This is a genomic window from Alistipes sp. (assembly GCF_020026455.1).
Lineage (GTDB): Bacteria > Bacteroidota > Bacteroidia > Bacteroidales > Rikenellaceae > Alistipes.
On record NZ_JAHHQJ010000001.1, the window covers coordinates 115,343 to 173,013 of the forward strand.

Here is a 57,671-nt window from a genome sequence, read left to right on the forward strand (position 1 = left end):
TTATCCTGTTTTTCGGGTTGTTTCTGCCCGGAAAAACGTTTCAAAGGTAAGTGATTTATATTTCGATTGTGTTTCGGAGTTGTTTCAAAATTAAACTTATTTTTTGGGAAAACAAAATGGAGGGGCTTTTCCCTGCAAATAAAAAATTTTAAATTTTAGAAATGCTTTCTTTGGAAGATTTATTGTTTTTCTTTTCGCCTGCTTTTAGTTTTCTTTTGATATAAAATAATTGCGAAACGAAATGATCGGTGGGGCGGACGTCTTTTCGGTGACGCCCGGTCGGAAAAAGGGGTGTTGCAAGAGGGTGTTGCCCCGGGGCGGGGCGTTTTGGGGACGGGAAGGGTTTTTCGGTCCGGCGGGCTTTGAGGCCGGGACCTTTGGGTCCGGGGAGATGCTTTGGATCCGGGAGCTTTGAGGTCGGGTGTTTGGGGATTCGGGGGCAAAAAAAAGACTCCCGCGAGGAGAGTTTCGAATTTACGAGAGCCAGGTGGCGGTGAGTTGTTCCGGAAGCGGATCCGAGGGGTTGCGGCGCCAGATCATCGCCCGATCGGCGGCCGCATCGCCCGTGCCAAAGTCGAAGCGGTCTGCGGAAACAAAGCGGGTCGGAATGTCGTCGGCAAATCCGAAGCCTCCGTAAAATTCGCGGAGCCACTCCTTGCCGGGTGTCGGGATGAGGAAGGCTGCATCGTCGCCGCGGTCCGCGATGAGTCGCATGGCTTCGCCCATCAGCTGCGACGCAAGGCCGCGTCCCCGGAATGCAGGGTCCGTCGCCACCCCGTAAATATAGGTCGTGCGGCCCAGTTCCGTCCGGAACGGCAGGAGGTGGAGCATCGCTGCCATGCGCCCGTCGGCCTCGGCCGTCAGCATCCGGCGGCGGGAGTAATAGCGCATGATGAACGAATCGGCGAACTCTTCGTCGTCGCCGAAGGCCTTCATCCAAAGCTCTTTGCAGGCCAATTCGTCGGGGTGCATGCAGATCGCCGTGAATTTGTGCTGCAGGAATGCCGGGTGGTAGGAGAGTTTGGCCTGCCGCAGGCCGTCCAGTCCGAGGTCCTCCTCGCGGTTGATCAGCGTGAAACGCTCGGGGAGGTGCTGCGCAAAGAGTTTGTTGATGATCGTGAAGGCTCCGGAAAACTCCGTGTCGGCCTTCTCTACATGGGTGTCGAAGGTGTGGTCGTTGACCGCCGATCCGTAGGTGAAGGCGGCGAGGCGGTCGCCGACATAGATGCATCCGCCGATCAGGCCCAGTTCTTCGAAGTGTTCGAAGGCCCGTTGCATGGCCCGCTGCTCGGCGCACAACTCCGAGGTGTGGCCCTCATGGGCCTTGCGCCATTCGCGTTCGAGGGCCATGCACTCCTCGAAGCGGTCGGGCGTCAGCCGCTCGTAGCGGTAGTCGGGATATTCGGCCGTGAAGCGGTTGATGTGGTTGCGCTTGGGCTGGTAGCGGCGCCCGGGGAGGTTGCGCAGATCGTCGGCCGTGTAGACGTAGTCCTCCAGCGCGCGGTCCGACTCGAATGCGAAATGGCAGGGAACGGTCCGGCGGATCGTCTCGCGGCCCTGGTCCGTCAGCCCGATGATCCGCAGCCGCTGTCCGTGGGCGTGGGCATCCTGGCGCAGGAGGGGCAGGATCGGGCCGAAGTCGCCCTCGCCGACGGGCTGCATGTAGCCGATGCGTTCGCCGCCGTCGATCCGGAAGCGGATCACCAGAAATCCGTCGATCTCGGCCCATGCACTGTGGAACACCTCCTGCCAGCAGTACATGTTGGCGAAAGCGAGGTCGCAGTTGCAGATGTCCGAGGGCATGGTATAACGCTCAATGGCCGCCCGGTCTTCGAGACGTACGGGTTGGAATTCAATCATTTGCCGTATAGCTCTTTTTTTCGATATGGGTATAATATTGCTGGATCAGGGCCTGAAAATTTCGGGCCAAAGTGTCGGCGGCCGGGGTCGCCCGACACTCCTGTATCTCCATGTCCGAATCGTCGAGCACGACCGCGCCTTCGTCGGTCAATGCGCGGAACCGTCCGTCGTAGCTGACCGACCAGCGGGGCCGCTGCGGTTCGTTCAGCACGTCGCGTCCGAATGCGAAATAGGGTTCCCGGTTGCCCGTGAGTCCCAGCAGGGTGGGCATGATGTCCAGTTGCTGCGTGACCTCGCCGATCTGGCCCTGCAGGGCTCCGTCGGGGGTGTAGATGAAGCCGATGATGTGCATGTTGCCGGGCCAGGAGCGTGTCTCCTCCGCAAATTTCTCCGACGAGACGTGGTCGGCGACGAAGACGAAGATCGTGCGGCGGAACCACTCCTCGGCGCTGAAGCGTTCGAAGAAGAGCCGGAATGCCCGGTCGTCGTAGGCCACGCCCTTGTGAATCCGGGTGTAGCCCTCGGGCAGCGTCGCGGCATACTTCTCGGGGACGACGAACGGGTGGTGTGACGAGAGGGTAAACAGTGCGGCAAAGAAGGGTTCGGGCATTGCCGCCAGCTCCTCGCCGGTGAATTGCAGGAACTCTTCGTCCCAGATGCCCCAGTAGCCGTCGAAATCGTCCGTGCCGTGTTTCGCCTCGTAGTCCTCGCGGCTCACGAGACGGTCGACACCCGCCGAACGGGCATAGGCTCCGAAGCCCATCGAGCCGCGTTCCGAACCGCAGAAGAAGGCCGTTTCATAGCCCTTGTCGGCCAGCATGGCGGGCAGCTGGCGGCTCTTGCCCAGCGACTGGGGCATCAGCACGAAGGGGGTGCGGAACGAGGGGATGCTTCCCAGCACCGAAGGCATGGCCTGGATGGACCGTGTGCCGTTGGCATACATCCGTTTAAAGGCCAGTCCGTTGCGCATCAGCGAGTCGAGGAAGGGTGTGAAGCCCTTTTCCGGCAGGTCGGCGTAGAGTTCCGGATGGAGGTAGGCGGAGTGTTCGGCCGACATGCTCTCCATGATGAAAATCATGACGTTGCGGCCCGTGAGGTCGACGGCGACACTGTCGGCGGGCCGGTGCACGGGCGTGAACTGCCGCGCCAGCTCCCCGGGGGTGAATGTTTTCCGGTATTTGATCCCTCCGGCGTTTCCGATGGTGCGCAGGATGCAGAACGGGTTGCTCAGGATCAGATTGGCCTTGCCGCTGTCCGCCGTGTAGAGCGTGGCGTTGGAAAGGGTGATAGGGCGCGTCATGCGGGTCATGCCGCCGCGCATTCCGGCGATGCTCAGCCCCGCCGCGAGGGCGAAGATGACCGTGCTGCCGGCATAGTAGACCCAGCCGTGGCTGAACATGCTTTCCTCGCGCGTCCGGCGGCGGTAACCCCACGCCAGCAGCGCCACGAGGCCCGCCCACAGCAATACCAGGTACCAGTTTTCGGCCATGAATTTCCCGGCCAGCTGCAGCGAGTTGTCGTTGTCGGCGAAGAAGATTTCGTCGGCCGTGAACCGCTTCTGCGTGTAGCGGAAATAGACCGTGTCGGCAAGGTTTGCAGCCGCGACCAGCACGGCGTTGACGATCACATAGTACCAGAACAGCATGCCCCGGTACCAGCGCCGTTCGCGCAGGTGCAGGGGCAGGAGCGAGAGCAGGATGAACACGCCGTTGGCATAGACGATCGACGCGGTGTCGAATTTCAGCGCCCCGACGGCGAGATGGCCCAGTTCACTCCATACCGGCGGACTGAGCAGCACGGCGTTGTAGGCCCAGAATGCCACCCTGCAGAGCATCAGCACCACGTAGAGCAGTGCGATGCGCCACACGAGCAGAGCCGGCGGTGTATGGAGCAGGCGCTTCATGCTTTATTCGCAGGCTTTCAGCGACATGTCGAGCGACTTGATCTGGTGCGTCAGTGCGCCCACCGAGATGAAGTCGACGCCGCATTGGGCGTAGTCGCGCATCGTGTCGAGGGTGATGCCGCCGCTCGATTCGGTCTGGCAGCGTCCGGCAACCTTTTCGACCGCCTTGCGGGTCATTTCGGGCGTGAAGTTGTCGAACATGATGCGGTCGACGCCGCCCGCCGCGAACACCTCGTCGATGTCCTCCAGCGTGCGGACCTCGCACTCGATGGGGATCGTCTTGCCCCTGGCCGCGAGGTATTCGCGCACTCCCTCGATGGCGGGACGGATGCCGCCGGCGAAGTCGATGTGGTTGTCCTTCAGCAGGATCATGTCGAAGAGACCCATGCGGTGGTTCTCGCCGCCGCCGATCTTCACGGCCATCTTGTCCAGCACGCGCATGCCGGGGGTGGTCTTGCGTGTGTCGAGGACCTTGGTGTGGAGTCCCTCCAGGCGCTTGACGTAGACGGCGGTCTGGGTCGCCACGCCGCTCATGCGCTGCATGATGTTCAGCAGGATGCGCTCGGCCTGAAGCAGCGAGCGCAGGCGTCCCGAGACGTAGAAGGCCACGTCGCCGGGCGCGACACGGTCTCCGTCGTGCAGGATCTGTTCGAATTTCATTTCCGGATCGAGGCGCTGCAGCACCAGTTCTGCGATTTCGATGCCGGCGATCGTGCCTTCCTGCTTGCACAGCAGGCGCATGCGCCCGTGCTCGTCGGCCGGGATGCACGAGAGCGACGTGTGGTCGCCGTCGCCGATGTCCTCCTTGATACAGAGTTCGATCAATTCATCCACAAAGGGTTTGTATTCGGGTTTCATGGTATCGGGTATTTATTCTTTGATAATCAGTTTGCCTTCGTATTCCACACGGTAGGTTCCCAGTCTGGGGACGTTGCAGACGAAGCTGACGCGGCAGTTGACACCGTCGATCGATCCTTTGACTTCGGTGAGCGTGTAGGCCGGCATGGGCTGGTAGTTGTATCCGCCGTCGGCGCCGGGCAGCTTGACTTCGGGAACGATGCTCGCCTGGGAGAAGGTGATCGAATTGCCCCTGCCCGTGTAGGGTGTGTGCGGAAGCATCATCTCGAGGGGCGGCATGGCGGCTGCAAAGCGCGTTTTGTGCATGTAGAGGGAGAAATGGTCCGAACCGCCCGCAAACTCGAAATAGGCTTCGTTGTCGGTGTAGGTGCTGTTTTGCTGTGCTTCGGTGACCGTTGCCACGCCGTAGAAATGCATGTTGACGCCCTGCAGGTCTCCGTTGACAATGCCTTCGTTGGTCGAGGCGTAGCGGATTTTGGGCGAGCCGTCGTCATCGTTGCAGGCTGCAAATGCGGCCGTGGCCAGCAGCAGGAAGAGGAATTTTTTCATGCGTTGGTGTTTTTAGATGGTTATATTCAGGGTGATGCCGAAGGTGCGGGGCCGTCCGCGCTGGACGAACTCGTTGCCGATCGACTTGAAATAGAAGACGTCGTAGTGCGCTCCCCCGAGGTTGCGGCCCCAGATGTCGAGCGAATAGCGGCTGTGCTCAAGGCGCACGGAGGCATCCACTAACGCATAGAAAGGTTGCGAAAGCGTGTTCTCCTCGTTCCACCGGATGGGGCCCGTGCCGCGGATCCCGGCCTGCAGGACCACGTCGCCGAGCCACCTGACGCCCGTGGGCAGGGTCCATGTCGCCCCGGTTGCAAGCGTGTGCTGCGGGGCGTAGGGGATGCGGTTGCCCTTGTAGCTGACGCGCACGGGGATGCCCTCGGCGTCCTTTGCGGTGGTCTCGAATTTAAGGAACCGGGCGTCGGTATAGCCGTAGGCCAGGTTGATTTCCAACTGCCGCCACGGCGAGACCCGTAGCGCCGCTTCGGCTCCGAGGCTGCGTGTGCGGCCCGCGTTGGTCATCATGCGGCCCGTGGCCTTGCCCGGGGGGAAGACCGTGAGCTGCTGGTCGCGGACGTCGATGCAGAACAGCGCGAAGTCGCCCCGCACGGCGCCGTCCATGCACGAAAAATGGCCGCCCAGTTCGTAGTTCCAGCTGTATTCGGGTTTGTAGGACATGATGTCGGGCTCTTCGTAGGGGATTCCCGAAACCATCTGCCATTTGATTTTCTCCTGCAGGATGTCCGAGAACATCTGCGTATTGAATCCTCCGGCCTTGTAGCCCCGGGCTATGGACACATAGAGATTGCGCATCTCGTCGAAGCGGTACATCGCCGTGAACTTCGGGAGGATCTCGGTATAGGAGTGGGCTATTTCGTTGGTTTGGTCGATGTCGATGTCGAGGGGAAACGGAGCTCCGCCGTTGACGCTGAGCTGGTAGTTCATCCGGGCTTTGCTGTGGTAGCGCAGCCGCGTGCGTTCGTAGTCGGCGCGTATGCCGGCCGTGATCTGCCAGCGGCCCAGCGTAAAGCGGGATTCGTGGTAGAGCGCCGCGCCGTATGAGGGCATGCGGAAATCGGAGTAGAGCGGCAGCCTGTCGGCATCCATCGCGTAGACCAGATCGGGAGAGGCATTGGCGTTTTTGAGAATCAGCTCCTCGATGCCCTTCCGTTTGAAATGCACCGGGGCGTCCATCACGCCGTGGCGGTAGAATCCGAAGGCCCCGAACAGCCATCCGTAGCGGCGTCCGTCGTGCGACCGGAAGACGAGCTCCTCGGTGAGGGCATGCTCGCGCCGGGACTGCCGGAGTGTGAACCAGGATTCGGGCGTGAAATCCTGATCGAGCGTCATCTCGTCGTCGGAGTATTGGTACGAGGTGATCGACGAGACGGAGTAGTTCGCGGCGTCGTAGCGCACGCTCAGCCCGTCGCTGAAGGTCTTGCGGCGGTAGCCCGACGGGTCGTTGTAGCTGATCTGGCCCTTGCGGATGACGGTCTGGCCGTCGCGTACGATATCCTCGCCGGCATAGGCATAGGGGTAGCCGCCCTGATCGAGCGACGAGAACGTGAAGGTGTTGTCGATGTGCACGCCCCGGCCGTTGCGCCACTGCATTTTCCAGCGTCCTCCGCACATGCGTTCCCAGTCGCATTTTTTGCCCGTAAAGTCGTTGTCGAAGAACCCGCCCGTGTGGGTGTAATAGCCCGTTACGGCCATGCCGAAGTCGGGCGAGAACTTGTAGTAGGACGATGCCCGGAAGCGGTAGGAGTCCCCGCTGCCATACTCGGCCGTCAGCCGCACCCCCTCGTAGGTGAGCGGCGAGCGGGTGTAGACGTTCACCACGCCGCCCATCGTGTTGCGGCCGTAGAGCATCGACTGGGGGCCGCGCAGGACCTCGATGCGTTCGGCGTCGGCCAGCTCCGTGTCGAAGTTGTCCTTGTTCAGCACTGGGACGTTGTCGATGTTAAGCCCGATGGCCGGCTGGTCGATGCGCGCCCCGAGGCCCCGTATGTAGATCGACGAGGTCATGCGCGAGCCGTAGTCCGGGGCATGGAAGTTGGGAACCGTCTGCGAGAGATTTTTCACCGCTCCGATATGGCCGCGTTCGATGGCGCGGCTGCCGACGATCGACGTTGCGACGGGCTGCGAACGCAGCACGAAGCCGTGCTTGATGGCCGTCACCTGCACCTTGTCCACCACGATCACCGTGTCGGCCGTCTCCGTGTCCGGTGTCGGGCCGTTGCCGCCCGTGGTGCCGCCCGCGGCCGCGGAGGCCACCAGCAACAGAGGTATGACGAGCGATTTGCGGAGCATGTATGGGTTGCGGTTATCGAGGGACAAAGTAACGGTTTTATTTCGGACGGTGCAATCCTAATTTATGAGGAGAGGTTCACATCCCGTCGGGATCGACATAGCCCGCCGCGAGGGCGTAGACCACCAGTCCGGCGGCGGAGCGTATGCCGAGCTTCTCCATGATGTTGCGGCGGTGGGAGATCACGGTTGTCAGGCCGATTTCCAGCCGGTCGGCGATCTGTTTGTTGAGCAGCCCGCCGGCGATGAGCGTTAGCACCTCGACCTCGCGCTCCGTGAGCGGCTGTGCGGCCTGCGGCTGTGCGGGCAGGGTGTGCTCCGGACGGTGGACGCTGTGTTGCAGGCGCATGAGCGAGCACACGAAACGCTCCTCGTCGGCCTGCACGTCGATGCAGTGCATCCCGGCGGGGTTCTGTCCGTTGGTGAGGACGATGGTCCGGTGGCTGTGGGCGCGGAAGAAGACGTTGTGCGCCGCGAAGAGCTGCGCCGTGACGAAGTAATGGATGAACCGCCCCGGATCGGCCTTCGCGAAGGACTGAAAATCGCCGAACAGCTCCACGTCGGCGGCCGGGGCCGCTTTTTCGAGGATGGAGCGCAACCCCACGCCAACGAGGACGTTGGCCGTCAGGACGGCTATGGCGGGGCGCGGCATCATTCGTGGTGGTAGGGTTCGTTGTTGAGGATGGTGAAGGCCCGGTAGATCTGCTCGGCGAAGATGGCCCGCACGATCTGGTGGGAGAAGGTCATGCGCGAGAGCGAGAGTTTGCAGTCGGCGCGCGCGTAGACCTCGTCCGAGAAGCCGTAGGGGCCTCCTATGACCAGCACCAGGCGTTTCACGCCGCTGTTCAGACGCTTCTGGAGCCACAGGGCGAACTCCACCGAGCGGTATTCCTGGCCGCGTTCGTCGAGCAGCGCAACGAAGTCGCCGTCGGCAAGCTGGCGCAGGATGGCTTCGCCTTCGGCCGTGCGCTGCTGTCGGACGCTCATGCTTTTGGTGTTGCGCACGTCGGGCAGCGTGGTGAGGGCGAACCGGCAATAGTGGTTCACGCGCCGGGCATACAGCTCCACCAGCGCGGCGATCTCTTTCGAGTCGGTTTTTCCTATGACGATCAGCTCTATGGTCATTGTGTAGCGCCTGTGCGGCGGTCGGGCTCGGCCCGGCGCAAAGATAGCCTTTTTATTCGGTTCGGGCAAATCGGTTTCTACGGTCCGGAGCGGGCGATGCATGCTCCGGGAGGCGGTGGAGGGGCTTCGGAGGGGCGCCGTGTTATCGCCTGTCGGGCGGACGCTCTGTTTAAGCCCCCTCCCTTATGTCCGAGCCGGAGCGGTGTTGCCTGCCGGATCGGTGTCGGCTGCTGGAGCGGTGTTGCCCGCCGGGGTGCTGTCGGCCGGCGGTTGTCGGGCCCCCGTGCTTACAGGTCCGAATTCCACTCTCCGTCGGTGTCGGAGTAGATCACCGGACGGGACTTTTCGACCGACTTGAGCCATTGGTAGGCCTTGTACATATTGTAGCCGTTGCCCGAAGGACCGCCCAGCTCGTAGGCGATGACGCAGGTGAAATTGCGCGAACGGTAGTACATCGCCTTCACGCGCTCGAGGTAGTCGCCGACGAGTTGCGGATCGTTCGACGGTGTGCCTCCGACGGTGCGGTCGTCGCTCCGCTCCGGGGCGTTGATGTTCGCCCGGTCGATGACGTAGAGGCCCAGTTCGTCGCACAGGGCGTAGAACCACGCGGGCTGCGGATAGCCGGGGCAGATGGTGTTCTTGCCCTTGGCCTTCAGTGCTTTCAGCTCCGCGAGCGTTGTCTTGCGGTCGGCGGCGGCGTTGTATTCGGCCTTGACGGGTTTCGCCTCCTTGCCCAGCCGCATGATGCGCCCGTCGACGAGTTCGGTTTTGCCGAAGCCGACCTTCAGGGGCATATACTCCTTGTAGACTCCGTTGCGGCGCGTGAAGAGCATCACCTTGTAGAGGGGCGGCGTTTTGCCGCCGGCCTCCCATTTGTTCTCGTAGGTGTGGTAGATGAACGGCGAGAAGCGCACCGTGTCGGTCGAGCGGCCCGGGATGGTGATCTCGGTCATGTTGAACTCGAGCAGCTTGCCCTGCGGCGAGTAGATGTCGTAGCCGACGGTGACGGGTTCCTCGTAGTTGTAGGCGTTCTGCGCCACGATTTTGAGGTCGAGCATTCCGAAGTTGCGCCCGAGCGAGTCGGGAACCAGTCCGATCTCGAAATCGGCGATCGAGCGTTTGTTCTGGTAATAGAGGTAGCTGTTCGCAAAGGGCTTGCGGGAGACGGAGGACGGGGCGTCGAGCTGCCGGGCGGGATTGTCGCTGCGCATCAGCAGTTTGAAGTCATTGGCGCCCTCGCGGATGAAGGGGGTCAGGTCGAATTCGGCGGGTGTCAGCGGATCGCCGACCTCGGCCACCTGGCGGTCGTTGAGCCAGAGCGAATAGGCCGAACCGGGGTTTTCCACGTGCAGGTAGACCACGCCGTCGGTCCAGGCGAAGGGGATCTCGATCTCCTGTTCGAGGATGGCATGGAGAGGGCCTTCGGCGGCCATCGTCACCACGGGATTGAAAGCCTTCCAGTGGCCTCCGTCTTCGCGGTTGCGGGCCTCGGCGTCGTGGCGCGCGTCGTAGGGGACGACCTCCGTACGGTAGACGCGGCCCCCTCCGGGCGCCATCGGGACCGGATTCCTCTCCTCCATGATCTGGGCCGCCGCAGAGAGCGTGCAGGCTGCCAGTGCAGCCGTCAATAGCGTTCGTTTCATCGTTTACGGGGGTATGTAATCAGGACAAAGGTATAAAAAAGTTGGATCGGTTCAAAACGGAATCGCATGCCGGCCGCGAAAACACGCCGATGCAGCGAGGGGCCGTTGCGGCACCAAAGGTACTTTTTTTTTGACAAATCGCAAATTATCGTTAACTTTGTCAATTCGGAAAAAACGACTGGAAACACAGACAAAAACGAGATATGAAAACGCAGAGAATCGTAGAAATCCTGAAATCGGACGCTGTCGATACCGACATCGTCGTAAAAGGCTGGGTGCGCACCAAGCGCGGCAACAAGAACGTGGCGTTCATCGCCCTGAATGACGGGTCGTGCGTGGGTAACATACAGGTGGTGGTCGATCTGGCCAAAATCCCCGAGGAGCAGCTCAAACCCGTGACCACGGGCGCCTGTCTGCGTGTCGACGGCCGTCTGGTGGCCTCGCCGGGATCGGGACAGGGCGTCGAGGTGCAGGCCGAGAAGATCCAGGTTTACGGTACGGCCGACCCCGAGAGCTATCCCCTGCAGAAGAAGGGGCATTCGCTGGAGTTCCTGCGCGAAATCGCCTACCTGCGTCCGCGCACCAACACCTTCGGGGCCGTGCTCCGCATCCGCCACGCCATGGCTTACGCCATCCACGAATATTTCAACAAACACGGATTCTACTATTTCCACACCCCGATCATTACGGCTTCGGACTGCGAAGGCGCCGGGGCGATGTTCCAGGTGACGACACTCGATATGAACAACCTGCCCCGGACCGAAGAGGGGGAGGTCGACTACGCGCAGGACTTCTTCGGCAAGGCGTGCAACCTCACGGTGTCGGGCCAGCTCGAAGGCGAGCTGGGCGCACTCTCGCTGGGGCGCATCTACACCTTCGGGCCCACGTTCCGTGCCGAAAATTCGAACACCCCGCGCCATGCGTCGGAGTTCTGGATGATCGAGCCGGAAGCGGCCTTCTTCGAACTGGAGGACAATATGGAACTGGCCGAGGATTTTCTCAAATACCTCATCCGCTATGCGCTGGACAACTGCAAGGAAGACCTCGAATTCATGAACAAGATGTGGGACAAGGGGCTGCTGGAGCGCCTGCACTTTGTGCTGGAGCACGATTTCAAGCGGCTCGACTACACCGAAGGCATCGAGATCCTGAAGGCTTCGGGCCGCAAGTTCGAATTCCCCTGCGACTGGGGTTGCGACCTGCAGTCCGAGCACGAGCGCTACCTTGTGGAGGAGCACTTCAAGCGTCCGGTCATCTTGATCAACTACCCGAAGGACATCAAGGCCTTCTACATGAAGCAGAACGACGACGGCAAGACAGTGCGCGCCATGGACGTATTGTTCCCGGGAATCGGCGAGATCATCGGCGGTTCGGAGCGTGAGGCCGATTATGGCAAACTTCATGCGAGAGTCACCGAATTGGGCATGAACGAGAGGGAGCTTTGGTGGTATCTCGATACCCGCCGCTGGGGCTCGGCGCCCCATTCGGGCTTCGGACTGGGCTTCGACCGGCTGCTGCTTTTCGTGACGGGCATGACCAACATCCGTGACGTGCAGCCTTTCCCGCGGACGCCCCAGCACGCCGACTTCTGACGGAAGGCGCCCGGCGGCGGCTCCTCCCGCTCTTCCCCGACCCTCGGCGGCGGGTCATACCTTCGTATGCTCTGCCGCTGCCGGCGTCCCGAAGCCCGGGGCCAGGGCCCGGAATCTGTAAATTGAAGGCCGGAATCTGGAGATAGGTAGCAGTCCGCCCGGAACGACTTTCGGAAATCCAAACGAACCCGATAAATGACGAGACCAAATTCGGAATGCTGTAATTCTTAATTTGGACCCAATATGGCTATTAATCAGAAACAGGTACTTTCGCTTCAGCAGAAGCTTTCCCCGCAGCAGATACAGATGATCAAGCTGCTGGAGTTGCCTGCCGTGCAGCTCGAACAGCGCATCAAACAGGAGATTGAAGACAATATCGTGCTGGAAGAGGAGGAGCGTTCGGCCGAGGACGAGGAGCAGCCGCCCCAGCAGATCTCCTTCGACGAATACCTCCGCGAGGATGATACGCCGTCGTACAAGAGTCGCATCAACAACTTCTCGAAGGACGACAAGCAGCGTCCGGTCTATCTGACCGAGGGGCGGTCTTTGCAGGAATACCTCGTCGAGCAGCTGGGCTACCGCAATCTGCCGGAGCGCGACATGCGGCTGGCGGTCTATCTGATCGGCAGCATCGACGAGGACGGCTACCTGCGCCGCGATCTGGAGTCCGTGGCCGACGACATCGCCTTCACGATCGGTCTTGAAACGACGGCCGGGGAGCTGGAGCGCCTGCTCGGAATCATCCACGAACTCGAACCGGCGGGCATCGGCGCGCGCGACCTGCGCGAATGCCTGCTGTTGCAGATGGCGCAGATGTCGGTTAACACCCGTCCGCGGCGGCTGGCCCGGAAGATTCTGACGAGCTATTTCGATGAGTTCGTCAAGAAGCATTACGAGAAGCTGATGGCGCGGCTGCAGATTTCCGAGGAGGATTTCCGCGACGCGATCGCCGAGATCAGGCGCCTGTCGCCCAAGCCCGGCAACCTCTATGCCGAGGGCGGCACGGACACCACGCCTTACATCATTCCGGATTTCATCCTCGACTATCAGGACGGGCGGTTCAACCTCTCGCTGAACTCCTACAATGTCCCCGAGGTGCGCGTCAACCGCCGCTATATGGATATGATCCGCTCGATGGTGGGGTCGGACGGGCTGGTCAAGGAGAAGGACAGGGAGGCCATCCAGTTTGTGAAGAACAAGATCGACTCGGCGAAGTGGTTCATCTCGGCCATCAAGCAGCGGCACGACACGCTGATGCGCACGATGCAGACCATTCTGGACTACCAGCAGGAGTATTTCAAGGACGGGGACAAGTCGAAGCTCCTGCCGATGATCCTCAAGGACATAGCCGACCGCACGGGGCTGGACGTGTCGACCATCTCGCGCGTGGTGAACAGCAAGTATGTGCAGACGCAGTTCGGGATCATCCTCCTGAAGTCGCTCTTCTCGGAGGCCATGCAGACCGATTCGGGCGAGGAGGTGTCGAGCTACGAGATCAAGAACATCCTGCAGCAGTGTATCGACGAGGAGGACAAGCGGCACCCGCTGACCGACGAGACGCTGATGGACATTCTCAATGCGAAGGGCTACCGCATCGCCCGGCGCACCGTGGCCAAGTACCGCGAAATGCTCGGTATTCCGGTGGCGCGTCTGCGAAAGCAGATATAGCGGAAACTGCCGGCTGAACTCCGGGCATCAGGGATAATTTCCGGGATAATTCCCGTCGGGCTGCAGGCCGGGACGGGTCCGGAGTTGCCCCGCGGAGCCGGTCTGTGGGCCGGGGAGAGGCGAAGTTGCTCCCGCGAAGTTGGGCCGTGGACTGCGGCGGAGTTGCAAATGGAGCTCAGGGATCCGGTCGGAGTTGCTCCATCGGCGCAGGCTCTCGGCCGGAGTTGCCCCGCAAAGTTGGGCCGTGGACTGGGGCGGAGTTGCTCCGTCGGTGCAGGCCCTCCACCGGTCGCGGCGGAAAAACGCGTTGGCCGAGCTTGGAGAATTGGGGCGAGCTTGGAAATTTGAGGTGAGCTTGAAATTTTGGATCGTGATTGAAAAATTGGAACAAGTCTGAAATGGATTATAGAAAACTTTCGAACGGCATATCCCGGGTCCTGCATCCGTTTTTGCTGCCCGTCTACCTGATGGCGGTGTTGCTGACAATGACCGCCTTTGCGCACTATCCTTCCAATGTGAAGTTCTATTTGCTGTGGGTGGTGGTGCTCTACGCGATCGTCATTCCGCTCCTGTCGCTCGGTGTGTTGCGCTCGCTGGGTCGCATTTCGGACTACGGGATCTCGGACCGCAGGGAGCGCTTCCTGCCGCTGCTCATCGGCGCCGTCTGCTACGTGCTGTGCGCCATCACCATCGCGAAGATCCCTTCGGCGATCTTCCTGCGCAAATTCATGATTGCCGCGGCCTGCTGCGAGGTGCTGTGTCTGGTGGTATCGTTCTACTGGAAGATCAGTCTTCACCTGACGGGCATGGGGGCCGCCGTGGCGCTGCTCGTGGTGATGAACGTCGTCGGTGTGGGCAACATGCTCGTTCCCCTCATGATCGCCATCCTCGGTGCCGGGGCGCTCGCGTCGGCGCGCCTCTACCTCGGATGTCACAACGGGCGGCAGGTCCTCGCCGGATTCTGCGGCGGATTCGTCGTCTCCATCCTCGCGGTGCTCTTCCTGTAAATCGATCCGGAAAAAAGAAATCCGGCCGGAGAATGCTTCTCCGGCCGGATTTTCGTACTTGGACCCTCGGTTAGACACAACCCTGGGCGAGCATGGCGTTGGCCACCTTCATGAAGCCGCCGATGTTGGCGCCCACGACGTAGTTGATGTAGCCGTCGGGCTGGGTTCCGTAGCGCACGCAAACGGCGTGGATGTTCTGCATGATGGATTTCAACTTCGCGTCGACCTCCTCGGGCGACCAGGTGAGACGCATCGAGTTTTGTGTCATTTCAAGTCCCGAGGTGGCCACACCGCCGGCGTTGGCTGCCTTGCCCGGGGCGTAGAGCAGCTTGTGCTGCTGGAAAATCCGGATGGCGTCGGGCGTCGAGGGCATGTTGGCTCCTTCGGCGACGCACACGCAGCCGTTGTCGACCAGTGCCTGTGCCTCGTCGCCGTTCAGCTCGTTCTGCGTGGCACACGGCATGGCGATGTCACACTTCACGCCCCACGGACGTTCGCCGGCATGGTAGGTTGCCGACGGGTATTTTTCCGCATACTCCTTGATGCGGCCGCGGAAAATGTTCTTCAGCTCCATGACGTATTCCAGTTTCTCGGGGCTGATGCCTTCGGGGTCGTGGATGTAGCCCGACGAATCGGAGAGCGTCACCACCTTGGCACCCAGTTCGGTCGCCTTCTGGCAGGCGTACTGGGCGACATTGCCCGAGCCGGAGATGCAGACGGTCTTCCCCCGGAACGAGTCGTTGCGTGTGGCGAGCATCTCCTGTGCGAAGTAGCAGGTTCCGTAGCCCGTGGCCTCGGGGCGCAGCGGGCTGCCGCCCCAGTCGCGGCCCTTGCCGGTGAGCGTGCCGGTGAATTCGTCGCGCAGACGCTTGTACTGGCCGAACAGGAAGCCGATTTCACGGCCGCCGACGCCGATGTCGCCCGCCGGAACGTCGGTGTCCTGTCCGATGTGGCGCTGCAGTTCGGTCATGAACGACTGGCAGAATTTCATCACCTCGTTGTCCGACTTGCCCTTCGGATTGAAGTCCGAACCACCCTTGCCGCCGCCCATCGGGAGTGTCGTGAGGCTGTTCTTGAAGGTCTGCTCGAAAGCCAGGAACTTGAGGATCGAGAGGTTTACCGAGGGGTGGAAGCGGATACCGCCCTTGTAGGGGCCTATGGCGCTGTTCATCTGGATGCGGTAGCCGCGGTTGATTTCGATTTCGCCTTTGTCGTTGAGCCACGGCACGCGGAAGATGATCACGCGCTCGGGTTCGGCAATGCGTTCCAACACCTTCATCTTCTGCAGGATCGGGCTGGTCACGATGTGCGGGGCCAGCGATTCGGCCACCTCGCGGACGGCCTGGTGAAATTCCGGCTCTCCGGGATTGCGTGCAATCAGCCGGGCCATGAAGTCTTCGACGTACTGTTGGGCTTGTTCGTTCATAAGCGATTCGATTTTGAGGGATTTGTGTTTGTTTCTGCCCCTAAAATTAGAACATTTATTGGAGTTTTACAACTTATTTAAGAATTTCATAAAATATTTTATTTACCGCCTCCTCTTGTCTGCCCCCTCGTTGCAAGGCGGTTGGCCTTTGGAACGGCACATTCCGGCACCGCGTTTTTCGATTTCTTCCGGCTTTTTTCGGCTTTTTTCGGCCTTTTTCAGACCTTTCCCCGGCCCTTTTCTGGCCCTTTTCCGCCAAAAAGCCCGCCTCGTTTCGAAAAGGCGGGCCGATGCAGGCGCTCTTCTGCAGAGACAGCAACTCCCGCCGCCGGGCAGGGGTTGGGAGACCCGGCATGACGGGAGTTGCTGTCTTGCGCGCGATTTATAGCGTGTCGAGTTCGCGCAGCCATGTCGCCGCCGAGGCGTCGGAGGGCATGCGCCAGTCGCCGCGGGGCGAGAGGGTTACCGAGCCGACTTTCGGACCGTCGGGCATGGCCGAACGTTTGAACTGCTGGGTGAAGAACCGACGGACGAAGACCGTGAGCCACCGGAGGATAGTGGCGCGGTCGTAACTCCCCTCGAAGGCCTGTTCGGCCAGCAGCAGGATTTTTGCCGGACCGTAACCCGCGCGGAGGAAGTTGTAGAGGAAGAAGTCGTGGAGTTCGTAGGGCCCCACGAGGTCCTCGGTCTTCTGTGCAATCCGGCCCTCGGCGTCGGCCGGGAGCAGCTCGGGGCTGACGGGCGTGTCGACGATGTCGAGCAGCGTGGCGCGCGTGGCGGCGTCGTGCTCCGTGGTGGCGGCCCACTTCACCAGGTGGCGCACCAGTGTCTTGGGGACCGAGGCGTTGACGCCGTACATCGACATCTGGTCGCCGTTGTAGGTCGCCCAGCCCAGCGCCAGTTCCGACAGGTCGCCCGTGCCGATGACCAGTCCGCCCTCCATGTTGGCCACGTCCATCAGGATTTGCGTGCGTTCGCGTGCCTGGGCGTTTTCGTAGGCTGCGCCCCGGCTGTCGGGGTCAAGGCCTATATCCTTGAAATGCTGCGTGCAGGCATCGCGGATCGGGATTTCGCGGATCGTCACTCCCAGGCCGCGCATCAGCTCCAGCGCATTGTTGTAGGTGCGGTCGGTGGTCCCGAATCCGGGCATGGTGATGCCGATGATGCCCGCGCGGTCGAGGTGGAGGAAATCGAAGGTCCGGGCCGTCACGAGCAGGGCGAGCGTCGAGTCCAGTCCGCCCGAAATGCCGACTACGGCCTTCTCGGAGCGGGTGTGGATCATCCGCTGAGCCAGTCCGTGTGCCTGTATCCGGAAAATCTCCTCGCAGCGTTTGTCGCGGAGCGTCTCGTCCCTGGGGACGAACGGCGTCGGGTCGATGTCGCGGTCGAGCACCACGCCGCGAAGCCCCTCGGGGATCTCCATTTCGATCACGGTGTTCTCCGTGAGCCCTTCGTGCGGACGGAACGAGGTGTTGCGGCGGCGATCGAACGCCAGCTGCTCGATGTCCACATCGGCGACGACGAGCTGTTCGTCGGGCGAGAAGCGCGCAGCCTCGCGCAGCACCGTGCCGTTTTCGGCGATGAAGGCGTTGCCGGCGAACACGAGGTCGGTGCTCGATTCGCCGAATCCCGCCGAGCAGTAGACATAGGCCGCAATTGCGCGCCCCGACTGCTGGGCCACCAACTGCCGCAGGTAGGCGTGTTTGCCGACCGATTCGGGCGATGCCGAGAGGTTGAAGATCACCTTCGCGCCGTTGAGCGCCAGTTGCGACGAGGGCGGAACGGCGGTCCAGAGATCCTCGCAGATCTCGATGCCGAACTCCGCGCCGTTGACTTCGAACGTGAGGTCGGCGCCGAAATCGGCCTGCTGCCCCGCGACGGGGATCTGTTCGTCGGAAATCCCGGCACCCGATGCGAACCAGCGGTTTTCGTTGAACTCTCCGTAGTCAGGAATATAGGTCTTGGGAACCACGCCCAGCACACGCCCCTGGGTGAAGACTACGGCGCAGTTGTAGAGCGTCGATCCGTGGCGCAGGGGAGCGCCGGCGATCAGCGTGAGGGGGAGTTTGCGCGTGGTGCGCACCAGACGTTCCAGCGCCGTGTCGGCCGCGTCGAGCAGTGCCTGCTGCAACAGGAGGTCGCCGCAGGTGTAGGCCGTGACGCTCAGCTCGGGGAACACCATGATTTCGACGCCCCGCCGGGCGGCCTCCTCGGCCATGGCCGCCATCCGTTCGGTGTTGTAGTCGCAGTCGGCGACCCGCACATGGGGAATGGCCGCCGCTACCTTGAGAAAACCGTAATTATCCATAAGAGATCCGTTGTTAAATCACAGCTTGTCCGCTGTTGGAGTTCTCCGCCGCCGAAAGTTCTGCTGTCGGAGTTTTCCGCCGCTGAAAGCACTTCCGCCGAATGTTCTCCGCTGTTGGAGTTTTCCGCACCGAAGGCTCCGCTGCCGGAGTTTCCCTCCGCCGAATGTTCTCCGCCGCCGAAAGTCCTGCCGTCGGAGTTCTCCGCCGTGGCCTACTGCCGATCGGGTCCGTCTCCAAACCTCCGCCCGGGGCGGGGCTTGGCGCAACGCAACCGGATCAGTCCGGATTGCAGACGGTCAAGCCGCAATGGGTTATCGTTATCGGGCCCAGAGAGTCGCCAGATTCAGGATCACCTGCTGGGCCTTGCGCATCGTCGTAAGCGAGCAGTATTCGAACTTGCCGTGGAAATTCATGCCGCCGGTGAAGAGGTTGGGACACGGCAGCCCCATGAACGAGAGGCGTGCGCCGTCCGTGCCGCCCCGGATGGGTCTCACGAGGGGTTTCACACCGGCCATCTCCATGGCTTCCAGTGCCTTGTCGATCACCTGCGGATGCGGTTCGACCATCTTGCGCATGTTGTAATATTGGTCCTTGAGCGTGAGTGTCAGCACCCCGTCGCCGTATTTCTTTTTCAGCAGGTCGACTGCGGCCCATATGAAGACCTTTTTCTGTTCGAACTTCTCGGCGTCGTGGTCGCGGATGATGTAGCTGACCGAAGCCTTCTCGACCGTGCCGTTCACGCCGACGCAGTGGTAGAACCCTTCGTAGCCCTTGGTGAACTGCGGACGCTCGGCCGCGGGCAGCATCGTTTGCAGCTCGCACGCCACGTCGATGGCATTGATCATCTTGTTCTTGGCATAGCCCGGGTGGACGTTGCGGCCCTGGATCTCGATCCTGGCACTCGCGGCGTTGAAGTTTTCATACTCCAGTTCGCCCTCCATGCCGCCGTCGACCGTGTAGGCGAAATCGGCGCCGAAGGCCTTCACGTCGAAGAAGTCCACGCCGCGGCCCACCTCCTCGTCGGGGGTGAAGCCGATGCGGATCTTGCCGTGTTTCACCTCGGGGTGGGTCAGCAGGTATTCCGCAGCGGTCATGATCTCCGCGACACCCGCCTTGTCGTCGGCGCCCAGCAGCGTCGTGCCGTCGGTGTGGATGAGCGTGTGGCCCTTGAAAAAGGCCAGTTCGGGGAAGTCCGCCACCCTCATCGTGAGCTGGCCGTTCAGGGCGATGTCGCCACCGTCGTACTCCTCGATCACGCGGGGTTTCACCTCCTTGCCGCTCATGTCGGGCGAGGTGTCCACGTGGGCGATGAACCCGATGACGGGGGCATTCTCACACCCTTTCGAGGCGGGGATCGTGCCCATCACATAGCCGTATTGGTCCATCGTGACCTCGGTCATGCCGAGGGCCTCCATCTCGTCGCGCAGGGCCGCCAGAAGGACCTTCTGCTTCTCGGTCGAGGGGAATGTCGTGCTCTCCTCCGACGACTGGGTGTCGTAGGAGACATATTTCAGAAAACGATCTTTGATATCCATAAGAACTCTATGTTTTGTCGATTGTTCTGTTGACTATTTTTTGGGTCTGAGTTTTGTTTTCACGGTATTTCACCGTGTTTGTCGCTTTGCCCATCCCATTAAGTCTCTCCCGAAGGAGGGATTTATGGCATTAGAGATTTACTGCATGATTTTTATGACAGGAATAGTTTTATTCGTTCCTTGATTTGTTTGATACTGAAATACCCCGACATGCAGTGCTTGCATGCTTTGGGGGACATTTATTATTTCATCGTCATAATAATATTTGTCTTCATCAATAAGTAAGACAGTGGGACCTGTTTCGATTATTAATGCCTCGCTTTTTGGTTCATAACAATGAGCTAAAGCCATGTTATTCTTGATTACCTGAAAAACTTCAAACTGAGAGAATTTCAATGTATCGGCAGGCTGGTCGAATATGGTGATACCCGGATATGTTTCTATCGGAGTCTTGTTATTTTGCAGGTTGTTTTTTGCAAATAAAAGAGTTGTCAAAAGTGCCAGAGCAATGCCGGTTAGGACTCCTGCAAAATAGAGTAAAATCTTATTTTTCATTGCAATACTTTTTTGAGATTGACAGTTACTCCTCCTTTTTTGCCTGCATCGTGTGCCAGCCCATGTAGCCGATCAGGGCGAGGTACATCACAAGTCCCGTCCATTCGGCGGCATTCGACGAGGCCCAGCCCGAGAGAAACCAGTCGACGCCGACGAATTTCAGAATGGCGCTCACCACACCCATCAGCGCACCGCCGGCGATGAAGCCCGAGGCGATCAGCGTGCCGCGGTCGAAGCGGGCCTTGTTCAGCGCTTCGTCCTTCGAGCGGTTCGAAACGAACCATGCCACCAGTCCGCCCACTACCAGCGGGGCGTTCAGCTCCATGGGGATGAACATGCCCAGCGCGAAGGCCAGGGCCGGAACCCCGATTGCGGTCAGCACCAGAGCCAGCGCCGCGCCGCAGAAGTAGAGCATCCACGGGGTCTGGCCGCCGGTCATCAGCGGCTGAATCACCGCTGCCATGGCATTGGCCTGCGGAGCCACCAGCGCCCCTTCGCCCACAAATCCGTAGGACTTGTTGAGGATGATCATCACCCCGGCTACGGTTGCCGCAGCAACGAACGTGCCGAGGAATTTCCAGGTCTCCTGCTTCCGGGGTGTCGTGCCCAGCCAGTAGCCGATCTTGAGGTCGGTGATGAAACCTCCGGCCATCGACAGGGCCGTGCAGACCACGCCGCCGATCACCAGTGCGGCGGTCATGCCCGTCGTGCCGCTCAGCCCGACGCTCACCAGCACCAGCGACGAGAGGATCAGCGTCATCAGCGTCATGCCCGAGACGGGGTTGGTGCCCACGATGGCGATGGCGTTGGCCGCCACGGTCGTGAAGAGGAACGCGATGACGAAGACGATCAGAATGGCCGTGACGGACTGTACCCAGCCGTCGAGCAGCCCGAAGTGGAAGAAGACGAAGATCGAAACGAGCGAGGCGATCAGGATGGTGAGGATGCGCTTCATCGAGATGTCGCGCTGGGTGCGTTCGGGGGCAGCGGCGGCGCTTTTTCCGCTTCCGAACTCCGAGACGGCGAGCCCTGCGGCCTGGCGGATGATCTTCGACTGGCGGATGATGCCGATGATGCCCGCCATGGCGATGCCGCCGATGCCGATCGGCTTGCCGATGAAGGCGAAGAGGTTTTCGGCGGTGAAGATCGACTGCGGGTCGGCGAGGATGTCGGCGCGCGTGACGCCCAGCAGGGCGATCATCGCGGCGGGGTCGACCGCCTCGGCCAGCGAGCCGACCACCGGGACGATCACGAACCAGACGAGGCACGAGCCTGCGGTGATGATCATGGCATATTTCAGGCCGATGATGTAGCCCAGACCCAGCACGGCGGCCGAGGTGTTCAGTCCGAAGACCACCTTGAACTTGTCGGCTGCGACGGCGCCCCATTCGCAGATGCGCGTCGATACCGACTCAGTCCACAGTCCGAACGTGCCGACGACGAAGTCGTACAATCCGCCCGCGAGACCCGCCACGGCCAGCAGTTTGGCCTGTGATCCGCCCTTCTCGCCCGAGACGAGGACCTCGGTGGTTGCCGTGGCCTCGGGGAAGGGATATTTGCCGTGCATCTCCTTGACGAAGTATTTGCGGAAGGGGATCAGCAGGACGATGCCCAGCAGACCGCCGAACAGCGACGAGAGGAACACCTGCCAGAAGGCGGCATCGAGCCCCAGGATGTAGAGCGCCGGGAGGGTGAAGATGGCTCCGGCGACGATCACGCCCGACGAGGCGCCGATCGACTGGATGATGACGTTCTGACCCAGCATGTTCTTCTTGCCCAGCACCGAGCCCATGCCCACGGCGATGATGGCGATGGGGATGGCCGCTTCGAAGACCTGCCCGACCTTGAGGCCGAGGAAGGCTGCGGCGGCCGAGAAGAGGATGGCCATCAGGACTCCCATCGTGACCGAATAGGGCGTCACCTCCTTCGGGTTGGACGCAGGCGGCATCACGGGCGTGTATGTTTCGCCCGGCTTGAGTTCGCGGTAGGCGTTCTCGGGCAGTGAGGTCTGGATTTTGTTCGGTTCCATGTATGCGCGTTTTTTTGAGATTGATTACCGGTTGTCGCCGCTGCCTGTCAGATGGTTGCGCTGCATGCGCGAGCGGAGTTTGTCGACATTCATCTGCGCCACGTCGTCCAGTTCGTAGCCCAGGTCGTGTGCGAGGGTGGCGCAGTACCACATCACGTCGCCGATCTCCTTGACGATTTCGAGTTTCTTTTCCGGGGTGAACTCCTCGTGGGCGTCGCGGATCACTTTCTTGACCTTGTCGGCCACTTCGCCCGCCTCGCCCGTGAGGCCGAGCGTGGGGTAGATGATGCGGCGGTCTTCGGGGTAGATTGCCGTTTCGAGGGCGTGCTGCTGGTATTCGTTGAGTGTCATGGTTTGGGGTTTATGCGTTAAGTCGGACAAAAATAACGATTTTTTCGAAAGATTGGACGGGAAGCCCCTGCAACCTGCCTGTAAATCGGGGGGTCTCGCTGCTCGAGGGGGGCCGGCCGGGGTCAGAGCTCCTCCAGCACCTGCTCCAGCCCCATGCCGCGTGATCCTTTGATCAGCACGAGGGCCTGCTCGACGGGGGATCGCCTCAGGCGCGAGATCAGCTCGTCGCGCGTGGGGCAGAGCGTGACGTTGGCGGGCTTTTCCGCAAGCCCGGCGCAGGCTCTGGCAAATTCCGCCCCGACGAGCAGCACCTCCGCCTCGGGGTCCCGTGCGGCCATTGCGATGACCGCGGCGTGTTCGCGTTCGGACCAGTCGCCCAGTTCGAGCATGTCGCCCAGGATCAGCATCCGGCGCCGGTGTCCTTCGAGCGGCTCGGCGAGGAAATTCCCGACCGAAGCCCGCATGCTCGACGGATTGGCGTTGTAGCAGTCGGCAACGAGCGTGTTGCGGGGTGTTGCGATGCGCTGCGAGCGGTTGTTGTCGGGGATATAGCCGGCAATGGCGCGGCGGATGTCCTCGTCGGGGATGGCGAAAAAGCGTCCCACGGCGACGGCAGCCGCGATGTTGAACCGGTTGTAGCTGCCTTCCAGATGGTGCTCGAAGCCGTCGGCCAGCGATGCGGCGTAATATTCGGCTGCCAGCGGGGTGCGTTCGGCGGCCATCTCCGTCAGGATTTTGTCGTCGGACGGGACGAAGGCCCGGCCTGCGTTCGCTGCCAGGAAGTCGAAGAGTTCGCCCTTGCCGCGGCGAACCCCCTCCGGACCTCCGAAGCCTTCGAGGTGTGCCAGGCCGATGTTGGTCAGCATGCCGTAGTTCGGCTCGGCGATCGATGCCAGCAGGGACAGTTCGCCGCAGGCGCTCGCGCCCATCTCCACCACGCCGAACTCCGTGTCGCGGGTCATGGCGAGCAGCGTCAGCGGCACGCCAATGTGGTTGTTGAGGTTGCCGCGGGTGGCATAGACCGCGAAACGCTCGGCCAGCACGCGGCTGACAAACTCTTTCGTGGTGGTTTTGCCGTTGCTGCCCGAGATGGCGAGGATCGGGATGCCGAGCGCCCTGCGGTGGCGGCGGGCCAGCTCCTGCAAGGCTTTCAGCGTGTCGTCGACGAGCAGGACACGCTGCCGCCCGCAGGCCGCGGTGACCTTCGGATCGTCGGCAACGGCGCAGGCTGCGCCTTTATCGAGGGCTTCGGCGACGAAACGGTTGCCGTCGAAGGTGTCGCCCCGCAGGGCGAAGAAGATGGAGCCCGGCTCGATCCGGCGCGTGTCGGTCGAGATGCGGGGATGTTGGTTGAAAAGTTCGTATAGTTCGCCCATGGGAAGATTTTGGCACGTTTGGTTTTTGAACTTGGCGGCTCGCATGTGCCGGGCCCCTCCCCCGGCGGAGGGGTGGGGTGTAGCCGTGCAGAGACGGCGGAATGCCCGAGGTGCGAGCGTCGGGATGTGCGGCGACGGACGCTGCGGACCCCGGCGCGTTGCGGGATGATTGCGGCAGCCGTCGCCGACCTCGGATCAGATGTGTTTGTCGCCGTTGTGGAACTTGACTTCGTCGATGAATTTCTTGATGCTCTGCTCCTCGGAGCGGGGGCAGACCAGCAGCACGTCGTCCGTGTCGACGACGATGTACTCCTTCAGTCCGCTGATCACGGCGATCTTGTCCTTCGGGAGCGAAACGATCGAGCTGCGCGTGTCGTAGAGGTAGCAGCCCTCTTTGGGCGCGGCGTTGGCGTAGCGGTCCTTGCGCGAATGCTGGTAGACCGATCCCCACGTCCCGACGTCGCTCCAGCCGAATTCGCCGCAGCGGACGTAGACATTGTCGGCCTTCTCCATGATGCCGTAGTCGATCGAGATGGCGCGGCACTCCGAAAAGGCGATCTCCACGGCGTTGCGCTCGGCATTGGTTCCGATGGCGCGCATCATGCCGCTGAACAGCGCGTGGTGCTCGGGGAGGTATTTTTCGAAGGCTGCGACGATCGAGCGCACCTTCCAGATGAAGATGCCCGAATTCCAGTAGAATTCGCCGGATTGCAGGAACACCTGCGCCAGTTCGATGTCGGGCTTCTCGGTGAAGCACTTGACCTTGCTGATGAGCTTGTCGTCCGAGACCTGGATGTAGCCGTAGCCCGTGTCGGGGCGTGTGGGTTTGATGCCCACGGTCATCAGCGCGTCGTGCTCCGAGGCGAAGGTCGCGCATTCGGCGATGATCGTCCGGAAATCGTCTTCGTTGAGGATCAGGTGATCGGCCGGGGTGACGATCATCTCGGCGTCGGGGTTGCTTTTCAGCAGCGTGTAGGCTGCATAGGCCACGCAGGGGGCCGTGTTGCGGCCCACGGGTTCGCAGAGGATCTGTTTTTCGCCGATCTCCGGGATGTGCTCGAGGATCAGGTCCTTGTATTTATCGTTGGTCACCACGAGAAAATTCTCCGCGGGAATCATTTTTGCGAAGCGTTCGTAGGTGTGGCGGATGAAGGATTTTCCCGTCCCGAGGATGTCGAGGAACTGCTTGGGCTTCGACTGCCGGCTCTTGGGCCAGAAGCGCGTCCCGATGCCGCCCGCCATGATAACACAATATTTATTGCTTGACATGAGTTATTATATGGAGTTAACTGCTACAAAGATAAAAATATTTTAGTAACTTTGCCGCCTATTGGAAAATTAAATTTTCGCCCCGGCAATGAAAATCAAACTCTTCACGATACCCAACCTGCTGACCCTGTCGAATCTGTCCTGTGGTTCGGTAGCGGTGGTTTCGGCTCTGGTTTGGGGCGACCTGAAGCTGGCCTTCGGCCTGATGATTCTGGCCGCCGTGTTCGACTTTTTCGACGGTTTCGCAGCGCGTCTGCTCAACCAGAGTTCGCCCATCGGGCTGCAGCTCGATTCGCTGGCCGACGACATCTCCTTCGGACTGGCCCCGGCGGCGATCCTGTATTCGCTCTATCAGCAGATGCCCGGCATCTGGTTGCCCGAGGGCTATCCGGGGCTGGTTGTTTTCGCCTTTACGGCCTGCGCCGCGCTGCGGCTGGCGAAATTCAATATCGACGACACGCAGCGCACGGAGTTCTGCGGGCTGCCCAGCCCGGCGGCGGCGATGCTCTGCGGGTCGCTGGGGCTGCTGTCCGAGACCGGAGGACTGGAACTTCCGCGCGAGGCGATTGTGGCCATCGCCGTGGTCGTAGGGCTGCTGATGATTTCGAACGTGAGGATGTTCGCCCTCAAATTCCACGGCTTCGGCTGGCAGGGAAACGAACTGCGCTACGGATTCATCCTCGCGGCCGTCGCTACGGCTCTCCTCCTGCGCGTTTATGCCGTGCCGGCGATCATCGTGCTCTACATCCTCGTCTCGCTCGTGCGGGGGATTGCCTGCCGGGCAAAGGGCTGTGGGAAAGTAGAATAGTTGGTATTTAAAATTTTTTAATTATATTTGCCGCGGATTTCCGCTCTTTGGCTGACATGTCGAGAATTTCGAACCGCATATTGCTGACGCTCCTGCTCGGTCTGTTTGTAGCAGCACCTCTTGCGGTGCGCTCCCAGGGATTCGACGCGAGAACCCTCCAGCGTGCCCAGCGCAACGGCCAGACGGGCAACCTCTACGGCAGCAATCCCTTCGAACAGCCCGAAGGCGAGGATGGCGAGAATCAGCAGCCGCAGGATACCACCAAGAAGGAACGGAAAATCCGCAAACCGCTCGAGTCCTATTTTTTCAACGACTCGATCCGCGCGCTGAACAACTTCAAATGGCATGTGAGCCGCGATTTCAACCGTGTCGAGATCGGACCTTTGGACACCACGCTGACCGATTACCGGATCGACTATCCGTTCTATCGGGAGGATGTGGGCGACATCGCCCAGGGGGCTCTGGGCCAGACGTCGCTGCCGTTGAACTATTTTCGGCGTCCGCAGTTCTTTGACTTCAGTTTTGCGAGCCCCTACTACGCCTACACCTACAACATGGAAAACGTGCCCTTCTACAATACGAAGAGGCCGATGATCCGGATGAATTACGCGGAGTCGGGGCAGAAGCGTTTCCGGGAGGAGAATTTCGGCATCATGCACGCGCAGAACATCTCCCCGACAACGGGTTTCAACGTCGACTACAAGGCGCGGGGCACGCGCGGACAGTATGTCTGGTCGCGGACCAAGAACCATAACCTCGCGGTGGCCGTCAGCCACACGGGCAAGCGCTATTCGGTCCATGCGGGCTACTACAACAACCACATCGAGCAGCAGGAGAACGGCGGTGTGGTCGGCGAATGGGCCATTGCGGACACGACCTTCGAGATGCCTTCGGGTGTGCCGATGCGGCTGGCCGATGCCGAGGCCAGGAACCTCTACCGCAACAATGCCTTCTTCGTTACGCAGTCTTACGGCATCCCGCTGCAGCGGCTGACGGAGAGCGATTTTTCGATGGCGAACCTCTCGGCGGTCTATGTCGGCCATTCGTTCGAGTACAGTTCGTGGAGCAAGGTCTATACGGACCGGAACGAGCCCTATACGAACGAACGGGACCATCGGGACGAGAACGGCGATTTCGTCTCGGCCGAGGGGCGTTATTACGACAATTGGTTCATCAACCCCGTGGAGACGCGCGACTCGATCTACGAGCGGAACATTTCGAACCGCTTCTTCGTTCAGGCGCAGCCTTGGGACCGGAACGGAGTCGTGGGAACGATCGACGCCGGTATCGGTATCGACATGCACACCTATTCGCAATTCGAACTGAAGGATTACCTGACGGGGAAGTATACGAAGGTCAACAAGACGAGTTACTTCTTTTACGGCTCTGTCGGCGGAAAGATTAAGAAATATGTCGACTGGGACGGAACCCTCCGGTTCTACCCGTCGGGCTACAGAGGCGGAGATCTCTCGATCGGCGCGCACCTTGCGCTGAAAGGCTATCTGCGCGGACACCCCCTGATTCTCGAAGGCCGCTTCACGATGGACCGGCGGTCGCCGACCTACTGGCAGGAGAATCTATTCTCTAACCATTATATATGGAATACTCCTCTAAGCAAGGAGAATGAAACTCGGTTCGAGGTCAAGTTTTCGGTTCCCGATTTCGCGTTCGAAGCGGGGGCATGGCAGGGAGTCGTCTCCGACAAGATCTACTATGCGTCGGACAGCAACGTCGCCCAGCACAGCGGCAACGTCAGCCTCACGAGTGTGTATGCTCGCAAAGATTTTCGCTTAGGCGGACTTCATTTGGACAACAGGGTATTGTTGCAGTGGAGTACGGATCAAGATGTTGTACCCGTTCCGCTTTTGAGCGCCTACCTGTCGTATTACTACGAATTCTGGGTCGTGCGCGATGTGCTGCGCCTGCAGATCGGTCTGGACGGACGCTATAATACCAAATATTATGCGCCCGGTTACAATCCGGCTCTGTCGGTGTATTACAACCAACGGGAGGTCGAGACGGGGAATTACCCCTATTTGGACGCTTTCGTCATGGGAAAGTGGAAGAGAATGCGGATATTCCTGAAATATCAGCATGTGAACAAGGGACTGTTCGGTAACGGAGAATATTTCTCGGCGGCTCGCTATCCGCTCAATCCGGGCATGTTCAAAATCGGTATCTCGTGGGGATTCTATGATTGACGTGCTGTTCTGCGCGGTGTAAGCTGCCCGCAAAACAACCTTTTATGTTAAAAAAGACCGTATTAACGTTTGCGTTCTTAACCATTCTTACGACATTTTACGGCTTCAACGCTCAGTTCAGCGCACCCGCGACGGACAACGCCCTGAACACACTTGCCGAGATGCACCACGCTCCGCTCCCCGAGGGCAGCTATGTCATTTCGGCCTACGACAACCTGATTCGCAACATCAGCGAAGAGGAGGGCCACGACTGGCGCCTGATGAGCGCCATCGCCTACCACGAATCGCGCTTCACGCCCGACATCTCCTCGCGCAGCGGGGCCCGCGGGCTGATGCAGATCATGCCTTCGGTGGCGCGTCAGTTCGACGTCCCCGCGGCCGAGATCTCCGATCCGAAGACCAATATCTGGTTGGCCAACAAGCTGATGACAAAGATCATGACGTCGCTCCGTCTTCCAGACGGAATCCCTGAAAAAGACCGCATGAGCATCATCCTGGCTTCGTATAACAGCGGGATCGGCCATGTGAACGACGCGCGGCGTCTGGCCCGTTTGCACGGGGAAAACCCCAACTCGTGGGAAGTCGTGGCCCGGTATCTTACGCTGAAGGCCGAGCCGGAATTCTACGAGAACGAAGTGGTCAAATGCGGGCGCTTCACCGGCAGCCGGCAGACGCTGGCCTATGTGAACGACGTGATAGGACGCTACGACAGATACTGTCGTATTGCCGGAAGGTAACGGCGACAGGACAATTAAAGGCAGGACCTCGCAGAGGATCCTGCCTTTTTTGTTGGTGGCGGGCCGTGAAAAAGGCGCTCCGGGGAGGAAGCGCCTTTTTCGGATGGTCCGTGCCGGCTAATAGACCCACTCGAAATTGTCGACATAGAGGACGTTCGAGTTGCAGCCTGCCATGAAGTCGCCGTAGGCGCTCGTCGAGCAGGAGATCACGATCTGATACATTCCCGACGGCTTGGCTTTCTGGTCGTAATAGTTGAGCGGCAGCTGTATGTCGATCATCTTGCCGCCGGTCGAACTTTTGTCGATGAAGAGCGATCCGTAGGCGATGATCGGCCCCTCTTCGAGGCTATTCGTCTCTTCCGGATCCCAGGTTCCGGTGGGGGCTGACGTGCCCGATCCTACCTCGCGGCGGGCCTTCCAGTCCACGATGGCAACCATGATGCGGGCCTTGTCCTGGTCTCCCTTGTGAAGCGGGGCGCCGAAGTTCTTGTCGATGTTGACGATGCCGATGTGTTCCGCGTAGTATTGCAGTTTCAGCGCCTTGGGGCGGGCCTTCCAGGTGTAGGGCTGGCCGAATGATACGACACCCCGGGTCAGCATGTCCTTCTGGAAGGGGCCCGAGAAGAGGTTGCCCGAAGCGAGGATCCCCACGGCGGACGTAGCCTGAAGTTTGGCGCGCATGCCTCCGTCGAAGGAAACCTGCGTGCAGAGCCCCTTGGTGAAGGTGTTGTTGCCGCTGCCCCAGAACTCTGCGGTCTTGTTGTTCTGCCCCCAGCAGCTCAGCGAGCTGTCCTCCATGTCGCCGTTGGGAATCGTGTTACCCGCGGGGGCTTCGTATTCGATCAGCTGGGTCTGCTCTCCCTTGACCGTCAGGCGGAATTCGTAGGTGTGGCCTGCGAAAAGTCCCTTGTTCGGCACAAAGTTGTGAATGGCCAGCCCGTGGGCGTTGGTCGACGAATTCCACTCGGGAGCGAGCGTTGCCGTCAGGATTCCGGCCTCATAGCTGCTCTGCGTCATCTTCTGCCACTCCGTTTCGCCCTTGAACCGGTACTCCAAGGCGGCACCGGCGTTATGCTCCTCGGCGGAGACGAGTGCGGTGGCCGTGGCCGTATTGTTCCACAGGTCGGCGGTCTGGATGGCGACCTTCACATCGGTGGCCTCCACGTAAAGCATCCAGCGCTCGGTGACTCCGTGGCAGGTGACGTCAACGAAACGCACCGATTCGAAGCTGCTGCCCGAGAGTTCCTCGAGCGTGGGCGAATAGGTCGTGATGTCGGCGGGGCCGAGTTTGAGTTCCGTGACCTCGACATGGGCCAGGTTGATGTTGCGGGGAACGAGAACCCGGGCGATGCGGTTTTTCTCATCGATCTGGGTGGATCCGATCTGTCCCGTCACGCCGAACCGGCGCTTGATGGTCTGCGTGGCACGGATCGTCCAGTCATAATCCTGGTAGAGCGAAAGCGTGGTGTAGATCGGCGACCGCAGGTCGAACGTGCCGGTCAGTTCCCGGGAGCTGCGGATCTGCTGCAGAACCTCATCCTTGTCGAGTTGGACGCTGTGGATGACGGCGTCGTAGCCCACGGCGTTGATCTGCACGTTGCGGATATCGGTCGCTTCGTCGAGCGAGAGGGTGACCGTCCGCGACGTGACGTTGTTTTCCGAGACCGAGAAGCCTTGTCCCTCGACCTTGGCGATGCGGAGTTCGACGACCGGATAGGGGATGTCGTTGTGGATGCACGACGCGAGGAGCGCCGTTGCTGCAAGGAGTGCTGTTTTCAGATATCTGGTCATGATTTATCTCTTTTTCTTGTCCCACAGGTGTACTGTCATGCCGAAATTGATGGCTGCGACGTTGAGTCTGAAACGCATCTTCGATGCTTGGCGCGTTCCGATCTTGTTGCCGGCATCGTCCTTCTGCGTGACGGAGGTGTACTGGATGCCGCCCAGTCCGAACGAAATCGTGGCGCAGACGTTGGGGAAGATGTAGACGGCGGCTCCCGGATTGAATGCCAATTTGAGCTGCGTGTTGTCGCTGAACGTGGTTTTCATCTTGTCGTTGGCGGTGTCGGGCTGGTAGGAGAGCTTCGAGGAGCCGGTCGACAGCGAGAGTTCGAATTCGGCGAAGAGTCCGAACCGGCCCTTGGGGTCGAGGCCCGCGTAGGAGCGGTGGAAAATGCCGAACGCGTAGTTGTCGCTGTTGAAATTGACCTTCGGAAGGTTGCCCGAGGCGTCGTTGCTTTCGCCCAGATCGTAGCGCGCGGCATCGAGATTGCCGTCCATGTGGCGGTAGCCGAAACGCACGCCCAGACAGTTGTTGTCGCGGTAGAAATAGCCGATGAAGGGTTTGACCGAGGCCACCGTTCCGTCGGCGTTGATGCCGTCGAGGATGAGCATGATGTCCGTGTCGTCGCTCGACATCGTACCGTAGGAGGCCGTCAGTCCCATTATCACCTCGCCCTTGTAGACGAATTTGAGTTTGTTGATCTCGCGGTCGATACGGCGGCGAGTGGGCAGGAACCGCTTATGGTCGCGGGGCGCCGCCTGCGCTTCCGCCGACCCGGGGGCCTGCGATTGCTGCCGGCCGTCGGTCGCCACTGCCCGTTGGGTGTCCGGAATTTCGGCGGCGGGTACGTCCCCGCTTGCCGGGGTTTCCTCTTCGGAGGAGATCGTGTCGGTTGCGGCGGCTGCCGGAGCGGTTGTTTCCGTCGGATTTTCGGGCGCGGCGGCTGGCTGCGACAGCGCGTTGCCGCTCGCGATAATCAGGGTCAGTAGGGTGCAGAGTATGCTTCGTGTCATAGTATGCCGTTTTTAGAGATAGAAGGCCATGCCGAGGCCGATCGAGAAGATATTGACCTTGAAGTTCATCATGCTCGTGTTGCGCTTGCCCACGGTGACCTGGTTGTGAACCTGTTTGGTATGGGTGTAGTTGATGCCCATCACGCCGACGTTGACTTCGACGGCCATGTTGTTGGTGGCGAAGGCCACGATACCGGGCGAAATCCCCAGCGAGAAGGTGTACCCCGTTTCGTAGGTACCCTTCACGGGCGAGTCGTTGGCAAAGCGCGCCTGGGTGCCTCCGGCCACGAGCGACATCTCGTTGAACAGCGCGAAGCGTTTGTTGCGTCCCAGCGGGATGTACTGCCGCCAGGTTGCCGCCGCCGAATAGGTCTGCTTGAGTGAGTAGAAGTCTCGGGCCACGATGTTGGTGCCCGTCTCCTCGTTGCCGAAATGCAGCTCGGCATTATCCAGCTTGAGCAGCGTGCGCGAGTAGATGAAGCGTCCTCCGAGGGCCATGTTGTCCCGGAAGGCATAGGCGATCATCGGGCTGACGCGGAAGGTGTATCCCTTCGAGTTGATTCCCTCGATGACGAGGAACTGATAGCCTTTGTTGGTATGTGTCGAGTAGGAGGCCGTCCCGCCGAAAATCCACTGTCCTTTCGGCACGAACAGGTTGTGCGTGTCGGTAAGTCCGCGCTCCCGGCGCATTTCGTTGATTGTTTTCGGGCGTTGGTCCGTAGCCGTCTCGGTTCGGACGGCGGTTGTTTCCTGTGCGCGCAGCGCCAGTGCCGGGGCCGAGAGGCCCAGTGTGAGGGCGAGCGTGCGGATGAATAGTTTGCGCATCTGTTTGCGTTTAGTGATTAGTATACCCATTCGAAATCGTCTACATACATGACATTGCCCAGACAACCTACCTTGAAGTCGCCGTAGGCGCTCGTCGTACAGGAAATGACGAGAGTGTATGCGCCCGTAGGCTTGGTCGTTTTGTCGTAATATTCGATCGGAATCTCTACGGTTGTCATCGCATCGCCTGATGTGGTTTTGTCAATCAGCAGCGATCCGTAGGCGATGATGGGGCCTTCATCGGTTTTATTGGTTTTGGCGGGGTCCCACACGCCTGTCGGTGCTCCCATGCCGGCGACAGTCGCGTGCCGACTGCTCCAATCGACGATAACGGCCAAGATGCGTGCACGGTCTTGGCCGTCTCGGATGTATTCGTGCTCGGAGGCCGTTCCCTTATTGACGGCGCCCACGGTAGCGTGGTATTTCAGCCGTAGTGCCGTTGGGCGTGCTGTCCACTGGTAGGGCATTCCGAAACTGGCTGTTCCCGAAAGACTCGCAAAACGGAATGTTGCCGAGAAGAGGTTGCCCGCAGCGAGCAGGCCGAATGCCGACTGCGATTCGAGCTTGGCGCAGTGGTTGCCGCCCATCCCGGTTTTGGTCGACTGTGCACACAGCCCCGAAGTTGCGGCATTGCCGCTGCCCCAGAATGTCGAGGATGCCGATGCGCTTTTGTCGAAGCAGGGGAGCGAGCTGTTTTCCATGTCTCCGTCGGGGATTTGCTGCCCGGCGTCCGCCACGAAGGTCGTTGTATGGGGTGTGTCTCCGATGATGGCCTGCGCCTCGTAGCTGTTGCCGGCGAAGATACCGGTGCCCGCAACGGGGCGGTAGACGGTCAACTTCGCGTCGTTGGCCGATTCCTCCCATTGGGCCGTGAATGTGGCCGTATGGATGCCGTCTCCGGCGCTTATCCCCTCGGCGTTGGTCCACTGACCGTCTTTGGTGCGCAGACCGAATTTTACGGTCGTGATGTTCGGATCGAGGATCAGCGCACGCAGCGTGAGGCTGTTCGTCCAGAGGTCGTAATCCGTCTTTCCGATGGGCAGAAGACCTTGCAGCCGGTATTCCGAGTTGGCGAGGGCTTCGGAGGCGGCCGAATCCGTGACGCGGATGGTCACCTGGTGGCTGCCGCCCGCATGGTTGGCGAAAAAGGCGTCGGAGAGGCTGACCGTCAGGCTGATGTCGCTCTGCTTGACCACCTCGATCCCGTCGGTCGGATTGGTGACGGCACCGTCCTTCAGCACCTCATAGCTGTCGTCGCCGATGCCGACCCGGATGCTCTTTACGGCCGACATCGCCGTTATCGTGTAACGTTTCGGGGCGGTTGTCCCGGGAATGAAATCCTGCGGTTGGGCCATGTCGAAATCCTCGCTTTCGATACTCGGTTCGGGGCTGAACGGGAAGGTGTCGTCGTAGTCGTCGGTCGAGGTGTCCACCTTGACGACGAAGCATTCGATGAAGCCCGGCAGGTCCTTCGAGAATCGGAAGGAGACGCTGTATTTGCCGCCGGTCTGTACGCCTTCGAATTTGCGCTCCTTGACGATGACGCCGCGGTCGGGATGCGTGCCCTCGAATCGGATCGAGAGCGTGCTCACCCCCTCGGGTATGGTGAAGTAGCCCTTGCCGTCGGCCGTGTATTTCAGCGCCGGGACGCTGCCCTGCTGCGCCTGCTCCTGGTCGAACGAGTCGGCGGCGACTACCCACGCATGGAAATTCTTACCGAAAGCGGTGGATACCGTGGCGTCGAACTTCACCTCGGCAACGACGTTCTGGCGTTTGCATTCCACTTCGGCGACGGTTGTCTGCCCGGCAGCCACCGTAAAACTCTTCTCGCCCTTGTGGAACCGTTTGGTGAACGAGGCGGGGACGGCCTCTCCGGCGTCGACCTCCACGCGGTATTCTCCCGCGAGCAGTTCCAGCCGTTCGGGGAGCGTCTCCCCGGTGTATTGGCGCAGCAGTTCGCCGCCTCCGCGGTAGATGCGTACGGCGAGGTGCTGCAGGGGATCGTATTCCCCGTCGGCTTCGGCCCGTGTTGCCGAAACCCGCATTTCGAGCGTCCCCGTGTTGCCCGCGCCGGCGCTCCCGGCCGTCTCTTTCGAGCAGGCGGCCGTCAGCGCTGCGCAGAACAGCAGGATGGCATATCTGATTCGCTTGCTCATTTCTTGATGGCTTTGAGTTGGATGGTTTTGGTCGTGGTCTGGCCTTTGTTGTCCGTGATGGTGAGTTGGAAGTTGAAGGTTCCGGAATCTCTACCACTATCCTCGAAGACGGTAAAGATCAGGTTGACAAATCCCGTGATGGAGAACTGCGGGTCGAACGAAGTCTTGTTGCGCACGTCTTCATTGACGGGGAATCCGAGTTCGGTGATTATCTGTTTGTTCGCTCCTTCCATATTGCAGAGGTCGAACTTTTCCGGAATCTTCATCTCCGCGAGCAGGGGCTTGAGTATTTCGGAGATGATGGTCACCTCGAACTTTTGGATGCCGGCCGGGACCTGAATGTCGAGGTCGATCTTCATGTCTTGAGCCAGAATCTGCTGTTTGTCGATGTTGTAGCCGACCCATACGATGCTCGGGGGCGTCGGACCTTCGGTAGCTGCGTCGACCGCGAGCGTCAGCGATGCCTGGGTCGAAAGCCCTTGGGCGTCGGTTATCGTGAAGGCGAATGTGTGCGTGCCCCCGTATGCGGGATAGAGCAGTTTCATGGCTTTTGCGATGTCGAAACTCTTTGCTGTCACGCCCTTGAGCTCGCTGCCCAGCGGGAGGCCGAGCCCTGCGAGCACCGTGTAGGCGGGGTGAGACGTCCCGATCGAGCAGAGGTCGAATTCCGGTCCGCCGATTCCGGCCACCATGCCGGTCAGACGGGAGTTGTCCGACGTGATCTTCACCGCGAACGATTCGACGCCGTTGGGTGCGGCGAGGTTGAATGCGAACGGTCGGGTGTAGTTGCCCTGGCCGTCGAACATCGAGGCCTGCAGCTGTACGGGCTTCGTGAGGTCGTAGCCCGGACATTCGAGGGTCGGGGTGACGGAAAGTCCGGGTTCACCCGGGGTGTCGGGCTCGTTGACCTGGATTTCGTCGTCCTTCACGAAGTCGTTGACGTCGATGTCCAGTTTGATGTCGCCCTTGTCCGAATGGGTGATCACGATCGAGAGCTTGCGCCATTGTCCGGCCTTGACGCCCGAGATGCTCTTGTTGATCCGGACGGGAGTGTCGGGGCTGTCGGCGAACGCCCCTTCGAGGTGGAGTTTGAGCGTGTTGGTCTCGCCCTGCGGCATGAAGTAGGCCGCGCGCGTCTCCTGCTTGAGGAAGGTCATCGTCGCATCGCCCAGCGAGACGGTCGATTGGGTGTTGTCGGTGAGCTGGTCGGCGAGGTCTTTCGAACACATCAGCGTCACCTTGATGTTGTTCAGCGTGCAGACGATCTCCTTGACGGAGGTGGTTTGCTCCTTCTCGATGACGAACTCTTGCGACCCGAAGTAGACGGGGTGTTCCCATTCGGCTGCCGGGGTCGCGGCGGTCTCTTCCGAACGGGCCTCCATCGTGTAGCTGCCCACTGGAAGCTCCAGCCGGCCGGTTTCGCCGATCGAGACCTTCAGGTCGCCGTAAGTCTCCTGGAGCACCTGCTCGCCGGATGCGTTGCGGATTTTGATGATGAATGCGTCGACGTCGGGCTGCGCCTCTTCCGCGCGGGTTGCCGCCCCCTGCGCCCCCTGTGTCTCGTCCGACGTGTCGTCGGGCCGGGTTTCGGTGTCGGTGTCGACCACGACGCGCATGCTCATGTCCGCCAGCGTCAGGTAGCCTTTGGCATCGGGGTCGGGCGGCGTGCCCGCTCCGTTGTGCTTGTAAGCGGGGTCTTCGTTCACACAGCCGGTCGCCAGCAGCACCGTTGCTGCCGCGGTCGTCAGAATCTTGGTAAAGCTTTTCATATCGCGTTGTTTTTATTTGCAGAATCGATGGCCCCGTCGTTGAGCTCCACGTCGAGGTCCCGGGTCTCGGTGTATCCTTCGCCGAGGGTGATGCTCAGCGTCGCGCTGCCGGCATTCCCGGCGTCGAGGGTGAAGATGTGGTGCGTGGCGGCGCGTGCCGCTTCGAGCGGCTCGGGGGTGAAGGTGTAGCGCGGACCCTCCGAGGTGCCGTTCTGGCTCTGGCCCCGGGCCGTGCCCTTCACGGTGAGCGATTTTCCGGCCTGCACCCAGATCGCTTCCGCTTCGGCCGCCTCGCAGGGCCGGAACGTGAAGGTGTTGCCCGCTCCGGTCGTCACGGTGAACTCCGCGTTGTTGTAGTATTTCCTGAACGCCTCGGTGGCACGTACCAGAACCTGCGCCTTGGCGATCGTCGCCGTGATCCGTGCGGTGCTGGTGCGGCGTGCCGTGACCTCGATCTGGGTCGAACCGGCGTAGTAGGGTTTGTCCACGCCTTCGGCCTCGGGATCGCCGTAGGTGACCGTGACCGTGTAGCGGCCTTTGGGGAAGTTGTGGGCGGTCTCCTCGGCCTCATACGCCGCTACCGTCGCCCACGTGCGGTCGACGGTTTCGCCCTTGATCCGCAGGGCGAAATCCGTTCCGGCGGGTTTTGCCGCCGCACGGGTCGTGGTCTGGGGGGCCATTGCCGCCGTAGCGTCGATCGTGGCGTCGGCCTCGCAGGCGATGCGAATGGAGCCGCATCCCTCTCCGGCGGGGATCTCTTTCTTGTCGGAGCATCCTCCGGCTGCGACAGCTGCCGATGCAAGTATGTAAAGCAGTTTTCTCATGGCGGCTATTCGTTGACGATGGATACTTTGATATTGTCGAGGTAGAGCCAGTAGTTACCGTTGAATCCTCCAAACGGGGCACTTGTGGTCGTCGAGGATACCATCCATGACGCACGGGTCGTGCTTGCGGCTGCCGGAATGGTGAATGAAGCGGTGTTGGTAATGTTGTCGTAGTTTTGATTCTGATTCTGGTCCTTTCCTTCGGTCCCGGGGATGATGGCTTCGTTGATACACAGATTGGGAATAGCCGTTGATCCGGGTTGCCAGCCTGATTCTTGGGTGTAACCGCAACTGTAAATGGCATTTCCGTCGCCTGGGCCATTGGGCCCGATCAAACTGCGCTCTATCGACCAACGTCCGCCTTTGTAATTGAAAGAAACGGTTACTTTCACCGATTTTCCCGATTTGATCCCGCTGAGAGGGGCGGAGTCGATACGGGCCTTGTAAGTATTCGATTTAAAGGATTGGTTTTCAACCCGGGCACAGATTCGTACGGCCTTGCCTGCGGCAACTCCCACGCGAGCTGCGGTCCAGCCGGGGGTTGAAAGTCCCCAAAGGCTTAAATCAATTGCCGTTCTGTTGCCGGGGAGAATTAGAAGGCCTCCTACTTCCGGGTTGTCATCGCTGCTCGCATTCTGGCTGATTGAACTGAAATCCTCCGCCAGCAGGTAGGGGACGCTGAGTGCGATGCCGTTGTTGCTGAATTCGGTGATCTGCGGCATCGTTAGCGAACTTGACACGATGGCGTTTTTCGACTCGTACTGTACCGTGACGGTCTTGCCCGAGAGGTTGTCGGTCCACGAGGGTTTGAACACCAGGGTGTATTTGCCCTCGGTATCGGGGGCAAATGCGCGGACGTTCGATCTGTTGTCGAACAGAGCGCCTTCGGGTGCCGTGAGGGTGATTTTTTCGACCGCCTCGCCCAGCGTTGCCCTTCCCTTGTCTGTCGGCAGCGAGAAGCTCAGACGCGTGTAGGCGTGCCCGAGGGCGGGAATATGGTAGGCGATCGGGGTGGTATGGCCCTCAGAGAAATGTTTGCCGGGGATGTTGCGCGGCTCGGATTCCCCGGTTTCGCCGATCGCCGTGATGGTCACCTCCTGCTCCGGGGTGAGTTCCGCCGGTGCGATGACGGCGAAGACCACATCGCCCGCATCCTTCGGTGTGTCGAACCGCAACGTCAGCGTGTTGCTGTCGCCGGAGAGCACCGGCGCAGCGGCGGGATCGGTGGCATCGACCGTCATGCGCCCCGTGACGGGCTGCGGGAATGCCAACGTGATCTCCGAGATCTTTTCGCCCAGGTCGTTTTTCGGAATGCTTATTTTCAGCACGTGCACTTTGTGGCGGAACTGGAACTGCACCGTCTCGCCGGAGTTGTTCTTCTCCAGGGCCGGGGCCTTGACCGGATCGGCCACCATCACGTCCCAATTGCCGTCGAAGTCCCCGTTCTGCACATCGGGGATCAGGTAGGAGGCCTGCGTGCCTTTGCTTTCGGCCGGGACAGGCGACACGGCGTAATAAGTATAGGTGTCCGCAGGCATTTGCGGGATGTCGCTCCTGAATTTGGCCGTGTTGTAGTCGGAGTTGTAGTGGTAAAGTTTGAACGGCTGTTTGCTGAGGATGGTCTCGGACCGGGAGTTGAGGGCCCAGAGTGCGATCTGATCGTCGGAAGTCCATTTGACCGAGAGGCCGTCTTCGGCGAGCTGGGTGCGGGACCGGTCTTCGGATTGGATGTCGATCTTCGGACCGGATCCTACCGAGACGCTGATTGTTTCACTCGCCGGCCGGGTGCCCGTCTCCGAAGATTCGGAACAAGCCCCGAAGGCCAGGGGCAGCGCGAGTAAAATAATCCGGAAATTTATTCGCATAAAATAGATTCTTTTATCTGTAATGTGTACAAAAATAGGGACAGGTTCCCTTTCGTGGAAATAAATTCAACGAACTCTGAAATTTTTATCACGAACAGCTCTCTTTTTCTTCTTGCGGATGCTCCTTTTTGGGGATGCGGAGCACGGATGCTCCCGGTCGGAGCCGGCGAGATCAGGCCCTCTTTTGGCCCTTTTGCCTGCCATCTGTTGACTCTCTTTGGGCTTGGGGTTTTGGGGCATTGGGGGCGTTTCGGAGCCTCCCGGAGCGGGGCAAGGCCGTTCCGGGGGCGGGTGCCCCCGGCTTGTCCGGTCCGTACAGCCTCCCTTGCCTCTCCCCTCCGCCGGTCTTGGTCGGTTTATGTGGGTGCAAGCAAAAGGGCCGCCCGGAACTCCGGGCGGCCCTTGTTTTCGGTCGGGGCGGCTATTTCAGGTATTTGTCGAGCCAGCCGAAGAATTCGCGGTTCCAGACCAGCGAGTTCTGGGGCTTGAAGACCTGGTGCGCCTCGTTTTCGAACGCCACGAGCCGCGCCGGAATGCCCAGCACGCGGGCCGCCGTGAAGGCCTCGAGCGACTGGGTGTAGGGGATGCGGAAATCCTTCTCACCGGTGATAATCAGTATAGGCGTGTCCCACTTCGCGACGGACTTGTGCGGCGAGTTGGCGTAGGACCGCTGTGCCATGGCGTTGGTCGTGTCCCAGTAGGAGCCTCCGTAATCGTTGTTGACGAAGAACAGCTCCTCGGTTTGGCCGTACATGGAGTCGAAGTCGAAGATGCCGCAGTGGGAGATGAAGGCCTTGAAACGCTTCTCGTGACATCCGGCGAGGAAGTAGACCGAATAGCCGCCGTACGATGCCCCGACGCATCCCATGCGTTCCCGGTCGGCCCACGGTTCGCTGGCCACGTCGTCGATGGCTGCCAGGTAGTCGCGGATGTTCTGTCCCGAGTAGTCGCCCGAAATCTGGTCGAGCCATTCCTGTCCGAACGAGGGCAGGCCGCGGCGGTTGGGAGCGACGACGATGTAACCCTGCGCCGCCATCAGCTGAAAATTCCACCGATAGCTCCAGAACTGCGATACGACGCTCTGTGGACCGCCCTGACAGTAGAGCAGCACGGGGTATTTTTGCGACGGGTCGAAATCGGGCGGGAGGATCACCCACGTCAGCATCTGCTTGCCGTCGGTGGTCTTCACCCATCGTTTCTGCACCTCGCCCATGCGGATGTGGTCGTAGACGGACTTGTTGATGGTCGAAAGCTGCGTCAACCTGCCGTCGGTCGGGTTCACGTCGAAAAACTCCGTGGCCATCGAGATCGTGCACATCTCGGCGGCGATCCGCTCCCCGGCCATCGAGAAGGCGTTGATGTCGTGGTCGCCCTTGGTGAGGACCTCCACCTCGCCGACCGACGGCGCGACGCGGCAGATCTGATGCGTCGCCTCGATCGGGGCGATGAAGTAGATGAGGTCGTTGCCGCTCCACACGACGTTCATGGCGTTGTAGTCGAAGTCGGCAGTGAGGTCCTGCATTTCGGCGGTCCGGCAGTCGTAGACGAACAGGCGGGCCTTGTCCGACTCGTTGCCTGCGCGGCGCTGCGAGAGGAAGGCGATCTTCGAATCGTCGGGCGACCAAACCGGGTATTTGTCATAGCCGACCATCTCGGCCAGGTCGAAACACGCTTCGCCCTCCGCGGCGGGTTTGCCCGTGAGCGGTTTGCAGATATTGGTCGTCTGGCCCGTCTCGAGGATGTAGACGAAGATGTCCGAATCGGTCGACATGGCATATTCGGTTCCCGTCAGGGGCTTGCAGGTGTAGGCCAGCATTGTCCCGGCGTTGTTCCAGGCGATTTCGGCCATGTCGAAATAGGGGGCCAGCGGGGCGTCCCACTGCGCGTCGGGCATGATGTCCCTGCCGTTGGTCACGACATCCCCGTCCAGTTCACCGATGAAGATGTGGCGGTATTCGCCCTCGTCCCAGTAGTCCCAGTGGCGCACCATCAGGTCGTCGTAGATGCGGGCCTTCGACTTGTCCATGTCCTTGTAGATGTCCGACGAACGGCGGTTGGCCGTCTGCACGGTCTGCACCCACCAGATGTGTTTTCCGTCGGGGCTCACGCCGAATCCCTCCACATCGGAAGCCTTCCCGGCGTCGCCGCAGCCCGTGATCTGGGTCGCGTCGCCGCCCGTGGCGTTCATCCGCCACACCTGCATCGAACCGCCGCGGTCCGAGAGGAAATAGATCTGCCGACCGTCGGCGCTCCATTTCGGCGAGAGGCTGTTCGACGTGAAGTCCGTCAGGCTTGTCACGGCCTTCGAGTCCATGTCCTGGATCCGGATCGTCGTCACGCCGCGGTTCTCGGCCATGTTGTAGTCGGTCTGCTGGTAGAGGAGTGTCCGTCCGTCGGGCGAGAGCGACGAGCCGCCCGCGCGGCTCATCTTCCACATCACCTCGGGGGTGAGACGTCCGGCGGCGATCTCTTCGGCCGTCAGCGCATTGTCGATCTTCAGGGGCTCGGGATGCTTGCTGCACCCGCCGAGGCCCATAGCTGCAATAGCCGTCATCAGGAGAAATTTTTTCATTTTTTGAGGTTTCTTACGTATATTTGTTCACAAATTTCCGATGAAAGGATGAACCGTACCGTTTATTTCGCCGACAGGGCCGTGACATTCACGGCCGAAACTCCCGGAGAGGGGTGGTATGCCGTTGCTGCGTCAGCCTGCGGCGGCATATCACGCGACAAGATACTGAATTTTCTCGAATCGCACAACTCCGTGGCCGTCGTTTCGGACGATCCCGACCGTATTTTCGCCGACTTTGCGGCGGATTTCACTCCGGTCGAGGCGGCCGGGGGCGTGGTGGTGAACGACTGCGGCGAGTGGCTGATGATCCACCGCAACGGCCGTTGGGACCTGCCCAAAGGTCACCTGGAGCGCGGGGAGCGCATCGAGGAGTGTGCTGCGCGCGAGGTCGAGGAGGAGACGGGTGTGGCGGCGGAGGTTGTGCGTCCGCTGTGCGAGACGCTCCACGCCTATTATTTCCCGAAAACCGCGCGCTGGGAGCTGAAGCGGACCCATTGGTACGAACTGCATGCACCCGGGGGCGGAGGGCTGACGCCCCAGATGGAGGAGGGTATCGACTCCGCGGTGTGGTCTACGTCCCGCGAGGTGGCCGAGCGTCTGCGCGACGCTTTCCCGACGATCCGCTGCGTGGCGGCGGCAATGGGCCGGAATTAGGCGTTTTCCGCAGTCTTGGTGAGCCGTCGCCGCGCGGCTTCCCGGTATTTGCGCGAAATCTCGATCGTCATTGCGTCGATCTCCACGTGTGCCGGGCCGATGCGGCCGATGCGCAGCGTGTTGACAATGAACGAGCGGTGGATGCGCAGAAAGCGGTTGTCCAATTGTGCCTCCCACTGTGAAATGCGGGTTTTCGTGCGGTAGGCGCCGCCGTCGGCGGTGTGAATCCAGACTTCGCTGTCGTTCGATTCGACGTAGCTGATTTCCGCGGGGTCGAGCGTGACCTTGCGGCGCTCGGAGATGAAGCTGATCGAAGGGGCATGGGGACAGCGCCGTTCGAGGTGTTTTTCGAGGATCATCTCCGGGGTGATGAAGGCCATCAGGACCAGCAGGATGAAGGGCGGGTTGAGTAGCAGCCCCGGCATCCCGGCATCACTGGCCCCGAGCACTACGACATGGCCCAGCATCAGCGAGAGGTATTCGACGCCGAGAATCGCCAGCGCGAGGTAGAGTGCGTCGAGGGCCCCCCCCCGTCGCCGGTTTTCGAATGACAGCTGCGGCACGAAATAGCGGGCCGTGAGCATTCCGGGCATGAACAGCACGCCGAGCAGCAGGGCGTCGGCAAAGGGATAGCCCAGACCGACGAGGACAAGGGCGATGACGAGCGTGGCCGAAAGCCACCAGACGATGGGCAGAAACTGTTTCATCCAAAAAATCCTTTTTACAAATATAGGTAAAATCACGCTCCGGTGTCTCCGTCCGACCCCGTCAAACCCGCTTCCGGGGCCGATCGGCGGGATTCGACCGGGCGCGAGCGGGATTCGACAGGCCGAATTTTTGGGGGTCCGGCCTGCGGCAGTCTATCTTTGCAATGCGGGAATGGTCCCGCGCTGACTTAAAAACTTTGCGTTATGTTTGATTTGTTTCTCGAAGGCGGGACATGGGGCATGTCGATTCTGACCGTCGAACTGATTTGTATGCTTTTTGCCGCATGGAAAGCTCCGGCATGGGTCCGGGAGATTGGTTTGCTGGCTCTGCTGACCGGTATTTTCTATCAGATTCTGGGAGTTTTCCAGATTCTGGGTGTCATCCAGTTGGCCGGGGATATTTCTCCGGCGGTGTTGGCCGGTGGATTCAAGGTGTCGTTCATATCGGTGATGTACGGCATGCTGATCTATGCCGCCTCGCTGGTGATCCGCATGTTGCAGAAGCCGCGGATATAGTCCGGATGTAAAGCGGGAGCCGGACTGCTTCCGGCCGGTTGCTGCTGCGTGTGGTGGCCCCGGCAGTCGGTCCCCGCGGGCAGATCCTTGTTCGGGTCCGGAATCCGGATAAAGGCGTGCGGAACACGTGTCCCGCGGGAGAACCGACCGGCCCGATGTTGTGGGGCCGGTTCGGGCTGCCGGCGATCTGCCGGCAGCAACTGCGGCGGTGTCCGGAAGGGTATGCAAAAACCCGGACGTACCGATCTGCCGGTTCGTCGTCGTCGAAACCTCCGCCCCGGGGTCTGAATCCGCCGTGCTGTCTTGGCCCGGGTCGGAGGCTGTCGGGGCGGTTTTTCGAAATGGCCCTCTCCGGTGTTGGCGGCTGTCGGGGTGGTTTTCCGAAATGGCTGCCGGTGGCGGGCGCGGATTTTGGGCTGCCCTCCGGTGGCTCCTGTTCCGCTTTGTGGAAGCGGACGCCTACGCCTGCATCGCGCGGGCGATGCCTTCGGCGATCTGGTCGATGGCGCCCTGGAGCTTGCCGCCGATCATCATCTTCAGCATCATGTTCAGTTCGATGTGCAGTACCAGCCGCATGCGGGTGTCGGTGTCCGAAACCTTGTGGAGCTGAATCCAGAAGGCGAAATCCATCGGAAGCCCCCCGTCGTCGCCCACGATCTTGACGTGGCGCGGCTCGATGCGCTCCTCCATGCGGAGGCGGACGGTGAAGCCCTTGGCCTTGAAAGAACAGGTCTCCTCGGTGGCCTGCCACTCCTCGACGCGGTCGGCGACGGCCGGCGTGAGGTTGTCGAAGCGGCTGATGACGGCGTAAATCTGTTCGGCGGGACGTAAAATCCGGTGTTGTTTCGAAATGTATTCCTGCATAATGCGCGTTGAAAATTAGAAGTTGAAATTATGGGTCCGGATCATTCCTCCGGCTGCGGGGCGGCCCAGAAACGGTCGGCGTCGGAGGTCCGGACGGTGGATTCATCCAGCGAGAATCCCTCGAATCCCGGGGGCAGCAGGGCGATGGCGCGGCCTTCGTATCCGATCTCCTTGTCGTATCCGGTCTGCTCCCAGCAAATGAACCAATAGAGGTTCTTGGCCCAGTAAGCGTTGTAATAGGTGAAATCCTTGTCCAGACCCAGCAACTGGCGCGGTGTCGTCGGTTCGCCGGCGATGTAGCGTTCGCGCATCTCGGCGAGTGAGAGCGGGTCGGCCGCGGGGCTTTCGATCCACGCCTGCATGTCCGAGTCTATCATCGCCCATTTCTCGTGTTCGGGCAGCCAAACGAGGTTGACCACGTGGCAGTCCTGATCGAGCGAGTCGGCCGGAAGACACGTTACGAAACGGTTGACGATCCCTTGCGAGAGCAGCAGCTCGTGGAGCAGAATCGAGTGCATACGGCAGTTGAAAGCCGGTTCGACCGTACGGGTATACTCCCATAGTCCGATTGCGTTGCGCGTTTCGGGGTGGACTTTCTGATTGGCGTGGGGAATGTTCCGGGCGACGAACTGCGCCAGCGCGCGGGCGTTGTCCCAAGTCGGAGCGGCGGGATTCACAAGGGTGTCGAGCCGGAAGTATTCGCGGATTTCGCGGGCGCGGACGGAGTCCTGTTTATAGGTGAAGTGATACTGCACGGTGTCGGCGGCATAAGGATCCGCGGCGCGGAGCAACTCCACGCGCTGCTGTTTTTCGAGGCCGGCCAGGTAACCGACGGCCTGTTCGTGGAAGACGAAACGGGCCAGCAGAAAGATTGCCAGCAGCAGGCCGATGAGCGAAAGCAGAGCGACACCAGTGATTTTGAAGAATTTTTTCATGGGCGGCGATTATGTCCGCTGCAAAGATAGGGTTTTTTCCGGTGGCGGCAAACGAACGGGACGGACCTTTGCGGGGTTCGTCCCGGTGTGCGGCCGCAAAGCGACTGGGCCATGCGAAAACGGGCCGAGTTTTGCGGAAACAGGCGGGCCCTTGCGAATCCTGGGCGGGCCCTTGGAAAACGGGCCGGTGATATGGGGCTTGCTGCGGATAGGTTCCGACGGTCTGATTTGGCCCGGCGGTTTTTGAATCCGGCTCGGCGGTTTTTGAATCCGGCTCGGCGGTTTTTGAACCCGGCTCGGCAGTTTTTGGACCCGGCCCGGCAGTCATTCAATCGTCTTGCCGCCTTCGGCCTTCTTGCTGCCTCCGGACTTTTTGCTGTTCCCGGCCTTCTTGCTGTCCCCGGCCTTTTTGCCGTCTCCGGCCCTCTTGCCGTCCCCGATTTCCTCACCGCTTCCGACTCTCCCCCCCCCTCGGCTCTGAATCCGGCTTTTCAGACCGGCGGTCAGTCGATTTCGAAGGTGCGTGCCGTGTCGCTGTCTACGGTGATGCGCACCGTCATCGTGTTGTCGGGCAGCAGTTGTTCGATCTTCTCGGGCCATTCCACCAGACACAGGTCGCCCGAGTAGAAATACTCCTCGTAACCGAAGTCGAAGGCTTCCCGCAGATCGTTGATGCGGTAGAAGTCGAAGTGGTGGATGCGTCGGTTGCCCTCGCCCTTGTATTGGTTGACGATGGCGAACGTGGGGCTGGTCACGGTGTCGGCGGCCCCGAGTTCTGCGGCGATTTCACGGATGAGCGTGGTTTTGCCCGCGCCCATCTCGCCGCGGAAGGCGACCACCGTGCGGCGGTCCAGCGAGCCGATGATCGCCTTGGCGACCTGCGGAAGCTCGTCCTGCGAGGTGATGTGAATGGTTTTCATCTATTGTTTTGGCTTTAGAACGATGTATGGTACGATCATCTCCTCCATCGAGATGCCGCCGTGCTGGAACGTGTTGCGGTAGTAGCGGATGTGGCGGTTCGCATCGTTGTTGTAGACGAGGAAATCGGTGTTGTAGGCGAAGATGTAGCTCGACGTGAGGTTGCTCGACGGCAGCTGTACGTCCTCGGGCTTCAGGATTTCGTAGACCTCGCGGGAGTTGTAGGCGAGGTTGCGGCCCGTCTTGTAGCGCAGGTTGGCCGAGGTCTCGCGGTCGCCGGTCACCTTCACCGGGTTGTCCACGCGGATCGTGCCGTGGTCCGAGGTGATGACCACGGTGTGTCCCCGCTCGGAGAGGAGCTTGAGGATGGTGTACAGGTCCGAATGCTCGAACCAGGAGCGTGTCAGCGAGCGGAAGGCCGCGTCGTCCTCGGTGAGTTCGCGGATGATGTCGGTCTCGGTACGTGCGTGCGAAAGGATGTCGAGGAAGTTGTAGACGATGACCGAGAAGTCGGCGTCGTAGACCTTCTGGATGTTGTCCACCAGCTTGCGCCCCTGCTCCGGACGCACCAGTTTGTCGAACGAGAATTTCCACTTCTTGCCGTTCTGGCTCATCAGCCTTTTCAAAAACTCCTCCTCATACTGGTTCTTGCCTCCTTCCTCGTTGTCGTTGAGCCACTTGTTGGGCATCAGCCGGTCGATGGCCAGCGGCATCAGCCCCGCGAAGATGGCGTTGCGGGCATATTGCGTGGCGGTGGGGAGGATGGCGCAGAAGAAGTCGTCCTGCACCACGTCGTACCAGCCCCGCAGCAGCGACGAGATCGACCGCCACTGGTCGTAGCGGAAGTTGTCGATCAGCAGCAGCGTGGTTTTGGGATTTTCGTCGACGACGTGGAAGATGTTGGTGCGCATGAGCGTGTGCGACATCACGGGGGTGTCGTTCGAACGCTTGTTGATCCAGTTGTAGTAGTTGCGGCGCACGAACTTGCAGAATTCCTGGTTAGCCTCGCTCTTCTGGTAGGTCAACACCTCCTTGATGCTCTGGTCGGTGGATTCCGACAGCTCGATCTCCCATGCGGTGAGCCTGCGGTAGAGTGCACACCAGTCCTGGAACGTGTCGGCCATCTGGAGCGAGGACGAGATGCGCCCGAATTCCGAACGGTAGTCGGCGGTGGTCTGCTCGGTCACCAGCTGCTGCTGGTGCACGTTTTTCTTGATCGAGAGCAGCACCTGATTGGGGTTGACGGGTTTGATGAGGTAGTCGGCGATCTTCGAGCCCACGGCCTTGTCCATGATGTTCTCCTCCTCGCTCTTGGTGACCATGATCACGGGAGTCGTGGGGCGCACCTCCTTGATCTTGGGCAGGGTTTCGAGCCCCGTCATGCCGGGCATCATTTCGTCGAGGATGATCAGGTCGTAGGCCCCTTCCGAAGCCATGTCGATCGCGTCATATCCGTTGTTGCAGGTGTCCACTTCGTAGCCCTTCTGCTTCAGGAACAGCACGTGGGGTTTCAGCAGTTCGACTTCGTCGTCGACCCAGAGTATTTTGACCATACCGTTATCGGATTTAGAATTTACAAAATTAATGTTTTTATTATCAAACGCAAAAACCCTGCGGTTTATTGGCTCGGGCGGCGATTAAATGTAATTTTCGGCTGGTTGGGGGAGGGCGTGCGGTCCCGGCGGCGAAGGAGGCCCCTTTTGCAGGCGTGTCTGCGTTTTGAGCGGACAAGGGCCGTGCGGCCGTCGTGCTGCAGACGACCTTTGGAGACGGAGGGTCGTGCGCCCCCGATGGGACGGACGCAAGGCCGGCGGAGGCAGAGCAGCGAGTGCAGATGTGGATGGATGCACAAGGTGTTGTATTCCAGGCGTTTGTCGATTGCGGGCGCCGGGTGGATGCGCGACGGAATAAATAACTGATATAGAATATTTTAATTTTGGCCCGGGTTTTGCTCGATATTTGTTATCGTGTTGTGAACGTGTGGACTACACTGCCGCGGGAAAAAAGTGAAAAAAAACAGCCGATTATTGGCGGATATGTAAATAAAGCGTATATTTGCACTCCGAATCAATCTGGACGGACTTAATTTTAAACATATATATAAACATGACAAAGGCAGATATCGTAAGCGAAATCGCTAAAAGCACCGGCGTTGAGAAAGTACAGGTGCAGGCTATCGTCGAGGCGTTCATGGAGAGCATCAAGACGTCGCTCACCCAAAAAAATAACGTGTATCTTCGTGGTTTTGGCAGCTTCATCGTGAAGAAGCGCGCCAAGAAGGTTGCCCGCAATATCTCGAAGAACACGACGATTACCATTCCCGAACACGACATCCCCGCTTTCAAGCCCGCAAAGAGCTTTGCAGCGAAGGTAAAATAACAATAAATAAAGAACCTTTTAAAATTTTAGGATTATGCCAAACGGAAAGAAGCATAAGCGTCACAAGATGGCTACCCACAAGCGGAAAAAACGTCTTCGTAAGAACCGTCACAAGAAAAAGTAGGGTAGCACCTTTGTGCTAACGATAGATAAAGCTAAAGGGGCCAAGGGGTTCTTTTAGCTTTACCTATTTTCGGGTTTCCGATTTTTCGGGCGGATTTTCCACCTTTTGCGCGGTTTTTCCGGACATCGGGACCCGCGTTTGGCCGGACGTTCCCGGTCTCCATATTTTACCATTGGAGTTCGCCGCCACTTCACCCCAAAATGCGGCTTCAGTACTAATTTCAGCCATATCGCGCCCGGTTTCCCGGAGCGCGACACACGATAGATGAACAGAGAATTAATCGTAAACGTAACCCCGACCGAGATCTCGATCGCCATGTGCGAGGACAAGGTGCTCGTCGAACTGAACAAGGAGCAGTGTCAGACGGGCTTCGCCGTGGGGGACATCTACCTCGGAAAGGTGCGCAAGATCATGCCGGGACTGAACGCGGCATTTGTCAACATAGGACACGAAAAGGACGCCTTTATCCACTACCTCGACCTGGGGCCCCAGTTCCCCTCGCTGCAGAAACTCGTGGCCTCGCAGCAGCCCGGCAAGCGCGGATTCCGCGTCGAGAGCATGAAGCTCGAAGCACCCGTCGAGAAGACCGGGAAGATCGGCGAATACCTCCAGGTGGGGCAGCAGATCATGGTCCAGGTGGCCAAGGAGGCCATTTCGACCAAGGGCCCGCGCCTGACGGCCGACATCTCGCTGGCCGGCCGCAACGTGGTGCTGGTTCCCTTCACCTCGAAGGTTTTCCTTTCGCAGAAAATCCGCTCGGCGGATGAGAAGAAGCGCCTCAAACGCATCGCCGCGGCGGTGCTGCCGAAGAATTTCGGTGTCATCATCCGCACGGCGGCCATGGAGGCCAAGGACGAGGATATCGAGCACGACATCCAGACCCAGATCGACCGCTGGCGCAAGACCTGTGCGGCCATCAAGAAGAACGCGGCGTCGGCCCCGGCGCAGCTGATGAGCGAGATGAACCGTGCCAACACGATCATCCGCGACTCGCTGAACGGCTCCTTCTCGCAGATCGCCGTCGACGACGAGGCGATGTACAACGAAATCCGCGGCTACATCCGCCAGATCGAACCCCAGAAGGAGAAAATCGTCAAACTCTACAAGGGCAACGTCCCCATTTTCGACAACTTCGACATCTCGAAGCAGATCAAGTCGCTGTTTGCCAAGTACGTGTCGCTCAAACGCGGTGCCTACCTGATTATCGAGCACACCGAGGCCATGAACGTCATCGACGTCAATTCGGGCAACCGCACCAAGGCCGAGGACAACCAGGAGCAGACCGCCATGGACGTGAACCTGGCCGCGGCGAAGGAGATCGCCCGGCAGCTGCGTCTGCGCGATTTGGGCGGTATCGTGATCATCGACTTCATCGACCTGCACAAGGCGCAGAACAAGCAGGCGCTCTTCGACGAGATGGTGAAGCTGATGGCCACCGACAAGGCCAAACATACGGTGCTGCCGCTCACGAAATTCGGTCTGATGCAGATTACCCGCCAGCGGGTGCGCCCCGTGGCCGTCGAGAGCGTTTCGGATGTCTGCCCGACGTGCAACGGTTCGGGCAAGATCGAACCTACGGTGCTGTTGGACAAGAAGATCGAGAACCAGATTTCGTTCCTTACGCAGGACCGCGGACACAAATTCATCAAGCTGGTCGTCAGTCCTTACGTGGCGGCATTCCTCCGAAAGGGCTTCTGGTCGCTGCGCCGCCGCTGGGAGTGGAAGTACAAGGTGCGCCTTGAGATTGCTGCTGATCAGAGCATCGGGATCGTGGAGATCCACTACCATGACAAAAAGGATAATGACCTGATAACCAAATAAAATATGGCAACCGCCCGCGAGCAGTTGGCTCAGTTCGCCGCCGGGTCGAAGTCCCTCGGCAAACTGTGCCGCGAATATAAAGACAGGAGTGCTACCGTCCACCTCGAAGAGCTGGTCGGCGGTGCTTTGTCGTTTTATGCGGCGGCGGCTGTGGCCGAATCGGGGGGTGTGCATGTCTTCGTCGCCGAGGACCGTGACGCCGCAGCCTACCTCCTGAACGACTTCTACAACCTGCTGGACGAACGGCAGGTTTACTTCTTTCCCTCGTCCTGGAAGCGTTCGGCGGCCTATGGCGCCGAGGATCCGCAGGGCGTGGTGCAGCGTACGGCGACGATGCACGCCGTGCGGAATTTCTCGGGGAAGGGCTACCTGGTGGTCTGCACCTGCCCCGAGGCGCTGGCCGAACGGGTCGCCGATGCCGAGGTCCTGCAGCGGGAGACGATCCCCGTGAAGGTCGGCGACCGGATTTCGATCGAGGTGCTGGAGCAGGCGCTCGTCGATGCGGCCTTCACGCGTGTCGATTTCGTCTACGAGCCCGGCCAATATTCGGTGCGCGGCGGTATCGTCGATGTCTTCTCCTTCTCGGAGAGCAAACCCTACCGACTGGATTTCTTCGGCGACGAGGTTGACTCGATACGGCGGTTCAACATTTCGAGCCAGCTGTCGTCGGACAAGCTGGAGGGCGTGGAGATCATTCCCGACCTCAATGTCGGGGTTTCGGCCGCGGCCAGGATCTCCTTCGCGCAGTTTGCGGGAGCGGATACCTCCTGGTGGTTCTACGATGCCGATTTCGTGCTGCGGAGGGTCAACGACATCCGCCGCAAGACGCTCGCCGACCTGGAGCAGCCCGACCGGATCGACTCGCTGCTGACGAGCCGCAACTCGCTGCTGGCCGACCTTTCCGGGAGCCGGCTTTTCCTGCTGCGCGACAATCTTCCCGAGCGGCCTGCCGTGTCCGCGGTGCGGTTTGCGACGGCACCCCAGCCGAAATTCAACAAGAATTTCGAGATGCTGGCCGACGACATGATCCGCAACGCACTGCGGGGTTACAATACCTATATACTTTCGGAGAACAAGGCGCAGGTCGAGCGTCTCGAAAATATTTTCCACCAGATCGGCCGCGGGCAGGCCGTCGTGCGGTCGCTGTCGATGACCCTGCACGAGGGTTTTGTGGATAATGACCTGAAACTGTGCCTCTATACCGACCACCAGATTTTCGACCGCTACCAGCGCTACCGCATCAACGGCGAGATCCGGCGCGACGAGCAGATGACCGTCGCCGAGCTGAACCAGCTGCGCCCGGGCGACTACGTGGTGCATATCGATCACGGCGTGGGGCGTTTCGACGGGCTGGTGAAGATCGCCGCGGGCGACGGACGCATGCAGGAGGCGATCAAGCTGGTCTATAAGGACGGCGACGTGCTGTTTGTCAACGTCCATTCGCTCCACCGCATTTCGCGCTACAAGTCGGGCGACGGCGAGCCGCCGAAGATCTACAAGCTGGGCAACGGCGCTTGGCAGAAGCTGAAGAATGCCACCAAGAAGGCCGTCAAGGATATTTCGCGCGAACTGATCGCCCTCTACGCCAAACGCAAGGCCTCGAAGGGATATGCCTTCTCGCGCGACAGCTACCTGCAACACGAACTGGAGGCCTCGTTCCGCTGGGAGGACACCCCCGACCAGCAGTCGGCCACGGCGGCCATCAAGAAGGACATGGAGTCGGACCAGCCGATGGACCGTCTGGTGTGCGGCGACGTGGGCTTCGGGAAGACCGAGGTGGCGATCCGCGCGGCATTCAAGGCCGCCGTCGACGGCAAGCAGGTCGCCGTGCTGGTTCCCACAACGATCCTCGCCTTGCAGCACTACCGCTCCTTCACCGAGCGATTGCGCGACTTCCCGGTGCGGGTGGAGTATATCAACCGCACCAAATCCACGAAGGAGGTCAACCGGATCCGCGAGGAGCTTGCGACGGGCCGGATCGACATCCTGATCGGCACGCACAAGATGCTGGGCAAGCAGATCGTGTTCCGCGACCTGGGGCTGCTGATCATCGACGAGGAGCAGAAATTCGGCGTCGCCGCCAAGGAGAAACTCACCCAGATGAGCGTCTCGGTCGATACGCTGACGCTCACCGCCACGCCGATTCCGCGCACGCTGCAGTTCTCGCTGATGGGTTCGCGGGATTTGTCCGTCATCTCGACCCCGCCGCCCAACCGTCAGCCGATCCTCACCGAGTCGCACGTCTTCTCGGAGGAGGTCATCCGCGACGCCGTCGAGGTGGAACTCTCCCGCGGTGGCCAGGTCTATTTCGTCCACAACCGCGTCGAGGAGCTTCCGACGCTCCAGGGGCTGATCACGCGCCTCTGCCCGAAGGCCCGCGTGGGCATCGGGCACGGCAAGATGCCCGCCGAGCAGTTGGAGAAACTCATCATGGACTTCATCTACGGGGAATTCGACGTGCTGGTGTCGACGACCATCGTCGAGAGCGGCATCGACATCCCCAACGCCAATACGATCATCGTCAACAACGCCCAGAACTTCGGTCTGAGCGACCTGCACCAGCTTCGCGGGCGCGTGGGGCGTTCGAACCAGAAGGGCTACTGCTACCTGCTTTCGCCGCCCGACGAACTGCTGTCGTCCGACGCGCGCCGGCGTCTGCGGGCCATCGAGGAGTTCTCCGACCTGGGTTCGGGGTTCAACATCGCCATGCAGGACCTCGACATCCGCGGCGCGGGCAACCTGCTGGGGGCCGAGCAGAGCGGCTTCATCGCCGACATCGGCTTCGAGACCTACCAGAAGATCATGAACGAAGCGGTGGCCGAATTGCGTGCCGAGGGACTCCATGTCCCGGGCTTGAGCGACGGGGAGCAGGAGGTCGTGGAGCACCTGCATTTCATCGACGACGCGCACATCGACATCGAGGTCGAGGCGGGCCTTCCCGATACCTACGTTTCGCAGCAGGCTGAGCGTCTGAAGCTCTACCGCGAACTCGACTCGACGAAGGACGAGGAGGCGCTGCAGGCCTTCGAGAGCCGCCTTGCGGACCGTTTCGGTCCCCTGCCTCGCGCCGCGAAGGAGTTGTTGAACGTCGTGCGCCTGCGCTGGGAGGCCATCCGCCTGGGCATGGAGCGCGTGAAGGTCAAGAACGGGCTGATGATCGTTCATTTCGTGGGCGAGGAGAACTCTCCCTTCTACAAGAGCGAGGTCTTCATGACCCTGTTGCAGCGGGTTACGCAGCGGCCCGACCGATTTGTGCTCAAGCAAAACAATAATCGGTTGGCTATGACCGTTAGGAATGTCAAAGACGTGGAGGACGCGTACAAAACGTTGCAGCAGCTTTGAATCTGATCGTAGACATAGGCAATACCCTTGTCAAACTGGCCGTTACCGACGGCGGACGGATCGTTGCCCAGCGTTGCGTGGAGCGCTTGCACCCGTCGATGCTCGGCGAACTGCTGGGGGGCCGCAGGGCCGCCAGAGCCGTGGTTTGTTCGACACGAGGCGATGCGGAAGAGGTGATGGCAACGGTCGGATCCCATGCGGATTACCTGCTGGAATTCACGCCGCAGACTTGCGTGCCGATTGTCAATGCCTACCGCACGCCCGAGACGCTGGGCCGCGACCGGCTGGCTGCTGCCGTGGGCGCCACGGTGCTGTATCCGGGGCGCAACGTGCTGATCGTCGACTTCGGCACGGCCGTCACGTTCGACCTGGTGACGGCCGACAACACGTTCCGCGGCGGGTGCATTTCGCCGGGGATGAATACCCGTTTTCGGGCGCTCCACGACTATACGGCCAAACTGCCGCTGTGCGGTCCGACCGAAAGCGGGGAGTTGCAGGGGCTCACCACCGAAGCGGCCGTCCGCCTGGGGGTGATGAACTCGCTGACGTTCGAAATCGAGGGTTATATGGCCCGGATGGAGAAAAAATTTGACGATTTATGCGTAATTTTTACCGGCGGGGACGCGAAATACTTTGCGAAAAGAATTAAAAACACGATATTTGCAAATTGTAATCTGGTCTTTTGCGGATTGGATCGAATTTTAGAGTATAATGCAAGTGAAGAATACCTTGATTAAGCTGGTTGTCGCGGCTGCAGCGATATTTCCTATTGCCGTTTCGGCCCAGACAAGCAGTATTAACGCATTCTCGCCCTATACGATGTACGGCATCGGCGAACAGAATACCCCCGGTACGCTGCAGATGCGCTCGATGGGGGGTGTGGGTGTTGCCATGCGTTCGGTGAGCACGGTCAACCTGCTCAACCCCGCGGCTTACAGTGCGGCTCCGCAGAAGACGTTCCTCTTCAACTTCGGGTTGGAGGGTCAGAACTACTACAACGCCCAGACGGTCGACGGCGTCGGGAAGCGGACGGCCTACAACACGTTCAACTTTCACGACATCGCCTTCCAGATGCCGCTGGCGAAGCGGTTGGGCCTCGGCTTCAGCCTCACGCCCTACAGTTCGGTGGGCTACAGAACCAAGTATTACCACGAATACGACCCCGAGGACCCCATCTATGCCAACGTCGGCAATATCCAGTACAACTACCAGGGCGATGGCGACGTGACGGAGGTCAAGGTCGGTCTGGGCTGGGAGCCGTTCAAGAACTTTTCGGTGGGCATCGCCGCCCAGTATTACTGGGGCGATATCGACCGTACGTTCGTGATGACCCCGACCGCCATTTCGGGCGAAGGGACCTTCACCTCGACGATGGGCCAGGACAATTACAGCATTTCGAGCATCAAGGGGCAGATCGGCGTGCAGTGGAACGCGATTCTGAACACGAAGCGTATCCTGACCCTCGGTGCAACCTACGACTTCGGCGGCGACCTGAACCCGGAGGTGACGAAAAAACTCTATATCGGCGACCTGTACAACACGGTTGTCAAGGGCGATACGAAGCACCTGAAACTGGTGCTGCCCCGCCAGCTGGCCCTTGGAGCCTATTATCAGAACGGCAAGTGGGGTGTCGGCATGGATTATGTTTTCCAGAACTGGGGTGGCCGCAACTCGGGCTACGAAATGACGGGCACCAGCGGCAGCGGGGAGAACCGGACCGAGTACAAGGTCTCCTATACCAATACGAGCACGATCAAGATGGGTGTGGAATATACCCCGAACCGTTACGATGCGCGCCGCTTCCTGAAACGCTGGTCCTACCGTGCGGGCTTCCGTTACGGGAGCCATAACCAGTCCTTCAACGGGGACAAGCTCTCGCAGTACGCCGTGACGGCGGGCATCGGCATTCCGGTTCGGCGTGGCGCCTTTTCGGCCATCGACATCGGGATCGAGTACGGCCGGCGCGGTTACAACATCGCCGACCGTCTGGGGCTGGTCCGGCAGCAGTATTTCAAGTTTGCGATCGGCTTCTCGCTCTTCGCGGGACAGATGGAGAACGGCGAATATTGGTTCATGCGTTCCAAGTTCGATTGATGTGACAGGTAAGCAACAATAACGATAGAAACTCAAAATTAATCTGACCGATGAAAAAAGTTAAATTCCTGCTTTCTGCTGCGTGTGCGTTTTTTGCTGTCGCAGCGATGGCACAGCAAGATTTCAGTGATCCGAGGTACGCGGTCTGGGGAGAGACTCCTCAGGAGCGGGAGCAGAACATTCTGAACAGCAATTTCCTCAAGGAGTCGCTCGACAACAAGGATTACAACGCTGCCGCGCACTACCTCAAGGAGCTGCTCGACAAATGCCCGAAGGCTTCGCAAAATACCTTCGTGCGCGGTATCACGCTTTATAAGAACAAGATCGCCCGTGCCAAGAGCGTCGCTGAGAAGGATTCGTACACCGATTCGCTGATGATCGTCTACGACCTGCGCAACGAGTACTTCGGCAACCACCCCAAATACGGCTCGCCCTATATCCTCGACCGCAAGGCCCGTGAATACCTGATGTACAAACCCGCCGACCGCAAGGGTATCCGCGAAGCATTCCGCGCAGCCATCGAGGCCGGAGGCGACAACACCGATCCCGAGACCGTCGTGGCCTATTTCTCGAATCTCTGCGACGACTACCGGAATACCGACGAGGTGATGCCCGACGAGATCATCGCCGAGTACGACCGTCTGACGCCGCTCTTCGAGAAGAACCCCGCTGCCGCCGAGTACAAGAGCCAGTTCGACGCTGCCTTCGGCTTGAGCGGAGCCGCAAGTTGCGAGAACCTCGAAAAACTCTTCAAGAGCAAGCTGGCCGCCGCTCCCGATGACGAGGCGCTGCTGGCACAGGCCGTGGGGCTGATGTCGCAGGCCAAGTGCGACGGTGATTTCTACTTCACGATCGCCGAGAAATACTACCAGGTGAAGCCTTCGTCGGAGACGGCGATGTTCCTGGCCCAGGCCTTCCAGAACAAGAAGGACTACGCAAAGGCCAAGACCTACCTGAACGAGGCGCTGGATGTCGAGAAAGACCCCGCCGAGCGTCAGAAGCTGCTTGTGCGCATCGGACTGGTGGGCCTCGTTTCCAACGACATCCAGAGCGCTGCCGCTGCTGCGCGTCAGGCCCGCGATCTGAATCCCGAGGACGGTGTGCCCTACTTCATCTTGGCACAGTGCTATGCTTCGTCGGCTGCTTCGTGCGGCGGTTTCGCCGGTCTGGCAACCTATTGGGCTGCTTACGATACGATGTCCAAGGCCGTCGAACTGCTCCCGTCCGACTCGGAGTACATGGAGCATGCCAAGAGTTCCCTCGGCAAGTTCCGTTCGGTTTTCCCCAGCTCAGAGGAGTGCTTCTTCAACGAGTTGCAGGAGGGCGCGCACTATACGGTGACCTGCGGAACGGCCGCCGGTATCACCACGGTTGTCCGTCCCCGCTAAAACCACGCTCCCGA

At 60.2% G+C, this 57,671-nt stretch carries 44 protein-coding genes; 14 read left to right on the forward strand and 30 right to left on the reverse strand.

Translation table 11 applies throughout. The features are described 5' to 3' along the window. Window positions 1–474 precede the first annotated feature (474 nt). The 8 genes from QZ460_RS00455 to QZ460_RS00490 form a co-directional block, all read right to left on the reverse strand. The gene (locus QZ460_RS00455; RefSeq protein ID WP_290539614.1) at window positions 475–1,860 is read right to left on the reverse strand and encodes a GNAT family N-acetyltransferase; all 1,386 of its coding nucleotides are present in this window, start codon (window positions 1,858–1,860) and stop codon (window positions 475–477) included. Then, the gene (locus QZ460_RS00460; RefSeq protein WP_290539615.1) at window positions 1,853–3,763 is read right to left on the reverse strand and encodes an LTA synthase family protein; all 1,911 of its coding nucleotides are present in this window, start codon (window positions 3,761–3,763) and stop codon (window positions 1,853–1,855) included. The genes QZ460_RS00455 and QZ460_RS00460 overlap by 8 nt, the downstream gene beginning before the upstream one ends. Before the next feature lie 3 nt (window positions 3,764–3,766). Beyond that, a complete protein-coding gene (nadC, locus tag QZ460_RS00465) occupies window positions 3,767–4,621 on the reverse strand; it encodes a carboxylating nicotinate-nucleotide diphosphorylase (protein WP_290539616.1) in 855 nt (284 codons plus the stop codon). A gap of 12 nt (window positions 4,622–4,633) precedes the next feature. Then, a complete protein-coding gene (locus QZ460_RS00470; RefSeq protein ID WP_290539617.1) occupies window positions 4,634–5,170 on the reverse strand; it encodes a hypothetical protein in 537 nt (178 codons plus the stop codon). 12 nt (window positions 5,171–5,182) lie between these two features. Next, complete coding sequence (locus tag QZ460_RS00475; RefSeq protein ID WP_290539618.1) at window positions 5,183–7,507, reverse strand: TonB-dependent receptor; 2,325 nt, start codon at window positions 7,505–7,507, stop codon at window positions 5,183–5,185. Between the two features lie 49 nt (window positions 7,508–7,556). After that, window positions 7,557–8,132, reverse strand: a complete 576-nt coding sequence (locus QZ460_RS00480; RefSeq protein WP_290539619.1) for a helix-turn-helix transcriptional regulator — start codon at window positions 8,130–8,132, stop codon at window positions 7,557–7,559. Continuing rightward, window positions 8,129–8,602, reverse strand: a complete 474-nt coding sequence (gene rlmH / locus QZ460_RS00485) for a 23S rRNA (pseudouridine(1915)-N(3))-methyltransferase RlmH (RefSeq protein ID WP_290539620.1) — start codon at window positions 8,600–8,602, stop codon at window positions 8,129–8,131. Before rlmH ends, QZ460_RS00480 begins: the two co-directional genes overlap by 4 nt. Before the next feature lie 287 nt (window positions 8,603–8,889). After that, window positions 8,890–10,245: a glycoside hydrolase family 2 TIM barrel-domain containing protein gene (locus QZ460_RS00490; protein WP_290539621.1), complete on the reverse strand. Its 1,356-nt coding sequence runs from the start codon at window positions 10,243–10,245 to the stop codon at window positions 8,890–8,892. A 203-nt stretch (window positions 10,246–10,448) separates the two neighbouring features. Here QZ460_RS00490 and asnS point away from each other — a divergent pair, with 203 nt between their 5' ends. The 3 genes from asnS to QZ460_RS00505 all read left to right on the forward strand — a co-directional run bounded on the left by asnS (window position 10,449) and on the right by QZ460_RS00505 (window position 14,512). After that, window positions 10,449–11,837 carry an asparagine--tRNA ligase gene (asnS, locus tag QZ460_RS00495; RefSeq protein WP_290539622.1) on the forward strand — a complete coding sequence of 463 codons (1,389 nt, stop codon included), beginning with the start codon at window positions 10,449–10,451 and terminating at the stop codon, window positions 11,835–11,837. A 243-nt stretch (window positions 11,838–12,080) separates the two neighbouring features. Further along, window positions 12,081–13,505 (forward strand): RNA polymerase factor sigma-54, encoded by a 1,425-nt coding sequence (rpoN, locus tag QZ460_RS00500; protein ID WP_290539623.1) that lies wholly within the window; start codon window positions 12,081–12,083, stop codon window positions 13,503–13,505. A 398-nt stretch (window positions 13,506–13,903) separates the two neighbouring features. After that, entirely contained in the window at window positions 13,904–14,512 is a 609-nt protein-coding gene (locus tag QZ460_RS00505; RefSeq protein WP_290539624.1) for a hypothetical protein, read from the forward strand. Between the two features lie 70 nt (window positions 14,513–14,582). On the opposite strand, the gene gdhA is transcribed toward QZ460_RS00505, so the two are convergent. The 8 genes from gdhA to QZ460_RS00545 all read right to left on the reverse strand — a co-directional run bounded on the left by gdhA (window position 14,583) and on the right by QZ460_RS00545 (window position 25,362). Further along, the gene (gene gdhA, locus QZ460_RS00510; RefSeq protein ID WP_290539625.1) at window positions 14,583–15,938 is read right to left on the reverse strand and encodes an NADP-specific glutamate dehydrogenase; all 1,356 of its coding nucleotides are present in this window, start codon (window positions 15,936–15,938) and stop codon (window positions 14,583–14,585) included. Between the two features lie 382 nt (window positions 15,939–16,320). Continuing rightward, the gene (locus QZ460_RS00515; RefSeq protein WP_290539626.1) at window positions 16,321–18,246 is read right to left on the reverse strand and encodes an NAD(+) synthase; all 1,926 of its coding nucleotides are present in this window, start codon (window positions 18,244–18,246) and stop codon (window positions 16,321–16,323) included. A 318-nt stretch (window positions 18,247–18,564) separates the two neighbouring features. Then, on the reverse strand, window positions 18,565–19,782 hold the full coding sequence (gene pepT, locus QZ460_RS00520) for a peptidase T (protein ID WP_290539627.1): 1,218 nt from the start codon (window positions 19,780–19,782) through the stop codon (window positions 18,565–18,567). A gap of 138 nt (window positions 19,783–19,920) precedes the next feature. Then, a complete protein-coding gene (locus QZ460_RS00525) occupies window positions 19,921–20,337 on the reverse strand; it encodes a hypothetical protein (protein WP_290539628.1) in 417 nt (138 codons plus the stop codon). 25 nt (window positions 20,338–20,362) lie between these two features. Beyond that, a complete protein-coding gene (locus QZ460_RS00530; protein WP_290539629.1) occupies window positions 20,363–22,366 on the reverse strand; it encodes an OPT family oligopeptide transporter in 2,004 nt (667 codons plus the stop codon). Window positions 22,367–22,390: 24 nt separating this feature from the next. Then, complete coding sequence (locus QZ460_RS00535) at window positions 22,391–22,717, reverse strand: nucleoside triphosphate pyrophosphohydrolase family protein (protein WP_290539630.1); 327 nt, start codon at window positions 22,715–22,717, stop codon at window positions 22,391–22,393. A gap of 122 nt (window positions 22,718–22,839) precedes the next feature. Continuing rightward, entirely contained in the window at window positions 22,840–24,093 is a 1,254-nt protein-coding gene (murF, locus tag QZ460_RS00540) for a UDP-N-acetylmuramoyl-tripeptide--D-alanyl-D-alanine ligase (RefSeq protein WP_290539631.1), read from the reverse strand. Window positions 24,094–24,288: 195 nt separating this feature from the next. Next, entirely contained in the window at window positions 24,289–25,362 is a 1,074-nt protein-coding gene (locus QZ460_RS00545; protein WP_290539632.1) for a mannose-1-phosphate guanylyltransferase, read from the reverse strand. Between the two features lie 88 nt (window positions 25,363–25,450). Here QZ460_RS00545 and pssA point away from each other — a divergent pair, with 88 nt between their 5' ends. The 3 genes from pssA to QZ460_RS00560 are packed head-to-tail and all read left to right on the forward strand — an operon-like array spanning window position 25,451 to window position 29,108. Then, the gene (gene pssA, locus QZ460_RS00550; RefSeq protein ID WP_290539633.1) at window positions 25,451–26,170 is read left to right on the forward strand and encodes a CDP-diacylglycerol--serine O-phosphatidyltransferase; all 720 of its coding nucleotides are present in this window, start codon (window positions 25,451–25,453) and stop codon (window positions 26,168–26,170) included. Between the two features lie 56 nt (window positions 26,171–26,226). Further along, on the forward strand, window positions 26,227–28,371 hold the full coding sequence (locus QZ460_RS00555) for a putative porin (RefSeq protein WP_290539634.1): 2,145 nt from the start codon (window positions 26,227–26,229) through the stop codon (window positions 28,369–28,371). 44 nt (window positions 28,372–28,415) lie between these two features. Next, window positions 28,416–29,108 carry a transglycosylase SLT domain-containing protein gene (locus tag QZ460_RS00560; protein WP_290539635.1) on the forward strand — a complete coding sequence of 231 codons (693 nt, stop codon included), beginning with the start codon at window positions 28,416–28,418 and terminating at the stop codon, window positions 29,106–29,108. A 117-nt stretch (window positions 29,109–29,225) separates the two neighbouring features. Here the strand turns inward: QZ460_RS00560 and QZ460_RS00565 are convergent, their stop codons facing one another. The 8 genes from QZ460_RS00565 to QZ460_RS00600 form a co-directional block, all read right to left on the reverse strand. Next, window positions 29,226–30,899, reverse strand: coding sequence for a PCMD domain-containing protein (locus QZ460_RS00565; protein ID WP_290539636.1), 1,674 nt, complete (start codon window positions 30,897–30,899; stop codon window positions 29,226–29,228). A gap of 3 nt (window positions 30,900–30,902) precedes the next feature. After that, window positions 30,903–31,904, reverse strand: a complete 1,002-nt coding sequence (locus QZ460_RS00570; protein ID WP_290539637.1) for a hypothetical protein — start codon at window positions 31,902–31,904, stop codon at window positions 30,903–30,905. Between the two features lie 12 nt (window positions 31,905–31,916). Then, window positions 31,917–32,729, reverse strand: a complete 813-nt coding sequence (locus tag QZ460_RS00575) for a hypothetical protein (RefSeq protein WP_290539638.1) — start codon at window positions 32,727–32,729, stop codon at window positions 31,917–31,919. 17 nt (window positions 32,730–32,746) lie between these two features. Then, window positions 32,747–34,885, reverse strand: a complete 2,139-nt coding sequence (locus tag QZ460_RS00580; protein WP_290539639.1) for a DUF4493 domain-containing protein — start codon at window positions 34,883–34,885, stop codon at window positions 32,747–32,749. Continuing rightward, the gene (locus tag QZ460_RS00585) at window positions 34,882–36,654 is read right to left on the reverse strand and encodes a DUF4493 domain-containing protein (protein ID WP_290539640.1); all 1,773 of its coding nucleotides are present in this window, start codon (window positions 36,652–36,654) and stop codon (window positions 34,882–34,884) included. The genes QZ460_RS00580 and QZ460_RS00585 overlap by 4 nt, the downstream gene beginning before the upstream one ends. After that, window positions 36,651–37,478 (reverse strand): DUF4493 domain-containing protein, encoded by an 828-nt coding sequence (locus QZ460_RS00590; RefSeq protein WP_290539641.1) that lies wholly within the window; start codon window positions 37,476–37,478, stop codon window positions 36,651–36,653. Before QZ460_RS00590 ends, QZ460_RS00585 begins: the two co-directional genes overlap by 4 nt. 5 nt (window positions 37,479–37,483) lie before the next feature. Beyond that, entirely contained in the window at window positions 37,484–39,343 is a 1,860-nt protein-coding gene (locus tag QZ460_RS00595) for a fimbrillin family protein (RefSeq protein WP_290539642.1), read from the reverse strand. A 421-nt stretch (window positions 39,344–39,764) separates the two neighbouring features. Then, window positions 39,765–41,915: a S9 family peptidase gene (locus QZ460_RS00600; RefSeq protein ID WP_290539643.1), complete on the reverse strand. Its 2,151-nt coding sequence runs from the start codon at window positions 41,913–41,915 to the stop codon at window positions 39,765–39,767. A gap of 48 nt (window positions 41,916–41,963) precedes the next feature. On the opposite strand from QZ460_RS00600, the gene QZ460_RS00605 reads away from it, so the two are divergent. After that, the gene (locus tag QZ460_RS00605) at window positions 41,964–42,569 is read left to right on the forward strand and encodes an NUDIX hydrolase (RefSeq protein ID WP_290539644.1); all 606 of its coding nucleotides are present in this window, start codon (window positions 41,964–41,966) and stop codon (window positions 42,567–42,569) included. On the opposite strand, the gene QZ460_RS00610 is transcribed toward QZ460_RS00605, so the two are convergent. After that, a complete protein-coding gene (locus QZ460_RS00610; RefSeq protein WP_290539645.1) occupies window positions 42,566–43,276 on the reverse strand; it encodes a LytTR family DNA-binding domain-containing protein in 711 nt (236 codons plus the stop codon). The genes QZ460_RS00605 and QZ460_RS00610 overlap by 4 nt on opposite strands. A gap of 204 nt (window positions 43,277–43,480) precedes the next feature. Here QZ460_RS00610 and QZ460_RS00615 point away from each other — a divergent pair, with 204 nt between their 5' ends. Further along, the gene (locus QZ460_RS00615; protein WP_290539646.1) at window positions 43,481–43,792 is read left to right on the forward strand and encodes a hypothetical protein; all 312 of its coding nucleotides are present in this window, start codon (window positions 43,481–43,483) and stop codon (window positions 43,790–43,792) included. A gap of 459 nt (window positions 43,793–44,251) precedes the next feature. Here QZ460_RS00615 and QZ460_RS00620 read toward each other — a convergent pair whose 3' ends face one another. The 4 genes from QZ460_RS00620 to QZ460_RS00635 form a co-directional block, all read right to left on the reverse strand. After that, window positions 44,252–44,656 (reverse strand): polyketide cyclase, encoded by a 405-nt coding sequence (locus tag QZ460_RS00620; protein WP_290539647.1) that lies wholly within the window; start codon window positions 44,654–44,656, stop codon window positions 44,252–44,254. Between the two features lie 41 nt (window positions 44,657–44,697). Continuing rightward, entirely contained in the window at window positions 44,698–45,591 is an 894-nt protein-coding gene (locus tag QZ460_RS00625; RefSeq protein ID WP_290539648.1) for a transglutaminase domain-containing protein, read from the reverse strand. A 503-nt stretch (window positions 45,592–46,094) separates the two neighbouring features. Beyond that, on the reverse strand, window positions 46,095–46,511 hold the full coding sequence (tsaE, locus tag QZ460_RS00630) for a tRNA (adenosine(37)-N6)-threonylcarbamoyltransferase complex ATPase subunit type 1 TsaE (protein WP_290539649.1): 417 nt from the start codon (window positions 46,509–46,511) through the stop codon (window positions 46,095–46,097). Further along, window positions 46,512–48,062 (reverse strand): response regulator, encoded by a 1,551-nt coding sequence (locus QZ460_RS00635; protein ID WP_290539650.1) that lies wholly within the window; start codon window positions 48,060–48,062, stop codon window positions 46,512–46,514. Between the two features lie 553 nt (window positions 48,063–48,615). On the opposite strand from QZ460_RS00635, the gene QZ460_RS00640 reads away from it, so the two are divergent. Next, window positions 48,616–48,888, forward strand: a complete 273-nt coding sequence (locus tag QZ460_RS00640; RefSeq protein ID WP_290539651.1) for an HU family DNA-binding protein — start codon at window positions 48,616–48,618, stop codon at window positions 48,886–48,888. Window positions 48,889–49,075: 187 nt separating this feature from the next. Here QZ460_RS00640 and QZ460_RS00645 read toward each other — a convergent pair whose 3' ends face one another. Continuing rightward, window positions 49,076–49,240 (reverse strand): hypothetical protein, encoded by a 165-nt coding sequence (locus QZ460_RS00645; protein WP_290539652.1) that lies wholly within the window; start codon window positions 49,238–49,240, stop codon window positions 49,076–49,078. Window positions 49,241–49,276: 36 nt separating this feature from the next. On the opposite strand from QZ460_RS00645, the gene QZ460_RS00650 reads away from it, so the two are divergent. The 5 genes from QZ460_RS00650 to QZ460_RS00670 are packed head-to-tail and all read left to right on the forward strand — an operon-like array spanning window position 49,277 to window position 57,657. Beyond that, complete coding sequence (locus QZ460_RS00650; RefSeq protein WP_290539653.1) at window positions 49,277–50,833, forward strand: Rne/Rng family ribonuclease; 1,557 nt, start codon at window positions 49,277–49,279, stop codon at window positions 50,831–50,833. A 3-nt stretch (window positions 50,834–50,836) separates the two neighbouring features. Beyond that, window positions 50,837–54,175: a transcription-repair coupling factor gene (gene mfd / locus QZ460_RS00655; protein ID WP_290539654.1), complete on the forward strand. Its 3,339-nt coding sequence runs from the start codon at window positions 50,837–50,839 to the stop codon at window positions 54,173–54,175. Beyond that, the gene (locus QZ460_RS00660) at window positions 54,172–54,912 is read left to right on the forward strand and encodes a type III pantothenate kinase (RefSeq protein WP_290539655.1); all 741 of its coding nucleotides are present in this window, start codon (window positions 54,172–54,174) and stop codon (window positions 54,910–54,912) included. Before mfd ends, QZ460_RS00660 begins: the two co-directional genes overlap by 4 nt. Further along, window positions 54,887–56,269 (forward strand): hypothetical protein, encoded by a 1,383-nt coding sequence (locus QZ460_RS00665; protein WP_290539656.1) that lies wholly within the window; start codon window positions 54,887–54,889, stop codon window positions 56,267–56,269. The genes QZ460_RS00660 and QZ460_RS00665 overlap by 26 nt, the downstream gene beginning before the upstream one ends. Window positions 56,270–56,319: 50 nt before the next feature. Then, window positions 56,320–57,657, forward strand: coding sequence for an enzyme of heme biosynthesis (locus tag QZ460_RS00670; protein ID WP_290539657.1), 1,338 nt, complete (start codon window positions 56,320–56,322; stop codon window positions 57,655–57,657). Window positions 57,658–57,671 lie beyond the last annotated feature (14 nt).

Excerpts from the sequence above, each read along its gene's own strand:
- murF (WP_290539631.1), bottom strand. The coding sequence starts at position 24,093 with ATGGGCGAACTATACGAACTTTTCAACCAACATCCCCGCATCTCGACC.
- QZ460_RS00600 (WP_290539643.1), bottom strand. The coding sequence starts at position 41,915 with ATGAAAAAATTTCTCCTGATGACGGCTATTGCAGCTATGGGCCTCGGC.
- tsaE (WP_290539649.1), bottom strand. The coding sequence starts at position 46,511 with ATGAAAACCATTCACATCACCTCGCAGGACGAGCTTCCGCAGGTCGCC.
- QZ460_RS00560 (WP_290539635.1), top strand. The coding sequence starts at position 28,416 with ATGTTAAAAAAGACCGTATTAACGTTTGCGTTCTTAACCATTCTTACG.
- QZ460_RS00490 (WP_290539621.1), bottom strand. The coding sequence starts at position 10,245 with ATGAAACGAACGCTATTGACGGCTGCACTGGCAGCCTGCACGCTCTCT.
- QZ460_RS00505 (WP_290539624.1), top strand. The coding sequence starts at position 13,904 with ATGGATTATAGAAAACTTTCGAACGGCATATCCCGGGTCCTGCATCCG.
- QZ460_RS00575 (WP_290539638.1), bottom strand. The coding sequence starts at position 32,729 with ATGCGCAAACTATTCATCCGCACGCTCGCCCTCACACTGGGCCTCTCG.
- QZ460_RS00645 (WP_290539652.1), bottom strand. The coding sequence starts at position 49,240 with ATGGCTGAAATTAGTACTGAAGCCGCATTTTGGGGTGAAGTGGCGGCG.
- QZ460_RS00470 (WP_290539617.1), bottom strand. The coding sequence starts at position 5,170 with ATGAAAAAATTCCTCTTCCTGCTGCTGGCCACGGCCGCATTTGCAGCC.
- QZ460_RS00670 (WP_290539657.1), top strand. The coding sequence starts at position 56,320 with ATGAAAAAAGTTAAATTCCTGCTTTCTGCTGCGTGTGCGTTTTTTGCT.
- QZ460_RS00595 (WP_290539642.1), bottom strand. The coding sequence starts at position 39,343 with ATGCGAATAAATTTCCGGATTATTTTACTCGCGCTGCCCCTGGCCTTC.
- pssA (WP_290539633.1), top strand. The coding sequence starts at position 25,451 with ATGAAAATCAAACTCTTCACGATACCCAACCTGCTGACCCTGTCGAAT.
- QZ460_RS00480 (WP_290539619.1), bottom strand. The coding sequence starts at position 8,132 with ATGATGCCGCGCCCCGCCATAGCCGTCCTGACGGCCAACGTCCTCGTT.
- QZ460_RS00570 (WP_290539637.1), bottom strand. The coding sequence starts at position 31,904 with ATGACACGAAGCATACTCTGCACCCTACTGACCCTGATTATCGCGAGC.
- QZ460_RS00515 (WP_290539626.1), bottom strand. The coding sequence starts at position 18,246 with ATGGATAATTACGGTTTTCTCAAGGTAGCGGCGGCCATTCCCCATGTG.
- QZ460_RS00455 (WP_290539614.1), bottom strand. The coding sequence starts at position 1,860 with ATGATTGAATTCCAACCCGTACGTCTCGAAGACCGGGCGGCCATTGAG.
- QZ460_RS00590 (WP_290539641.1), bottom strand. The coding sequence starts at position 37,478 with ATGAGAAAACTGCTTTACATACTTGCATCGGCAGCTGTCGCAGCCGGA.
- QZ460_RS00605 (WP_290539644.1), top strand. The coding sequence starts at position 41,964 with ATGAACCGTACCGTTTATTTCGCCGACAGGGCCGTGACATTCACGGCC.
- rlmH (WP_290539620.1), bottom strand. The coding sequence starts at position 8,602 with ATGACCATAGAGCTGATCGTCATAGGAAAAACCGACTCGAAAGAGATC.
- QZ460_RS00640 (WP_290539651.1), top strand. The coding sequence starts at position 48,616 with ATGACAAAGGCAGATATCGTAAGCGAAATCGCTAAAAGCACCGGCGTT.
- nadC (WP_290539616.1), bottom strand. The coding sequence starts at position 4,621 with ATGAAACCCGAATACAAACCCTTTGTGGATGAATTGATCGAACTCTGT.
- QZ460_RS00615 (WP_290539646.1), top strand. The coding sequence starts at position 43,481 with ATGTTTGATTTGTTTCTCGAAGGCGGGACATGGGGCATGTCGATTCTG.
- QZ460_RS00565 (WP_290539636.1), bottom strand. The coding sequence starts at position 30,899 with ATGACCAGATATCTGAAAACAGCACTCCTTGCAGCAACGGCGCTCCTC.
- QZ460_RS00610 (WP_290539645.1), bottom strand. The coding sequence starts at position 43,276 with ATGAAACAGTTTCTGCCCATCGTCTGGTGGCTTTCGGCCACGCTCGTC.
- asnS (WP_290539622.1), top strand. The coding sequence starts at position 10,449 with ATGAAAACGCAGAGAATCGTAGAAATCCTGAAATCGGACGCTGTCGAT.
- gdhA (WP_290539625.1), bottom strand. The coding sequence starts at position 15,938 with ATGAACGAACAAGCCCAACAGTACGTCGAAGACTTCATGGCCCGGCTG.
- QZ460_RS00545 (WP_290539632.1), bottom strand. The coding sequence starts at position 25,362 with ATGTCAAGCAATAAATATTGTGTTATCATGGCGGGCGGCATCGGGACG.
- QZ460_RS00530 (WP_290539629.1), bottom strand. The coding sequence starts at position 22,366 with ATGGAACCGAACAAAATCCAGACCTCACTGCCCGAGAACGCCTACCGC.
- QZ460_RS00635 (WP_290539650.1), bottom strand. The coding sequence starts at position 48,062 with ATGGTCAAAATACTCTGGGTCGACGACGAAGTCGAACTGCTGAAACCC.
- QZ460_RS00585 (WP_290539640.1), bottom strand. The coding sequence starts at position 36,654 with ATGAAAAGCTTTACCAAGATTCTGACGACCGCGGCAGCAACGGTGCTG.
- QZ460_RS00460 (WP_290539615.1), bottom strand. The coding sequence starts at position 3,763 with ATGAAGCGCCTGCTCCATACACCGCCGGCTCTGCTCGTGTGGCGCATC.
- mfd (WP_290539654.1), top strand. The coding sequence starts at position 50,837 with ATGGCAACCGCCCGCGAGCAGTTGGCTCAGTTCGCCGCCGGGTCGAAG.
- QZ460_RS00625 (WP_290539648.1), bottom strand. The coding sequence starts at position 45,591 with ATGAAAAAATTCTTCAAAATCACTGGTGTCGCTCTGCTTTCGCTCATC.
- pepT (WP_290539627.1), bottom strand. The coding sequence starts at position 19,782 with ATGGATATCAAAGATCGTTTTCTGAAATATGTCTCCTACGACACCCAG.
- QZ460_RS00535 (WP_290539630.1), bottom strand. The coding sequence starts at position 22,717 with ATGACACTCAACGAATACCAGCAGCACGCCCTCGAAACGGCAATCTAC.
- QZ460_RS00555 (WP_290539634.1), top strand. The coding sequence starts at position 26,227 with ATGTCGAGAATTTCGAACCGCATATTGCTGACGCTCCTGCTCGGTCTG.
- QZ460_RS00665 (WP_290539656.1), top strand. The coding sequence starts at position 54,887 with ATGCAAGTGAAGAATACCTTGATTAAGCTGGTTGTCGCGGCTGCAGCG.
- rpoN (WP_290539623.1), top strand. The coding sequence starts at position 12,081 with ATGGCTATTAATCAGAAACAGGTACTTTCGCTTCAGCAGAAGCTTTCC.
- QZ460_RS00620 (WP_290539647.1), bottom strand. The coding sequence starts at position 44,656 with ATGCAGGAATACATTTCGAAACAACACCGGATTTTACGTCCCGCCGAA.
- QZ460_RS00525 (WP_290539628.1), bottom strand. The coding sequence starts at position 20,337 with ATGAAAAATAAGATTTTACTCTATTTTGCAGGAGTCCTAACCGGCATT.
- QZ460_RS00650 (WP_290539653.1), top strand. The coding sequence starts at position 49,277 with ATGAACAGAGAATTAATCGTAAACGTAACCCCGACCGAGATCTCGATC.
- QZ460_RS00580 (WP_290539639.1), bottom strand. The coding sequence starts at position 34,885 with ATGAGCAAGCGAATCAGATATGCCATCCTGCTGTTCTGCGCAGCGCTG.